The organism is Fervidicola ferrireducens (assembly GCF_001562425.1).
Taxonomy (GTDB): Bacteria; Bacillota; Thermosediminibacteria; order Thermosediminibacterales; family Thermosediminibacteraceae; genus Fervidicola; species Fervidicola ferrireducens.
Map to the genome: position 1 here is coordinate 1 of NZ_LOED01000018.1, position 49,533 is coordinate 49,533.

At 46.5% G+C, this 49,533-nt stretch carries 54 protein-coding genes, 1 pseudogene and 1 riboswitch; of the genes and pseudogenes, 10 read left to right on the forward strand and 45 right to left on the reverse strand.

Features of this window, described 5'->3' with window-relative positions; genetic code table 11:
* Positions 1-162 precede the first annotated feature (162 nt).
* From AN618_RS07440 to AN618_RS14160, 6 genes are all read right to left on the reverse strand, one after another.
* On the reverse strand, positions 163-570 hold the full coding sequence (locus tag AN618_RS07440; protein WP_066353587.1) for a hypothetical protein: 408 nt from the start codon (positions 568-570) through the stop codon (positions 163-165).
* 100 nt (positions 571-670) lie between these two features.
* On the reverse strand, positions 671-1,108 hold the full coding sequence (locus AN618_RS07445) for a hypothetical protein (RefSeq protein WP_066353589.1): 438 nt from the start codon (positions 1,106-1,108) through the stop codon (positions 671-673).
* A gap of 435 nt (positions 1,109-1,543) precedes the next feature.
* Positions 1,544-1,900 (reverse strand): TubC N-terminal docking domain-related protein, encoded by a 357-nt coding sequence (locus tag AN618_RS07450; protein WP_157081667.1) that lies wholly within the window; start codon positions 1,898-1,900, stop codon positions 1,544-1,546.
* Positions 1,888-4,671: a bifunctional DNA primase/polymerase gene (locus AN618_RS12690; protein ID WP_083515117.1), complete on the reverse strand. Its 2,784-nt coding sequence runs from the start codon at positions 4,669-4,671 to the stop codon at positions 1,888-1,890. Before AN618_RS12690 ends, AN618_RS07450 begins: the two co-directional genes overlap by 13 nt.
* Positions 4,672-4,799: 128 nt before the next feature.
* Positions 4,800-5,126, reverse strand: a complete 327-nt coding sequence (locus AN618_RS07460; RefSeq protein WP_066353593.1) for a hypothetical protein — start codon at positions 5,124-5,126, stop codon at positions 4,800-4,802.
* 39 nt (positions 5,127-5,165) lie between these two features.
* Positions 5,166-5,420, reverse strand: a complete 255-nt coding sequence (locus AN618_RS14160; protein WP_066353594.1) for a helix-turn-helix domain-containing protein — start codon at positions 5,418-5,420, stop codon at positions 5,166-5,168.
* Between the two features lie 164 nt (positions 5,421-5,584).
* Between AN618_RS14160 and AN618_RS07470 the strand changes: the two genes are divergently transcribed.
* Complete coding sequence (locus AN618_RS07470) at positions 5,585-6,601, forward strand: hypothetical protein (protein ID WP_187694901.1); 1,017 nt, start codon at positions 5,585-5,587, stop codon at positions 6,599-6,601.
* A gap of 243 nt (positions 6,602-6,844) precedes the next feature.
* On the opposite strand, the gene AN618_RS07475 is transcribed toward AN618_RS07470, so the two are convergent.
* The 9 genes from AN618_RS07475 to AN618_RS07515 form a co-directional block, all read right to left on the reverse strand.
* Positions 6,845-8,161, reverse strand: a complete 1,317-nt coding sequence (locus tag AN618_RS07475; RefSeq protein ID WP_066353596.1) for a Na+/H+ antiporter NhaC family protein — start codon at positions 8,159-8,161, stop codon at positions 6,845-6,847.
* Between the two features lie 26 nt (positions 8,162-8,187).
* On the reverse strand, positions 8,188-9,126 hold the full coding sequence (locus AN618_RS07480; protein WP_066353597.1) for a PP-loop family protein: 939 nt from the start codon (positions 9,124-9,126) through the stop codon (positions 8,188-8,190).
* A 14-nt stretch (positions 9,127-9,140) separates the two neighbouring features.
* On the reverse strand, positions 9,141-9,338 hold the full coding sequence (locus AN618_RS07485; protein ID WP_066353598.1) for a MoaD/ThiS family protein: 198 nt from the start codon (positions 9,336-9,338) through the stop codon (positions 9,141-9,143).
* 234 nt (positions 9,339-9,572) lie between these two features.
* Complete coding sequence (locus AN618_RS07490) at positions 9,573-10,973, reverse strand: YfcC family protein (RefSeq protein ID WP_066353599.1); 1,401 nt, start codon at positions 10,971-10,973, stop codon at positions 9,573-9,575.
* A gap of 23 nt (positions 10,974-10,996) precedes the next feature.
* Positions 10,997-12,163, reverse strand: coding sequence for a M20 family metallopeptidase (locus tag AN618_RS07495; protein ID WP_066353600.1), 1,167 nt, complete (start codon positions 12,161-12,163; stop codon positions 10,997-10,999).
* A gap of 154 nt (positions 12,164-12,317) precedes the next feature.
* The gene (gene smpB / locus AN618_RS07500; RefSeq protein WP_066353601.1) at positions 12,318-12,785 is read right to left on the reverse strand and encodes an SsrA-binding protein SmpB; all 468 of its coding nucleotides are present in this window, start codon (positions 12,783-12,785) and stop codon (positions 12,318-12,320) included.
* 15 nt (positions 12,786-12,800) lie between these two features.
* Positions 12,801-14,930, reverse strand: coding sequence for a ribonuclease R (gene rnr / locus AN618_RS07505; protein WP_245628450.1), 2,130 nt, complete (start codon positions 14,928-14,930; stop codon positions 12,801-12,803).
* 108 nt (positions 14,931-15,038) lie between these two features.
* On the reverse strand, positions 15,039-16,169 hold the full coding sequence (locus tag AN618_RS07510; protein WP_066353602.1) for an MFS transporter: 1,131 nt from the start codon (positions 16,167-16,169) through the stop codon (positions 15,039-15,041).
* Positions 16,169-16,714, reverse strand: a complete 546-nt coding sequence (locus tag AN618_RS07515) for a Chromate resistance protein ChrB (RefSeq protein WP_066353603.1) — start codon at positions 16,712-16,714, stop codon at positions 16,169-16,171. Before AN618_RS07515 ends, AN618_RS07510 begins: the two co-directional genes overlap by 1 nt.
* A 200-nt stretch (positions 16,715-16,914) precedes the next feature.
* On the opposite strand from AN618_RS07515, the gene AN618_RS13570 reads away from it, so the two are divergent.
* The gene (locus AN618_RS13570) at positions 16,915-17,115 is read left to right on the forward strand and encodes a DUF6485 family protein (protein ID WP_066353607.1); all 201 of its coding nucleotides are present in this window, start codon (positions 16,915-16,917) and stop codon (positions 17,113-17,115) included.
* A gap of 51 nt (positions 17,116-17,166) precedes the next feature.
* Here the strand turns inward: AN618_RS13570 and rbr are convergent, their stop codons facing one another.
* From rbr to AN618_RS07560, 8 genes are all read right to left on the reverse strand, one after another.
* Entirely contained in the window at positions 17,167-17,700 is a 534-nt protein-coding gene (gene rbr, locus AN618_RS07525; RefSeq protein ID WP_066353608.1) for a rubrerythrin, read from the reverse strand.
* An 84-nt stretch (positions 17,701-17,784) separates the two neighbouring features.
* Positions 17,785-18,729, reverse strand: coding sequence for a slipin family protein (locus AN618_RS07530; RefSeq protein ID WP_066353609.1), 945 nt, complete (start codon positions 18,727-18,729; stop codon positions 17,785-17,787).
* 171 nt (positions 18,730-18,900) lie between these two features.
* Complete coding sequence (locus AN618_RS07535) at positions 18,901-19,653, reverse strand: 2Fe-2S iron-sulfur cluster-binding protein (RefSeq protein ID WP_066353610.1); 753 nt, start codon at positions 19,651-19,653, stop codon at positions 18,901-18,903.
* Positions 19,650-21,476, reverse strand: a complete 1,827-nt coding sequence (locus AN618_RS07540; RefSeq protein WP_066353611.1) for an NADH-quinone oxidoreductase subunit NuoF — start codon at positions 21,474-21,476, stop codon at positions 19,650-19,652. The genes AN618_RS07535 and AN618_RS07540 overlap by 4 nt, the downstream gene beginning before the upstream one ends.
* Positions 21,477-21,479: 3 nt before the next feature.
* Positions 21,480-21,953 carry an NADH-quinone oxidoreductase subunit NuoE gene (gene nuoE, locus AN618_RS07545; RefSeq protein ID WP_066353613.1) on the reverse strand — a complete coding sequence of 158 codons (474 nt, stop codon included), beginning with the start codon at positions 21,951-21,953 and terminating at the stop codon, positions 21,480-21,482.
* Between the two features lie 35 nt (positions 21,954-21,988).
* The gene (locus AN618_RS07550) at positions 21,989-22,261 is read right to left on the reverse strand and encodes a ubiquitin-like small modifier protein 1 (RefSeq protein WP_066353615.1); all 273 of its coding nucleotides are present in this window, start codon (positions 22,259-22,261) and stop codon (positions 21,989-21,991) included.
* Positions 22,262-22,331: 70 nt separating this feature from the next.
* Complete coding sequence (locus tag AN618_RS07555) at positions 22,332-24,137, reverse strand: aldehyde ferredoxin oxidoreductase family protein (RefSeq protein WP_187694905.1); 1,806 nt, start codon at positions 24,135-24,137, stop codon at positions 22,332-22,334.
* A complete protein-coding gene (locus tag AN618_RS07560; RefSeq protein ID WP_222926405.1) occupies positions 24,137-24,649 on the reverse strand; it encodes a 4Fe-4S dicluster domain-containing protein in 513 nt (170 codons plus the stop codon). Before AN618_RS07560 ends, AN618_RS07555 begins: the two co-directional genes overlap by 1 nt.
* Positions 24,650-24,940: 291 nt before the next feature.
* Between AN618_RS07560 and AN618_RS07565 the strand changes: the two genes are divergently transcribed.
* A complete protein-coding gene (locus AN618_RS07565; RefSeq protein ID WP_066353618.1) occupies positions 24,941-25,375 on the forward strand; it encodes a PaaI family thioesterase in 435 nt (144 codons plus the stop codon).
* Between the two features lie 97 nt (positions 25,376-25,472).
* On the opposite strand, the gene AN618_RS13325 is transcribed toward AN618_RS07565, so the two are convergent.
* The 20 genes from AN618_RS13325 to AN618_RS07660 form a co-directional block, all read right to left on the reverse strand.
* Positions 25,473-25,571 (reverse strand): MoaD/ThiS family protein, encoded by a 99-nt coding sequence (locus AN618_RS13325; RefSeq protein ID WP_187694902.1) that lies wholly within the window; start codon positions 25,569-25,571, stop codon positions 25,473-25,475.
* 129 nt (positions 25,572-25,700) lie between these two features.
* Positions 25,701-26,807 carry an alanine racemase gene (locus tag AN618_RS07570; RefSeq protein ID WP_066353619.1) on the reverse strand — a complete coding sequence of 369 codons (1,107 nt, stop codon included), beginning with the start codon at positions 26,805-26,807 and terminating at the stop codon, positions 25,701-25,703.
* Positions 26,808-26,841: 34 nt separating this feature from the next.
* Entirely contained in the window at positions 26,842-28,128 is a 1,287-nt protein-coding gene (locus AN618_RS07575; RefSeq protein ID WP_066353620.1) for a DUF4129 domain-containing protein, read from the reverse strand.
* On the reverse strand, positions 28,100-29,281 hold the full coding sequence (locus AN618_RS07580; RefSeq protein ID WP_083515119.1) for a DUF58 domain-containing protein: 1,182 nt from the start codon (positions 29,279-29,281) through the stop codon (positions 28,100-28,102). Before AN618_RS07580 ends, AN618_RS07575 begins: the two co-directional genes overlap by 29 nt.
* Positions 29,282-29,290: 9 nt before the next feature.
* Positions 29,291-30,226, reverse strand: coding sequence for an AAA family ATPase (locus AN618_RS07585; RefSeq protein WP_066353664.1), 936 nt, complete (start codon positions 30,224-30,226; stop codon positions 29,291-29,293).
* Positions 30,227-30,236: 10 nt separating this feature from the next.
* A complete protein-coding gene (locus AN618_RS07590) occupies positions 30,237-30,734 on the reverse strand; it encodes a hypothetical protein (protein ID WP_066353624.1) in 498 nt (165 codons plus the stop codon).
* Between the two features lie 128 nt (positions 30,735-30,862).
* Positions 30,863-31,939 (reverse strand): dynamin family protein, encoded by a 1,077-nt coding sequence (locus AN618_RS07595; RefSeq protein ID WP_066353625.1) that lies wholly within the window; start codon positions 31,937-31,939, stop codon positions 30,863-30,865.
* Between the two features lie 47 nt (positions 31,940-31,986).
* Positions 31,987-32,047: riboswitch (Fluoride riboswitch) on the reverse strand.
* Between the two features lie 99 nt (positions 32,048-32,146).
* Complete coding sequence (locus tag AN618_RS07600) at positions 32,147-32,467, reverse strand: DUF190 domain-containing protein (RefSeq protein ID WP_222926407.1); 321 nt, start codon at positions 32,465-32,467, stop codon at positions 32,147-32,149.
* A gap of 22 nt (positions 32,468-32,489) precedes the next feature.
* Positions 32,490-32,894, reverse strand: a complete 405-nt coding sequence (crcB, locus tag AN618_RS07605; RefSeq protein ID WP_066353628.1) for a fluoride efflux transporter CrcB — start codon at positions 32,892-32,894, stop codon at positions 32,490-32,492.
* 93 nt (positions 32,895-32,987) lie between these two features.
* Positions 32,988-34,994 (reverse strand): sodium-translocating pyrophosphatase, encoded by a 2,007-nt coding sequence (locus AN618_RS07610; RefSeq protein ID WP_066353632.1) that lies wholly within the window; start codon positions 34,992-34,994, stop codon positions 32,988-32,990.
* Positions 34,995-35,016: 22 nt separating this feature from the next.
* Positions 35,017-35,253, reverse strand: coding sequence for a preprotein translocase subunit SecG (secG, locus tag AN618_RS07615; protein WP_066353633.1), 237 nt, complete (start codon positions 35,251-35,253; stop codon positions 35,017-35,019).
* A 136-nt stretch (positions 35,254-35,389) separates the two neighbouring features.
* A complete protein-coding gene (locus AN618_RS07620; protein ID WP_066353635.1) occupies positions 35,390-35,815 on the reverse strand; it encodes a DUF4342 domain-containing protein in 426 nt (141 codons plus the stop codon).
* A 99-nt stretch (positions 35,816-35,914) separates the two neighbouring features.
* A complete protein-coding gene (gene eno / locus AN618_RS07625; protein WP_066353636.1) occupies positions 35,915-37,204 on the reverse strand; it encodes a phosphopyruvate hydratase in 1,290 nt (429 codons plus the stop codon).
* Between the two features lie 18 nt (positions 37,205-37,222).
* Complete coding sequence (gpmI, locus tag AN618_RS07630; protein WP_066353665.1) at positions 37,223-38,764, reverse strand: 2,3-bisphosphoglycerate-independent phosphoglycerate mutase; 1,542 nt, start codon at positions 38,762-38,764, stop codon at positions 37,223-37,225.
* 12 nt (positions 38,765-38,776) lie between these two features.
* Positions 38,777-39,532, reverse strand: coding sequence for a triose-phosphate isomerase (tpiA, locus tag AN618_RS07635; RefSeq protein ID WP_066353638.1), 756 nt, complete (start codon positions 39,530-39,532; stop codon positions 38,777-38,779).
* Positions 39,533-39,543: 11 nt separating this feature from the next.
* Positions 39,544-40,731 carry a phosphoglycerate kinase gene (locus AN618_RS07640; RefSeq protein WP_066353640.1) on the reverse strand — a complete coding sequence of 396 codons (1,188 nt, stop codon included), beginning with the start codon at positions 40,729-40,731 and terminating at the stop codon, positions 39,544-39,546.
* Positions 40,724-41,764: a sugar-binding transcriptional regulator gene (locus AN618_RS07645; RefSeq protein ID WP_066353643.1), complete on the reverse strand. Its 1,041-nt coding sequence runs from the start codon at positions 41,762-41,764 to the stop codon at positions 40,724-40,726. Before AN618_RS07645 ends, AN618_RS07640 begins: the two co-directional genes overlap by 8 nt.
* Before the next feature lie 52 nt (positions 41,765-41,816).
* Positions 41,817-42,830: a type I glyceraldehyde-3-phosphate dehydrogenase gene (gene gap, locus AN618_RS07650; RefSeq protein WP_066353647.1), complete on the reverse strand. Its 1,014-nt coding sequence runs from the start codon at positions 42,828-42,830 to the stop codon at positions 41,817-41,819.
* Positions 42,831-43,019: 189 nt separating this feature from the next.
* A complete protein-coding gene (gene rpoN / locus AN618_RS07655; RefSeq protein ID WP_066353648.1) occupies positions 43,020-44,420 on the reverse strand; it encodes an RNA polymerase factor sigma-54 in 1,401 nt (466 codons plus the stop codon).
* Between the two features lie 213 nt (positions 44,421-44,633).
* Positions 44,634-45,110, reverse strand: a complete 477-nt coding sequence (locus tag AN618_RS07660; protein ID WP_066353649.1) for a general stress protein — start codon at positions 45,108-45,110, stop codon at positions 44,634-44,636.
* Positions 45,111-45,234: 124 nt separating this feature from the next.
* On the opposite strand from AN618_RS07660, the gene AN618_RS07665 reads away from it, so the two are divergent.
* Positions 45,235-45,699, forward strand: coding sequence for an exonuclease SbcC (locus AN618_RS07665; protein ID WP_066353650.1), 465 nt, complete (start codon positions 45,235-45,237; stop codon positions 45,697-45,699).
* Here the strand turns inward: AN618_RS07665 and deoC are convergent, their stop codons facing one another.
* Positions 45,700-46,371, reverse strand: a complete 672-nt coding sequence (gene deoC, locus AN618_RS07670) for a deoxyribose-phosphate aldolase (protein WP_066353651.1) — start codon at positions 46,369-46,371, stop codon at positions 45,700-45,702. It abuts the gene before it with no gap.
* 196 nt (positions 46,372-46,567) lie between these two features.
* On the opposite strand from deoC, the gene AN618_RS07675 reads away from it, so the two are divergent.
* The 4 genes from AN618_RS07675 to AN618_RS07690 all read left to right on the forward strand — a co-directional run bounded on the left by AN618_RS07675 (position 46,568) and on the right by AN618_RS07690 (position 48,690).
* On the forward strand, positions 46,568-47,140 hold the full coding sequence (locus tag AN618_RS07675) for a DUF5698 domain-containing protein (RefSeq protein WP_066353652.1): 573 nt from the start codon (positions 46,568-46,570) through the stop codon (positions 47,138-47,140).
* A gap of 160 nt (positions 47,141-47,300) precedes the next feature.
* Positions 47,301-47,699, forward strand: a complete 399-nt coding sequence (locus tag AN618_RS07680) for a class II SORL domain-containing protein (protein ID WP_066353656.1) — start codon at positions 47,301-47,303, stop codon at positions 47,697-47,699.
* A 230-nt stretch (positions 47,700-47,929) separates the two neighbouring features.
* Positions 47,930-48,163 (forward strand): hypothetical protein, encoded by a 234-nt coding sequence (locus tag AN618_RS07685; protein WP_066353657.1) that lies wholly within the window; start codon positions 47,930-47,932, stop codon positions 48,161-48,163.
* Positions 48,164-48,243: 80 nt separating this feature from the next.
* A complete protein-coding gene (locus AN618_RS07690; protein ID WP_157081669.1) occupies positions 48,244-48,690 on the forward strand; it encodes a hypothetical protein in 447 nt (148 codons plus the stop codon).
* 25 nt (positions 48,691-48,715) lie between these two features.
* Here the strand turns inward: AN618_RS07690 and AN618_RS13105 are convergent, their stop codons facing one another.
* Positions 48,716-48,865 carry a hypothetical protein gene (locus AN618_RS13105; RefSeq protein ID WP_157081670.1) on the reverse strand — a complete coding sequence of 50 codons (150 nt, stop codon included), beginning with the start codon at positions 48,863-48,865 and terminating at the stop codon, positions 48,716-48,718.
* Between the two features lie 92 nt (positions 48,866-48,957).
* Between AN618_RS13105 and AN618_RS13110 the strand changes: the two genes are divergently transcribed.
* Both AN618_RS13110 and AN618_RS12695 read left to right on the forward strand, forming a co-directional pair.
* The gene (locus AN618_RS13110; RefSeq protein ID WP_157081671.1) at positions 48,958-49,107 is read left to right on the forward strand and encodes a hypothetical protein; all 150 of its coding nucleotides are present in this window, start codon (positions 48,958-48,960) and stop codon (positions 49,105-49,107) included.
* Positions 49,108-49,352: 245 nt separating this feature from the next.
* A pseudogene (locus AN618_RS12695) lies at positions 49,353-49,533 on the forward strand (group II intron reverse transcriptase/maturase); the annotation flags it as partial.

Consider the following 49,533-nt stretch of genomic DNA (forward strand, 5'->3'; position numbering starts at 1 on the left):
CAGCTCCATAGTAGCAGAGAATACTACCACTATGGCGTTAAGTTTCCGTATTCATAGAGGCAATCCTAACAAGTTCGCAGTGTAAGGGAATAAGCAAACCTTGACAATACAAATTCTGGTAAGTGCAGTATTTTGCAGTCGGTTCATGGGGTGGAAAATGAGTCACAATCCCAGCCTATGGGCCAGTAACACGAGAATTTCAGCCTGCAAGCGATAGAATTTCCTATCGCAAATGTGGAGTTCCTCAGCCACTTTCCACGGTGGCAGTTCATTGAAGAAGTGCATTTCTACAAGCTTTCGCTTTTCTTCGTCGAGGTATGCTAATAAATCTTCTACCGCTTCAACGTAAAATTTAACCTGTCTCCAGCGTTCTTCAAGCCTGAGTAACCGGAAAGCCTGATTGGCCGTCCTGTCGCCTATTGCCTTTACTCTCACTTCCGCAGGCCATGAAGAAGGTATAGCACCTGCAACCGCCTTGCGTTCTTCTTCAAGGGTGGCAAGTTCCTTCTTCATAAGGGGATATTGCCTTAATACGTCCTTGCAGAAACGCTTAATGTGGGTAGGTATCAATATTCATCACCTCGAAAGGCCCTTTGCAACATCCTAACACCGAATTTGAGAAGTGCTATTGAATACCTTGCGGTCGAGAAAGCGAATTGAAGTAGGTTTCTCATGTTTCCTGCCTCCTTTCAATGCTTATAAGTCTTTCCTCTACCGCAAGCAGGGCCACAAGGGTAAGAAATTCATCTCTCCAACGCCAGCAGGTCGTAAGGTCAATGTGCAGTTCCCCGGCTATTTCCTCAATCTTCTTGCCCTCTATATATCGCAGTTCTGCCAGTCTTTTCTTTGAAGGGTCTTCTTCCTCTACTATACGCAAGGCCCTGTCTATGCACTCCAGCCACTTTTCGGCTTCGCTATACTTCGATTCGTATAAAGTTACTGCCCTTTCGGTAGGGTTGGAAAGATTCTTCCCCGGTGGTCTGTCGGGCCAGTAGCCCTTGAGAGAAAATATGTCTTCCTTCGCTTTTGCGATTTCCTCCTTCAAGGTGGGGTAATTGAAAAGGTAATACTCAATCCGTTTAACAATGGGCCTTAATGTGCGTAGCATTTTCAACCCCCTTCGTGTAGAAGTTCATTTCGGGGTTTTTGGAGGTGGCCCACCCGGTCTCCAGCGTGTCCGTCTTTATAGCACCGGGGGGAGGGGTGAAAAAACAGCGAAAGCAAGCAAATTCAAGGCAGAAGTGGCAAATTCCAAAAAATCAGTGAAACTTGCGGTCGTGGTTTCGTTACCCCGCTCGCCGGTCTCCACTTTGGCGTCGTAGAGATTTGCTATCCCCTCCGGTAGCAAGGGTAGGTTCTTATACGATGGGCAAAGACACGGGTCTTGCGACGCCTGAAATTTTCCTAGCGATAGAGCGAAAAATTTGACTTCCGTTTCCGTTTTTAAGCCTCGTCGGTAATGCCGACAACCCTAACTTTCATAAGGGATTTTTTCACGCAAGCGAGGGCCCGGCGGGTCAGCAGGGTAAAGGGTGAAAATTTCTTACCCTCCCCGTGCTTTTCTCTGGGGCCTTGCCATACTTACCCTTTCCCTGCACCATCCCCACCGCCAAGTAAGAGGAAATAGGCCACAATCATTCGTAAACCGCAAGCAGTATCCGGCTTTCATGCACTCCGGTCTTGCACGGTACAGCCTTACCACCTTGCCACCGCAATCGGTAGTAGGATTCATTAGCCATTCGATGATTTGGGCCTTATTGCGTGCTATGAGTTCCTTCAGCGATGGAGTGAGGACGCCAGCCGGGGCCTCAAGCCGTAGCTTGTCCCCGGCGACGGTGATTTTTACACCCTTTCTCTCCAGTTCCTCGACGATGGCCTCAGGAGTTATCATAATTCCCATACCTCCGGAGTGGAGTTAACATTATTTATTTCTTCTTCCAGCTTATCGAATAAGTCTTTAATTGCCTGTTTATGCGGTGTGACATACTGCCTAATCCAGTCGTCAAAGTCTTGCTTTGTGTTAAATAGGTCGCCTATTTTAGCTTTGAATCCCCAACCTTTTCCCGATTTCCTCAACGTCACTCCAGCTATGCGGAGGGTCTTTAGCGGTTCGTACGCTCCGGGGTGGTTCTCTTTTGCAAGTTTAAGGAGAATATCCCAAAGGTGGTTTTGCATGTCATTAGATTGAATGGGGATTTTATCGTCCGCATTGTCCGCTTTGTTGTATGCATCCATCAATCCCTTGTCTTTCAAGGTTTCCGTTGCGGACAACGAATTTTCGTTTTTTGTCCGCACTTCGTCCGCATTGTCCGCACGTTGTCCGCATATCGTCCGCACCTCAAGCCCAGTATTTTCAAAGCTTTGAAGGTCATTGCGGACGTTGCGGACATTGCGGACAACGTTTTCCCTCTTTAATCTAATTAATCTCCGTCGGTCGTGTCCCTCTCGTAAAAACTCCACTTCAATGCCAGCCTGCCTCAAAAATGTCGCAACCCTACGCAACCTATTCCCTAAATTCCTAGGGTTCTTCGGCCAAGCGACGCTTCTTTTCGTTGTATCGTCAATAAACACTTCTAACGCTTCTAAAAGTTCACTTGCCGTGCCTTCCCATATTTCTCTTTCCTCGAGTAAGTTCTTTACCGCCACCGCCACAATGTCACCCTCAAGGGCCACCTCTATTGCTTCTTCTCGGTTGCCCATATACGCTTCCATAAATCCACCCGAGGGCCAAGGTAATGCTTCCTCACAGGCGGTTATCCATTTCGCAAAGTCAGCCATTCTCGGTAATTTGTCGAGGTGAACACTATCAATATTCCGTAGTCCTGCACTAACAGCGTCGAGAAGTGCCCCAAAAATTTTGGGCCTTGCTTTCTCGAATTCGGCCCAAAATTGGGCCTCGTCCTTTCGATTTTCCTCCGGTATGGGTGGTAAGTGAATGATTATGGCCCTGTCTAAAAGGTCATGCCTTGAGGCTATCTCATCAATGCCGTTGGCGATGATGGGACGGCAGGCCGAGAATATAGTTTCTTCGTCGTTTTCGTAAAGCGTCCTTGTCGAGAATCCTCCACCGGTTGCAAGGCGACAAAGTGCGTCAGACAGCCATACAGGAATACCGCTTAAATTATCAAAGCTAACGGCCCATGAATTCGTTGCCGTTATCATTAAATCCCGTTCGTCCTTTGGGCATGTCCTCAAGGGGGCAGTATTCGGGTCTATTAATGCCCGTAGTGCCTTCGACGTGGTTGACTTTGCACTCCCTTGCTCGCCCTGCAATAACAACACAGGGTAAGGCCCTTTTGGACGCAAGGACGCCAAAAGCCACGCCACCATCAACCGCCAAGAATCCTCATCGGGGATGTTCAGAAACCGTTTTAGTTCTTCTAAACTCCCTCCGCTTTCGGGGTGGGGAAGTGGCAACATGCCTTTAGAACGCCGGAATTTTACCGGGCAGTCGCTTATTACCCTCCAGCCCACCGGTGATATTTCTACCGCTTCCCAAGTGTCATTGGCAAGGTCAATGTATATTTTGCCGTCATGTTCCGCAATCCTCGTGAAAACCGGATATTCGGGGCCATCGAATTGAGCTTTTGCCTCTAACACTCCTATTGCGTCTTGCAGGGCTTGACTTCCGGGGGGCTTGCCGTGTTTCTCGAAGAATATCCTCCTTAGCCAGTTCCGGAAAGGCCCGCTCCCCCTTGAGGATACGGGCCAAGTTTCCTTATGGCCATTAACCGGCACGGTAGCATAAGCGTTGCCGTCGGGGGTATGGAAGAGTTCCACGCCGGAGGATAAGGCAAGGTTAACAAGGCTTTGGGCCTGAGATTCCCTTTCTTTCTCCTTCTTTGGAGGGTCTTCAAAAACTTCCTCCTGCTTCTTCCATCCGAGCCATGCCAGGACTTTGGAGACTACTTCCTCGCCAACGAGTTCACTCAATCGCTTCCAACCGGTTGTTGGTGAGCTCCCTGCTTTTCTCGCAGTGTAAAGCACCGTCCTAACCCTCGACTTGCTTTCCTCGTCTCCAGCTCCTACGGTTACAGCCTCAATGAATCTTTCCGCTTCTTCTTCGTTAAATCCGAGGCGAATCAGGCCACCTGCAAGGGCCAAAGCCGTATCCTGTCTTGTGCCTTGAGAGGGCCAATATTTGGCAAGCAAAACAGCACTTGCAAGCCTTGAACAAGCCTTTTCAAGTTCATCCCTGCTTATTTGGATGGGTCGCCCTTCCTTATACCACGTGATAGTTTCGCCAGAGGGGTGGATTGAAGGCGGAAATACTGTTTGGCAACCGGTAGAACGTAACTCCACAATCATTTCTCCATCAATGCCTTGCCATTTTGTCGTCTTTGCACCAAAGCAGATATACAACCAATGAGAACAAGGCTTTGAATCCCGGCCGAAGACTGCTTCGGTGAATGGCAGGAAGTAAGGGGCCAGTTTTACGGCCAATGGGTCGTCGAGGTCAATGTCCACTAGCCAACCGGAAGGTTCGCCAAGCAATATGCCGATGTTCGAGGGCTTTGAGAATAGTTGCCTGATTTCTTCCTCCGTGAGACGTAGCTTTTGCCATTCTTTCATGAGAGGGGCTTTCTGTTTCAAAGGTATGGGAATTACCTTCATCCCCATATTTGCGTATTCCAAAGCGAAATTAACCAGAGAAGATTCAGTAATAGGCATTTGCTCTCCTCCTACGAGAAATTTCCGTCTAAATAGAACGCCCAAAGAGTTGTTCTCTTGATTGCTTTGTTTTTTTTGTGTTAAAATCGAAATTGATATTTTAGTATTCCGAGTTACTTACACAATCCTTAAAATAAACTCAATTGCCGGTTATTGATGGTTTTCCAGTATTCTTCTCGCAAGAATATTTGCTTTCCATGGCCGAAGTCAAAGGCGAATCCATGGGCCTTTAAAACCTCGAGAGGCACGATTAAAATTTCTCCGGTATCCTGCACCTCAAGGCAAATATGCTTCACTCTCAGCCGTTCAAGGCGAGGGATGGCCTCGGCTTGAATCCCCCATGCTTTGAAACGGCGGTGGAAATGTTTTGAACGTTGGACGTGTTTAATGAGGGTGTTCCCTTTAACTTCGCCAATGCGTTTAATTCCTTGTGGCGTAGCTACCTTGAAGACCATCATATCGCCTCCGTTTACAGCCCTTCTCAGGGCTTTTTTTTATTTGGAGATGTTTTTCCTTACGAGCTTCGGCATTTCCATGTCTACCAAGACAGGCCAGCCGGTAGTAATATCGCAGATTTCGGAGATTGGGACGCCGAAGAAGTCAGCAATTTTTGGTCTCCATTTTGGGGGAATATAGGCTTGCCCCTTTTCAATTCGACATAGCTCGGTTTCCGGTATCCCAAGCATTTTGGAGACTTCCCGAATAGTCAGGCCTTTTCGGGTTCGAAGTAGTCGCAAATTGCTTACCATTGCCGATTTCCACCTCCCCTTCTTGACTTTATCAAAGGTTTGATATAAAATGCAAATGATAGCACTTTCTGGACAATAAAGAAAAGCTAAAAGAATCAATGTCAGAAAGGATTGAAAATTTTATGTCTACTACTTACGTTTCTGGAAAAAAATTTAGTATTTATTTGCCGTTGGAGAAGAAAAGCAGGAAGGCTTTTTTCGTTGTTGAAGATTTGGAAGGGATGGACAGCATAGAAGGCACGGAAATTATTACTACAGGGAGTTCAATTTTGAAATTGCACCTATTAGACCTCACAGCAATGCTCCTGCAAAGTGCAACGCCCCAAGAGTTTGTCAGTGGATTGATTGGTGAGGAAATAGGCCTTGAGGTTTTAGGCCCACCGGTTGAGATTGAAGGAAAAACGGCGGAAGAAAGTTATAAGGCGGAAATCCAAGCTATCCGGAAGGCAATTAAATTGTGGTTACAAGCACCGGTCAATAAGAAAGTCCCTTTTCTCCCTGAAAATGCACCTAAAGAATTACACGAGAAATATTCTAAACTTTCACCGAAAAAGCGTTTCTTGCTATTCGCAAGCAATACCGCCCATGATAGAGGGGACTATATTTTACCCGCTTCGGATATAGACTTTTCGCCTTACCGGATGTTTGTGTCTGATTCAATGGAGTTTTTGAGGTATTGTCTTATGATTCGGCAAAAAGAATTTTCAACCGAGATAGTTCCGTATTCAAAGCCTCCCAAAAAGCCAATAACTAGGCCAATCGAAATAGAAGGCACGCCATACGTTATTAAAGATTTGTTCTTTATCAAAAATTACAGCCGTTCTATCGGATACCGTTATTCAAGCCGCTGGATTCTCCCTCTCGTATGGGCCGATATACTGTATTGCGTGCAAAATGATATTCCGGCCCAGTTCTGTAAAACTTGCGGAAGTCTCTTTGTGGCAGAGTCCCCCACGCAAGACTATAGGCAAGTGTATTGTTCGCCTGAGTGCAGGAAAAAGGCTAAAAAATATGACCCCTCCCAAGAGAAAGAGGCCCAAAGATTGTATAAGGCTTTCCTTCGGGGGAAGATAAGTGCAGAGGAATACGTGAAGTTGGCACGGAAGAAGGGATTACGGGTTATAGGGGAAAAACATGAGGATTCAAAAATAAAGCCGTTTTTAAAAAACTCATCCACTTGAGCAGGAATTTGATAAGAAGTGTCGAATAGAATAAACAAAGGGGTTAATCCGGAAACCCTGAATTTCAGACAAAAAACAACCCTTGAAACCGAGACAGTTCAAGGGTTGAAAGAATGGGATTAGCAAATTTTTCCGTCTGCCCTCTCACGGCGGAAACCGGGGTTCGAGTCCCCGTAGGGCTACCAAAATTTAAAATCACGAACAGTAAAACCCCCTTTAGGTTGGCAAAGGGGGTTTTTATTTTTAGATTACGCTTTTATCGCCCCGCCGGGAATCCACATAAGACATCACAAGATTCCACAACGGCAGCGCATATAAATATACGGCGTAAACAATGCTGCTTTTAGGTGCGCCTATGGTTGTGAGAGGAAAAGCCGCAGCGATGCTCCACGGTATAAGGGCGCTGACCACGATAACCGAATTTTCCAGGAAAACGGCCAGTTTTTCACGGTCTTTGAACATCTTTTCTGTTATCTCGTAGGTAAGCATCGTGGCAAGGGTTTGATTGCAGCTTAAAGCCGCTGTTATAACAGAAACCACTAAAACTGCGGCAAAATTGGTGCTGCGCCGGGCCACCATGAAGCTCCATTGTTTTATTTTGTCCAGTAAATTGGTTTTGCGGAAGATGCCGAAATAAGAAGAAGAAATTGCAATTATAAGCATCGTTTGGAACATTGAAGCAATGCCGCCTCCGTCCATCAATTCGGCAAGTTTTGCATTTCCGGAGCGATACCCTATCAGCATGCATCTTATCAGTTCGTAAACGCTCATCCCCTGGCAAAATATGCTCACCAGGATGCCTGCTATAATGCTACAAAGAATCGTCACTTTTATGTTAAGCCGCAGCAGGGTGAGAAATATTATGACCGCTGCAGGCAGGAGCACCCATGGGGTTAAATTAAAACTTTGCGCGAAAAACGAGAGTTTCTCCCCGGTAACCTGCGGGCTGCTCTCCAAGCGTCCCGTAACGGCATAAAAGGTTACAGCCAGTATAAAAGGTATTATCGATGTCCTCATCATGTTAGTTATGTTCCTGTGAATATTGGTCCTGGTAAGTTCGCTTACCAATAGGGCACTCGATGACATCGGAGAACATCTGTCGCCGAAAAAGATGCCAGATAAGATGGCTCCGCCCAAATAAAAATCCGGAATGCCCAAGGCTTTTCCCGTCATCATGCAGATAATTCCCATGGTGCTGACCGTCCCAAAGGCCGTTCCGGTCAGAAGAGACACCAGCGAACACAAAAGGAAGGAAAATAAAACAAAAAATTTGGGGTCTATCACCGACACGGTATGATAGATGATAAAAGGAATGGTGCCGCCGGCTCGCCAAAGGGCAGTGAGCATTCCGATTAGAGAAAATACGATGAGGATGGTTCGGGCTTCTTTTACGCCGGCAAGCATCATCCGCAAAATTTCTCCAAAGGTAAATTTCCGGTATAGAGCATAAATCGTAAAAAGGACCAATCCTGCAAAAAGTGCAATCAAAACCGATACGTTTTTTACTATACAAAATAAAAGTAAAAGCGAAAAAACGAGAAGTGTAAGCACCTCAGCCATCATATCGCCACTTTCAAATTCTTTTTTTAAAAGTCTTCGCCTTCCTGCGGCATTGAATCAACTTTCTTCTTTTCCGCCATTTGCCTTAGTCGGCAGAAGGAGCAAATTTCCGCTGTGGTCACCTGGCCGCATATCTTGCATTCATTTAATTTAACGGGTTCCGAATATTTCTCAAAGAATTTTTTTCCTTTCTTGTAAAAATTGGTAAGAAAGCGCTGTTTCGTGCCGGGGCTTTCATCTTCCAATTTATTAAGGATTTCTTTATACAATATCGAACTCGCACCTAAAGCATGAGGGCACTCCTCGTGGATGAATTCAATACCGTTGAACAATACGTAGGCGAGATTTTCCCGTTCGGTCAATGTATATAAAGGCTTTACTTTTTTTACCAGCTTGGGATGGGTGCTCGGTAGCACCGGCGACTGCCTGGCCAGGTACCCTTCCTGCCAGCTCAGTACATTTCCGAGAAGAGTTGCCGCCTCATCGTCCAGATTGTGACCGGTTGCCACCGCGTCAAATCCGCCGTCTAACGCCACCTTGTTAAAAAGGTACCTTTTTATCGTCCCGCATAAAGAACAGGTGCTGCGGCGGATTTCCCGGGCTAAGGCCGGGATGCTAAAGCCGTATTCTTTTTCGATGTTTTTTATTATAACCGGCGCGTTGTTTGCTTGAGAATATCGTTCTACAACTTCCTGTGACCTGTCGGAATACCCGCATATACCCAGGTTGATGTACATGCCGGTTACGTTGTATCCCAATTTTAATAATATATGCCATAAAGCCATGCTGTCCTTCCCGCCGGACACCACCACCAGGATTCGGTCATTGGGCTTAAACATTTTTTCCCTCTTAATGTTCCGCTTTACCTGTTCAGAATAGTAGACCTGAAAGCAACTGCTGCAAAAAGCCGTGTTGTGCCTTTTCAAGTATATCTCGGCCTTTTCTCCGCACCGACGACAGCGCACTCAAATCCCTCCTTTTATCCTCCGGATATTGCCGAAAGCACTTCAACCACATCTTCCTCGTTTAGCTTTTCGTCAGGTGTCAGCATTTTGCCATCCCTCAATACCAGATTGGATTCGAGGCTGAAGTTTAATTCTTCGGCCAGCTGCTTCACCGTCTTTATGCCCTTGACTTCTACTTCCCTTCTAAACGGCATCTTAAAAATAACCCGCATGCTCCTGCCTCCTTTCATTGAAGCGACTTATTTTATTATTTCCTTCCTCCGCAATTTTCTAGTTATGCTTAAATATAATTTTTTCGTCGATGTCTATTATACCTTCTTTCCTAAATCTGTTCAAACCTAAATCACCGTACCTATGTCGACCCATTGAATGGACTTTAAAAAGGCAGGCACCATCCATACGGCACCTGCCTTTTGCTTTTCGTTCATACCGCATTTATAAGTTTTTTAAAACGGCCCGTAATTTATAGCCACGGCTATTGCTATGAAGATCATCTGTACAACCAGCATTAAAACGAACAGCGGGGCGTAGTACTTCCACCAGCGGTCCATCGGAACCTTTGCAATGCCGCATATTACGGGCAAAAGAGTGGTAGGCCACAATATGTTGGAAAAACCATCGCCGTACTGGTATGCTAAAACGGCAGTCTGCCGCGTAATATTCAGGACGTCAGCCAACGGCGCCATTATAGGCATGGTAACCGCAGCCATGCCGCTTCCGGAAGGAATCAGGAAACTAATTAAAGTTTGAACAAAGAGCATCCCCTCGGCCGCTATCCACTTGGGCCACGAAAGCAAGGGCTGGGAAAGGGCATGAACGATGGTGTCCGTTATTTTTGCCTGATTCATGACTATTAAAATTCCCCTGCCCAAACCTACCGCAAAAGCCCCGGAAATAACCTCTTTACATCCTTCCACAAAGTACTCGGCTATCTTGCTGGAACTAAAACCTCCTACGAATCCGCAAGCTATACCCATTATCAGAAAAAGTCCCGCAAGTTCGTCAATGTACCAACCTAATTTCAACACCCCGTAGACCAAAACAGCTATCGTAATTCCAACTAACGATAAAATTACCTTCTGGCGGCCGGTAAACTCTTTTTCCGCTTCACCCACGTTGATTTTAAAGCTGGAATAATCCATATCCTTCACAAGACTTGCCGAAGGATTTTTCTTGACCTTGGCGGCGTAACGCAAAGTCCACCAAACGGCGATCGATTCAAAAACGACGAAGTTCAAAACCCTGAATCCCAATCCGGAATAAAGAGGAAGGTCTGCTATACCCTGGGCAACCCCTATGGTAAAGGGGTTTAAGAAAGCCGCAGAAAACCCCGTATTGGTCCCAAGAGAAACCATGCTCATTCCAACAACGGCATCATAACCCAAGGCTATGGCAAAGGACACCATTAAAGGGATGAATCCCAGCGTCTCTTCGGACATTCCGAAGATAGCCCCGCCCAAACCGAAGATAAACATCGTTATGGGGATCACGATCTGTTCCTTTCCCTTGAATCGCTTTATAAGGTAATATATAGCGCTGTCTAGCGCGCCCGTTTTTAGAACTATGTAAATAGACCCATAAACTATGAAGATAAAAAATATTATAGATGCCGCATCTACCATACCCTTTTGAACAGCCACAAATGTATCAAAAAATCCAACAGGCGAGGGTTCAACGTATTTGAAGGAATCGGGAATGACCGTCATTTTTTTAGTGTCAGGGTCTTCCACCCTGTCGTACTGCCCCGCAGGAATAATCCATGTAGCAATTGCGGCAATAACGATCAGGGCAAACAATATGGTAAAAGTATGAGGGATGCTGAATCTTTTTCTTTTACCGCCTTCCATAAAAATACCTCCCCTTGCAAGTTTTATTTTACAGTTTTTTCAAACTCTTCCTTTACTTTTCTCATCAATTCTTCGTCGGTCATCAAATCCAACCCCGTAAGGGCCAGAGCCTTTGCTGAAACCAGTGCGGCCTGCTTGCCTCTTTCGGAGCCAGCGGCTTTCAAAAATTCAACCGAATGGGCCGAAACGTTGCCTTCGGTTATAGCAATATGGGGATGAATCGCCGGAACTACCTGGCTAACATTTCCCATGTCCGTAGAACCTATACCCTCTTCTTCTTCGCTAATATCTTCGCATCCCAGTTTTTGAAGATTTACCTTAAACGCATCGGCCATGGTCCGGTTTGTCACCAGATTGTCGAATCCCAACTCGAAATTTCTATAGGAAAGCTTCGCACCCGTTGCCAACTCTGCTCCCCTTGCGCAGGCTATGACCTTTTCTTTTACTTCCAGCATGTACTTTTTGTCCTTCGCCCTCACGTAAAAGCGGGCAACGGCCCTGTCCGGGATTATGTTGGGGGCCTTCCCCCCTTCCGTAATTATTCCGTGAATTCTAGCGTCCGGTCTCAGCTGCTGCCTTAAAGCATTTATCCCGTTAAAAAGGAGAATAACCGCATCTAAGGCATTTATTCCCAGATGAGGCGCTGCTGCCGCATGGGCCGCCTTTCCTTCATATTCAAACTCCAGCGCCTCCATAGCCAGGGACGTGGAATACACCGTCGTTTTGTTGCCAGGGTGAACCATCATAGCTGCATCGACCTCGTCAAAAACGCCTTTTTCGACCAGTATCACTTTTGCCCCGTTAGTTTCCTCTGCAGGACAACCTATCAATAGCACTTCGCCGGAAAGTTCTTCGCTCATCGCGCCCAATGCTGCAGCAGCCCCAAAGCTTGCAGCGGCTATTAAATTGTGACCGCAGGCATGGCCTATTTCAGGGAGCGCATCGTATTCGGCAAGAAAAGCCACTCTGCAACCGGGTTTACGGCCCTTTTTTCGTGCCACAAAAGCCGTGGGCAATCCTTCTATTTCCTCCACAGAGAAGCCGTACTTACTTATTTTCTCTTTCAAAAGTCTGGATGCTTTAAACTCCTGATTTCCCAGCTCTGGATTATTGTATATTTCGTCGGACACTTCAAAAATTTCGCTTTTTATATCGTCCAGAAATTTAACTATTCTATCTTTTAAATCCATAACTAATACACCTCCTTTACTTTTGATGCATAACTTTTACTTATTTATTTTAATTATACATAAAGGTTGATATTTTTTATTTTACCGCATTGAAGATAATAAATTCAATATATAAAATAAAAAAAGCACCCTGTACGGTGCCTACCTAATAACCTTATCTGTAATACTCCTTTAAGGCTTTCTCCATCTCCCTCTGGGCGTCCCTGCGCTTTATATCTTCCCTCTTGTCGTACAACGTTTTTCCCTTAGCGACCGCCAATTCGACCTTTACAAGACCCCTTTCGTTCAAGTAAACCCTAAGGGGTATCAGCGTCACTCCTTTTTCTTTTACAAGGCCGTAGAGCCTGTCTATCTCTTTGCGGTGCATCAGGAGCTTTCTTGGCCTTAATGGGTCTTTGTTGTGTATGTTTCCCTTCTCGTACGGGCTTATGTGCATGTTGTAGAGGTAAAGCTCCCCCTTTTCCACCCGCGCAAAGCTGTCCTTCAAATTGGCCTTGCCTTCCCTCAAAGATTTTACTTCGGTCCCGGAAAGTGCAATGCCGGCTTCATAAGTTTCTAGAATATGGTAATCGTGTCTTGCCTTCCGGTTGGTCACCAAATCCCGACTTACCCTCTCTCTCAAATCTCTCGCCCCCTTCTAGTCCAGTTTCTCTTCGAAAATAAAGTCTATCTGCCGCTCATTTTTGTTCACCCTGGCGACCCGTACTTTCACACGATCACCTATCTTGAAAACTTTTTTCGTCCTTTCGCCTCTTAAGGTTATTGATTTTTCGTCGAACCGGTAAAAATCGTCTTCCAAAGTGCTTACGTGGACCAGGCCTTCTACGGTGTTTTCCAGCTCCACAAAAAAGCCGAAAGGGGTGACGCTGGATATTATGCCAGGGAAGACTTCGCCTATTTTCCCTGCCATGTACTCCGCCATTTTGAGTTGCACCGTTTCCCTTTCCGCTTCTTCGGCTATCCGTTCCCTTTCGGAAGAATGCTTTGCTATCCGGCCCAACACTTCGTTGAGGTCTTCCTGGCGCTCCTCATTCAGTTTGCCTTCCAGTTGTTCCCTGAGGATGCGGTGAATGACCAAATCGGGATAGCGTCGAATCGGTGATGTAAAGTGAGTGTAATAATGGGACGCCAGCCCGAAATGCCCTAGGTTTTCTTCGCTGTAACGAGCTCTCTTCAATGACCTCAAGAGCACGGTGCTCACAACCCGCTCCTCGGGCTTACCTTTTACCGCCTCCAAAATCTGCTGCAGGGCTTTCGGTTTTATGTTCTTTATGCCTTTTATGGAATATCCGAGATTGTGTAAAAACTCCTGCAGGGCGTACATCTTCTCCATGTTTGGTATCTCGTGCACTCTGTACACAAAGGGGACTTTCAACCAGTACATGTGCTCGGCTATGACCTCATTGGCTGCCAGCATAAACTCTTCAATTATTCTTTCTCCCGTGCGCCTCTCCTCTTTTCTTATCTCCACAGGACGCCCGTTTTCGTCCAGGATTACTTTCGCTTCCTCGAAATTGAAGTCCAGGCTTCCCCTTTCAAACCGCTTCCGGTTCAATTTTGCCGCGAGTTCTTCCATCAACTTGAAGTCTTCTATCAGATACTCGTAACGCTTTATCGTTTCTTCGTCATTTTCCTCCAAAATTTTATTGACCGCAGTATAGGTCATGCGCTCGCAGGTTCTGATGACGCTCGGAGTTATCTGGTAACTTTTTACCCTGGCGCTCTCGTCAAAATCGATGATTACGCTCATCGTAAGGCGTGGGACCTTCGGATTTAGACTGCAGATGCCGTTAGAGAGCTTTGGAGGCAGCATCGGTATCACTCGGTCCACGAGGTACACGCTGCAGCCCCTTTTTCTCGCTTCTTTATCCAAAGGGGTGTCTTCCTTTACGTAATAACTTACATCGGCTATGTGGACTCCCAACCTATAGCCGCCGGGTATTTTTTTTACCGACACCGCGTCATCCAGGTCTTTCGCATCCTCGCCGTCTATGGTCACTATTTTTTCGTTTCTTAAGTCCAGTCTTCCTTTTAGTTCCTCATCGGTTATTTCTTCCGGTATCTGTTCAGCCTGCCTAAGGACTTTCTCCGGGAATTCCAAAGGCAGGTTGTATTTTTTTATAACTGCCAGCACATCAATGCCCGGCTCGTCCTCGTAACCCAATATCTCAGTCACGCGACCTTCGGGGTTTCGCCGTCCTTCGGGCCATCTGGTGATGCTCACAACTACTTTTTGGCCCGATTTTGCCCCCGCCGTGTCGCTTTTGGGCACGAAAACGTCAAAGTAAAATCTCTTGTCGTCCGGAGTTACAAAGGCAAACTGCTTTCTGCACTCGATAGTGCCTACAATCCTCGTGGACGCTCTCTTCAGTATCCGGACGACTTCTCCTTCGAGCCTTCCGCCAGATGGTTTGAAAAGCGGCCTGACTATTACTCTGTCGCCGTGTACAGCGCCGTTCAGGTTTTCCAGCCCGATGTATATATCTTCCATTTCGGGATTGTCCGGAATCAAAAAGGCATATCCTTTGGGGTTGCCTTCCAAGTGCCCTACTACCAGGTTCATTCGCTCGGGAAGACCGTACCTGCCCTTTCTGTTCTTAACCACAAGGCCTTCCTTTTCCATTGACTGGAGGGTCTTAAGTAATAGGTCCGCCTCCTTTATGTCAAGATCCAACGCTACCAGTATTTCCCCTTCGGTCATGGGTCTGTATCCTTCGCTTTTCATTAATTCAAGGATTTTTTCTTTCAGTCTCAGTTTTATATCCACCTCCGATGAATTTTCTGCAAAACTCCCTAAGTAGTTTTCCCAATCTTTTCATTCATTTTACACCTTTGCTCCATTTTTGGCAAGTTTTCGAGGTCTTTTTGCTGAAACCTATATCAAAAGCGCGATTCCGACTGCGGCCAAAATCCCCATAAATCCACCAAAATAAAAGGGCGCCGGTGCTCCAAAGGCATTCCACAGAGCCCCCGCTACGAGAGAAGCGGGCAAAAGGCCTATGCCCACCAGAGTGGCGTGGAGCCCAATCATAGTCCCTCTTACGTTTTCCGGAGCTATATCGGAGATAAAGGCCTTTTCCACCCCTTCGGTAAACGCCATGTAAAGCCCGTAAGCTGCAAAAAGCGCCCATATGGAGGCAGGCGTGCTTGCCAGGGCGAATCCGAAGTATACTAGGCCGTAAACCAGATATCCGGCCACTATCAATGCCTTCCTGCCTATTCGGTCGGAAATGGCTCCCGCAGGATATGAGGCGGCGTTGTACACCAGGTTGTATGTAAGGTAAAGAAGGAGTATGGTTTTTGCATCAAATCCCACATCTTTTGCCCTTAAAAGCAGGAACTGGTTCGAGGAGTTGCCCAAGGTGAATATGAACATCAGGATCAGAAAGGATTTCAACCGGCGGTCCAGGGCGTTCCAGTTCAGGGATGGCCTTTCTTTACTTATTTTGGCAACTCCCTTTTCCCGGACGAAAAATAAAGCCATTACGCCCATAACTGCCGGAATCAGGGAGTAGAGGAATATCTGGCGGAAATCGACATGCTCCCTGGATATGAAGTAATAGGCCAGCAGCACTCCTATCGTCGCCCCAAGGGTATCCATGGTCCTGTGGAGCCCGAAAGCCCTGCCGCGGGCATCTTCGGAAGACGATTCGGCTATGAGGGCGTCCCGGGGAGCGGTTCTTATGCCCTTGCCGAACCTGTCGACGACTCTCCCTGCGAGTACTACCGGCCAGGAAAAAGCTGTGTAAAGGAGAATCTTTCCCAAAGTGGAAGCGCCGTACCCGGCTATGGCAAAGGGCTTGCGGCGTTTTATCCTGTCCGAGAAGTACCCCGAAAAAACTTTCAGCAAACTCGCTAGGCTCTCGGCAATTCCCTCGATGGTCCCGACGATAAGTGGGGTAGCTCCTAGCTTGGTAGTAAGAAAAATGGGCAGCAATGGGTAGACCATTTCCGTGCTTATGTCCGTTAAAAGGCTTGTAATACCGAGTAGGATTATGTTGAACATTACATAGATCCCTCCATCCCGTAAACTTTCTGGGCAAAGTCGGCAAATTCTCTTCTGCACTCTTCCAGAATCTCTTGTGCTCTTGCACTTAAAGGTGCTCCGAAAAAATCCCTCGCTTTTATTTTGTCAAACCATCGAAGGAGCTTCCCCAGCTCCTCCTCGTTTTCCTCAAGTTCTGCAAAGGTGAAATTTCCCCTCTCTGTCTCTTTCTTGAGTTCCGCAAAAAAGTCGCCGCATTTTTCAATGAGCTCTTCATACTCTTTATTCCGCTGGGCGTTGAAGGATTCTATAAGATTTTCGACGTCACCTTTCGATACCGTCTCCACCTCGAATAGATGGGCTTCGCCTCCCGCAGACCTGATCTCCCTGGCAAAATCCAAAAGCTCCTTTTTCAAACTATCCAGCAAGGGGCAGATGGCTGCCGATTGCTGAAGATAAAGGGCCCCTATTTCCTTCATCTTGCGCCAGGCTTTTACTCTGAAGGTCGACGGCTCTACGGGCACCCTGTAGATCAATAGCAGCCACTTCCGGTCACTATCGGTCATTTTCATACCCCTTTCTTGTAACATTTGTTTCTATTATAAATATAACAAATGTTTCATTAAAAAACAACCATTATTTTATTTTTTAGGAAAAAATATTTCAAGCTGAAGGACTGACTTATTACCAGAATTTTAACAATATGTTGTAATAGCCTTGATTTATTCAATAAATCGGTTAAAATTTCTTATGGAGGTGAACGGTTTTGGAATGCATCATAACGAAAAATAAAGCCATCTGCACGTGCACTTACGAGCCATGCCCCCGTAAGGGACGCTGCTGCGAGTGCCTGCATTACCACAGAAGAAATGGAGAGCTGCCCGCATGTTACTTTTCGAAGGAAGCCGAAAAGACTTACAATAGGTCTATAGAATTTTTTATTGAGGATTATAATTCAAGGCGCTAGATCTAAAAAATAAATCCGCTTTTAGGCTTGAACCTAAAAGCGGATTTGTCATTATTCTTCGACAACCTTCTCGTAAAATCCTTTCGGATGATCGCAGGCCGGGCATTTCTCCGGCGGTTCCGTTCCCTCATGTATGTACCCGCAGTTTCGGCAGCGCCATTTGACCGGCTTTTCGCTCTTGAAAAGGGTGCCCTCTTTCAGCTCAGAAAGCAGCTTGCGGTATCTTTCCTCGTGGACCTTCTCAACTTCTGCCACCTTCTCAAAGCGTTCGGCTATTTCATGAAACCCCTCTTCTCTAGCAACTTTTGCAAATTCCTTGTACATGCTGGTCCATTCGTAGTTCTCGCCTGCCGCAGCTTCTTCTAAATTTTTGGCAGTATCGCCGATGAGTCCTAGATATTTTGCCCACACTTTTGCGTGTTCTTTCTCATTTTCCGCCGTTTCCATAAAAATAGCGGCAATTTTCTCGTAACCTTCTTTTTTTGCTATAGAGGCGAAATAAGTATATTTGTTCCTTGCCTGAGATTCGCCGGCAAAAGCTTCCCAAAGATTTTTTTCAGTTCTTGTACCTTTTAATTCCATCAAACATCCCCCCTTAATAGTAATTATTACTATTTGCTCCTATTATACATTAAAATTTTTCAAATTTCAAGAGCCAAAAATTTTTTCTTACCCTTCACTGCCATCCTGCTTCTGCGCAAAAAATTTAAATATTTCCATTGGCAGGGGGAATATTACCGTGGAATTCTTTTCCACCGCAATTTCGCTCAAAGTTTGAAGCTGTCTTAGCTGCAAGGCTCCGGGGTTTTTTGAAATTATGCTCGCCGCCTCCGAAAGCTTTTCTGCCGCCTGAAGTTCGCCTTCTGCTCTTATTATCTTGGCTCTTCTTTCCCTTTCAGCTTCAGCCTGCTTTGCCATGGCCCTTTTCATCTCTTCCGGAAGTTCTATGGATTTAATTTCGGTTGCTGTTACCTTAACGCCCCACGGGTCGGTGGCCCTGTCCAGTTCCTCCCTCAACATTTCATTTAATTCCTGGCGCTTGGCCAATATGTCGTCTAAATCGTACTTTCCCAGTATAGCCCTCAATATGGTCTGCGCAAGAAGGCTTGTGGCGTTGAAGTAATTTTGAACCTTCAAAACGGCAAGTTCCGGTTGGAACACGTTAAAATAAACAACAGCGTCAATCATTACGGGAATATTGTCTTTTGTTATAATTTCCTGGCGCGGCACGTCTATGGTCGCAGTCCTCAGGTCGACGACTAACAAACGGTCTATTCCAAAGGGCATTATGACGTTTATACCTGGACCCACCACGTAAGCGAATTTGCCAAACCTCAAAAGAACCCCCCGCTGGTACTCGTTTACAATTTTAATTGTATTCGCCATCAACGAGATTAGCACCGCAAGGAAAACAAAAGATACAACGGGGTTTCCCATCATAAGCGAAGCAAGGAAGATTACAGCAGATATAGCCGAAGTAAAAGCGATAACGGACGTTCTCTTTGAGTTAACTGCAAAACCTATCCATAGCACTATGAGTAGAATCTCGACAAGCAACACCACGAAGTTCACGGTTCTAAAAAAACTCTCAAATGGATAAAAAATGAAATCCATAAAAAACCTCCTTTTAATCTCTGCCCCTATTTATAATTCTTTCTTTATTTTAACATTTTCTTTCAACATTGTAAGTATAAAATACAGCCTGACAATAAATTTTTTCTTCCTGCCAAGACTATTTTTGGCCCCCTAATCTTTTTGGAGCCTATAACACTGAGACAATGTTTTTTAAACCAAAAGCTTTTTATAAAGACTTACAAGTTTTTCTGCTGTCGATTTTTGCCTGCACCTATCGCAGAGCAGTTCTTTCATATCAATGCCAAGCCTGTTTTTCATGTATTCGTACTGCTCCCGCGTGATAAAGTACCTGCCGCAACTTGTGCATTTTAAAAGTTCGAAGGTCCTGTTCCATATGACCCGCTTGCCTTTACACTCCCGCACCTCGATAGCTCCGGTGGGACAAACATGAGCACATGAAGCGCATCCAATGCAGTCCACCGGAGGCTCTTCGAAAGGAGGCGCTACCTTTTTAGTAGCCCCCCTGTTTACGGTTGAAATCGCCATCGACCCGAGCTTCTCACAGGCCTTTACGCATAAACCGCAAAGAACACATTTTTCTTTCTCATCTACTATGAATCTGGTTTCTTCCGGTATTCCATATTCCTCTTTTAACTTTTTTATATATTCACTTCCAGGAGCCCGGGCAGCAAGAAGCCTTATTATGTTCCGGCGCATTCTATGAATCTTTTCGGAATTGGTATAAACTTTGATTTCTCCTGTGATGGGGTAAAGGCAGGACACCACTACCTTATTCTTTCCTCTCTCGTAAACTTCTACTATGCACAAGCGGCAGCTTCCCTGTCCCGGCACTGTATCCGAATGACATAACGTGGGAATATGAATGCCGTTCCTTCGTGCCACGTCAAGGATGTACTCTCCGTATTCGGCTTCGAATTCTTTGTCATCTATTATAACCTTCATTCCGTCGCCCTCCCCGCCACTTCCACCGCACCGAACCTGCAGACTTCCCTGCAAGTTCCACACACGGTGCAAATGCCCTGGTCTATCTCATATATTTTACCTTGTTTGCCCGAAATTGCTCCTGCAGGGCACCTTTTAGCGCAAAGGCTGCAGCCTCTGCATAAATCTGGATTGATGCGATAAGAAGTGAGCTTTTTGCATACGCCGGCCGGACACCTTTTTTCCTTTATATGGGCGAGATATTCGTCTTTAAAGTATTTTATGGTCGTCAGCACAGGGTTGGGAGCGGTCTTGCCCAAGCCGCAAAGAGAAGCTTCCTTTACGGTTTCTGAAAGCTCAAGGAGCAGCTCTATGTCTTCTTCCCTACCTTCACCTGCACATATATCTTCCAGTACTTCCAGCATCCGCCTTATTCCTTCCCGGCAGGGGGTGCATTTGCCGCAGGATTCCTCGGATAGAAATTTCAAATAATACCTTGCCACTTCCACCATGCACGTTCTGTCGTCCATAACTATCATGCCGCCGGAACCCATCATTGAACCCGCATCCGACAGCGAATCAAAATCAACGGGAAGGTCCAGCAAAGCCTCGGGAATGCAACCGCCCGAAGGTCCGCCGGTCTGAACGGCTTTGAACTTGCCGCTGCCTGCTATACCTCCTCCTATACCGAAAATTATCTCCCTCAAAGTCATCCCCATAGGCACTTCTATGAGGCCAGTGTTTTTCACCTTTCCCACGAGGGAGAAAACTTTCGTGCCCTTGCTTTTTTCCGTTCCAATGGAAGAAAACCATTCGGCTCCCCGGGTTATAATGACAGGCACGTTGGCCCACGTCTCCACGTTGTTGAGAACCGTAGGTTTTCCCCACAAACCCTTTTCGGTTGACCTGATGTACTTCACCCTCGGCTCGCCCACCCTTCCTTCAATGGAAGCCATAAGAGCCGTGGATTCCCCGCAAACGAAAGCTCCGCCGCCCCTTACCACCTCTATATCTAAGCTAAAGCCGCTCCCCATAATGTCCCGGCCGAGATACCCACGAATGTAGGCGTCTTCTATCGCTTTAGACACGTTCCGGACGGCCAGTGAGTATTCGTCCCTTATGTATATAAACCCTTTTTCAGCTCCGACAGCATACGCACCTATGATCATTCCTTCAATTACGCTATGGGGGTCTCCCTCCATTATGCTCCTGTCCATAAAGGCCCCAGGGTCGCCCTCGTCGCCGTTGCAAACCACATACTTTGGAAAGTCGTTTGTCTTACTGCACTGCCTCCACTTGTAACCGGTGGGGAATCCGGCTCCTCCCCGGCCTCTTAAACCCGAACGCTCAATCTCGGATATAACCTGCTCGGGCGACATCTCAAAAAGGGCCTTTTTTAAGGCCTCGTATCCACCCCTTTCGATGTAATCGTCTATACACGCGGGATCAATCTGACCTATGTTCCTGAGAGCTATCTTAAACTGCTTTTTGTAAAACTCGCTCTCTTTAAAGGACCTCACCCGTTTCCCGGAAGAAGCATCCAGGTAAAGGAGCCTTTCTATGACATCGCCTTTTAAAATGGTCCTTTCGAAAATTTCATCGACATCGGATACGCTAACTTTACAGTAAAAGATATCATCCGGCAGCACCTGGATTATAGGCCCTCTCTCGCAAAGGCCGTTGCAGCCCGTGGCCTTCAACACCGGTATGACCGGAAAACCGCTCTCTAACTCCGCAGCCTTGTCTTTTAATTTTTTATAGATTTCCATGCTGTTGTTGGCAAGGCAGCCGGTGCCGCAGCATACCAGCACCGTCCTGCGCGGAACTTGCACCATACCATTCATCGCTCAATCCCCCGTACTTTCCAGGATATCTTTTACCATGGCCGGCTTTAAATTGCCGTAGTATTTGTCGTTTATAACCATCACGGGAGCCAAGGCACAGGAGCCGAGGCAATTTACCGTTTCCAAAGAAAACTTCCCGTCTTTTGTCACCTCACCGGGTGATATGGAAAGTTGTTTTTTTATCTCCTCAACAATGTCCAAAGAACCCCTTATATGGCAGGCTGTGCCGTCACATACTTTAATCACATACCTTCCCTTTGGCTTTAAGCTCAGGGCCTTGTAGAAGGTAGCCATGCTGTAAAGACTGCTCAAAGGTATTCCTAAATAATCGCGGACCTCGTTCAGCGCTTCCCTCGGCAGGTAGTTGTAAGTCTTTTGGATGTCCTGGAGTATGGCAAGCAGGAACCTGCGTTCCTTCGGGTATTTTTCGAGAATGGATTTTACTTTTAGAATACCCTCCTCTGGTTTTTCACGCATATAAACCCACCTTCCACCTTCAAATAAAAACCGTTTTACCGGCCTCCGGCGACGACCGGAAAAAGGCTTACTTCATCATCCTCCTTTAATTCGGTATCAAGCCCCTTAAGGTCCAATATGTTTCTGCCATTTACGAGAACGATTACCCTGCCGCTTAAATTTTCTTTGTCGAAAAGCTCTTTTTCGAATCTTTCTCCGAAGCGCCCGCAAAGCTCTCCGAGAAGCTGCCTTACAGTTTCACACCGGCTGACTTCAACTTCTCTTCCTCCCGCATAATCTCTAAGATAGGCAAACAATTTAACTTTCATGGCATTACCTCGCAAAAAATAATTTCAGACTGCAGGCCCGAAAAAGGAACCTGCAGTCTTTTTTATCTTACTATCTTATTCCAAGCTCCTCGAGCTTGGCGTCGGTGGGTATGCCGTCTTCATTCCAGCCCCTTACCTCATAATATTCTTTGAGCATAACATCCAATTCCACAACTTTGCCTTTACCCGCACCGGTCTTGAGAGGTTCGTTTAACAGCCTTGGCGGCAGAGTGTCATCGGCCTTTGTAAATCCGGCACCTAAATTAAACATCCTCTCTAAGTTCCATATCCTCTCGCCTATTTTCATCACTTCTTCATCAGAATAATCCAAACCGATAGCCGCTTTCAGCATGGCCGAGATTTCCGGAAGGCCTATAGCAAAAGTGGTAAAGAGGCAAATACCTGCGGAATCTACCACCGCCGTTAAATCCTGAAATGTCTTCAGCCACTTTGCTTTATCTTTTGTTACCAGCGGGTCTAATTTTACGGGTATTCCGAGAATCTCTGGAGAGGTCATATAACCTCTTACATGGCAGCCGCCCCGGTTTGAAGTGGCATACTCCAGTCCCATGCCCTGAATTCCCCTGGCATCGTATGCCGGCATTTCCTGCTTTTTAACCGACATGGAAAGCTCGGGATGTCCGTAGGATGATGCTAGCCTGTAGGAACCTTCCGCCAGTTTATCGCCGAATCCTTCCCTCAAACCCGTCATTCTGGTCAGCTCCACGATGGCGTCGGCATTTCCGAAGGGGGCCTCCATGCCGATTTCTTCTTTTGAAATTATACCTTTTTCATACATCTCCATGGTGCAGGCAATCGTTGCCCCCATAGTTATGGGGTCCAGCCCAAGTTCATTACATATGAAGTTGGCCTTGCATATGGCCGCCAGGTCCCTCACGCCGCAGCTTGCTCCCAAAGCCCATCCCGCTTCATACTCCGGGCCTTCGCCAAAACTCTTGTACTTCCCTTCAGGAACCCTGGTAACCCTGCCGCAGCCTATCGAGCAGCCGAAACACCCTTTATTCCGGACCAAATATTTTTCCCGCAATGCTTCTCCGCTGATTTCTTCGGCGTATTCGAAGTATCCGCCGTCTCTCCAGTTTCGAGTCGGAAGAGCTCCCACCTGATTCAGGATGTTAATGAGTATTTCAGTACCATACATCGGAAGGCCCGTACCGGTTACCGGGTGCTCCTTCAGTTTTCTTCGGGCATCGACACAAGCCTTATAGAAGGCTTCGGGATCGGCCACATCGACGGACTTCGTCCCCCGTACGACAACGGCTTTGAGGTTTTTCGAACCCATCACCGCGCCCATTCCTGAACGGCCGGCGGCTCTATGCTTGTCGTTCATCACCGTTGCAAAGAGCACCAATTTTTCGCCAGCAGGCCCGATACACGCAACCCTTGCGTCTTCCGCAGTCTCCTTTAACAATTGGTCGGTAGTCTCGAAAGTATTCTTGCCCCACAGGTGCTCTGCCGACCTCAGCTCTACATGATCGTCGTTTATCCAAAGGTAAACCGGTTTTTCTGCCCTGCCTTCAAAGATAATCCCATCGTAACCTGCGAACTTGAGCTCCGGGCCGAAATGCCCTCCTGAGTTCGCTCCACCGATCGTTCCGGTAAGGGGGGCCTTTGCCACAACCTCGTACCTGCCGGGGCTTGCAGCCATGGTGCCGGTGAGGGGCCCGGTCATGAAAATCAATTTATTCTCAGGGCTTAACGGCTCAATTCCCGGGTCTACTTCATCCGTCAAAATTTTGACTCCAAGGCCTCGTCCCCCTATGTACATATGGGCATCTTTTAAATCCAAACTTTCCTTTTTAATGCTTCCTTCGGTAAGATTTACTCTAAGTATCGTCCCCTTCCACCCGAACATCATTCATTCCCCTCCCCGAAAAGTTCCTTAAATTTTTCGGCAATGGCCTTTTTCCTTTCTATGGCGCTAGGAACAGGTTCTTTAAACTCAATAGCGCCCGAGGGGCAGAATTCCGCACACTTTGGCTCGCCGCCGCAAAGGTCGCACTTTGCTATTTTGCCCTCTACATGGCTGAAAGAAATATTGCCAAGAGGGCATGCGCTTATACACAGCTTGCACCCGATGCATTTTTTCTCATCGAACGCCACCACGCCTTCTTCCGTCCTTGTAATAGCAGAAGTAGGACATACTTTCATGCAGTACGGCTCCTCGCACTGCATGCACATCATGGGCACCGAGATTGCCATCTCTTCGAAAGAAAACACCGATACTCTCGAAATTCTGGGGTTGAAGGCGCGGATTTTAGAAAAAGAGCACACAATCTCACATGTCCTGCAGCCTATGCATTTTTCCGGAGACAGTAAGAGAACCTTGTTCATGACTGTCTGGCCGTCAGGTTTTCCTGAGGCCATCACGCACCTCCTTTTCATGAAATTAATTATATTTTTACTAAACTGTACTTTCTTACTATATATATTCTATTTATTTTCTCAATATCCTGCTAATTTGCATTACTAAAATAAGCGGGCTTGTCTCCCGCTTACCTTAATTTTCTATATTTTTTCGGTTCGATGTCGCATAAATTGTTTCCTTATCCCCTTTTTTCGATAAATATTCTTATGTAAGTTAAAAGTAAGTTAAAAATTCAATTGGTAAAATTATTATTGAAAGGTACATGTCAATTATAATTCGGGAGGTAAACAATGACGGTACTAAATAAAGGAATAAAGCAGGAGCTTTACAAAGAAATCATAAACGACTTTCAAAATTCACCGCTCGTAAAATTGCTGGGCTTCAATATGCTAGAAATAGGAAACGGAATCGTCGTCATTGAATTTCAACCACGTAAGGAGGTATTAAATACTCTTGGAATACTTCACGGCGGCGTATCCGCCACTCTTTGCGACACCGCAATGGGATTTTCCGTAAAATCCCTCGGGAAAATCTCCACCACCGTAGAAATGAAAGTGAACTATTTATACCCGATAAATTTAGGCGAAAGAGTCAGGGCTTGCGGGAAAGTCATTAAAGTTGGCGAGAATATCTGCGTGGCAGAAGGTGAAATTATAAATGAAATTAATAAAGTTGCGGTAAAATCACTCGGAACTTACTTTATCTTGAAAAAGTATGGGAATTAACAGTTTTATGTCTTTATTAAAAGAATTTGCCCTCTGAAGTAATACTCACAATTTACTTCAGAGGGCGATCATTTTCATCGCGCTTTTATTTTTCGCATCATCTCCCGCCTATGGGAACCAAAAATACTTCATCGCCATCCTTCAGCTTTGTATCCTTCCCTTTTTTCGGACCCTTTACCATTTTTTCCGATGCCACTTTCGTGCCATCGGCTAATATCGCGCCGAAACCCTCTCTGCTGTGCTAATGCGGGATACAGCCCGGTGCTTCTTTGAATGCTTCTAACATCTTCGCGTGAACTTCTTTGAAAGCCTCTAATGCATTTGATTAAGGCCTGAACGTACCGTTCCTCATATCCACTTCGATTATCCTCTCCACTTCTTCACCTCGGAAGCCCACCAGATAGCTCGTCATGTTGCAGGCGGCGCACGCATGGTTGGGGATTATCCGTATCTTTTCTCCTACTTCAAGTGAGGTTTTTCCATCCACTTCCAATTTACCCACTTCTTCCGAAAGGCTCACCAAAGTAAGCTCGGGATGGCCGACAACGGTGCCGTACCCCTTTAAAAGAGATATCCCGTGGGCTCCCCGGTCTAGGCCAAGGCATTTGCTTCCCACATCTACTATCAGGTTGCCGGGCCTCGGATTTGAAATTACGGTGCCCATTACAGAAAAGGCGCATCTTTCAAATGGCACGACTCCAAGCGCCACCTGAATCGAATCGTAAAACACGTAATTTCCGGGTCTCAAGACGTTTATTCTTTCGTCCTCTAGAACATGTCGAAAGGTAGGCGTGCTGCCGGTGGCAATAATCTCTAAGTTAAATCCTTCTTTTTCGAGAATTTCGGCGGCTGTTTTTAAGGCATTTATTTCTTCAAACGCTATCTTCTTTACTTCTTCTGGCCTACCAAGCCCGTACACGTGCCCCGGATGGGTGGCTATACCTATAAGCTTCAAACTTTTATAAGCCGCAAGCTCTTTGGCAAGCCTTGCCGCATCCTCCGGCAACACGCCAAACCTCTTAAGTCCGCTGTCCACTATTATCAAATATTCAAGGATAATTCCGTTTTCCTCAAGAGCCACGTTGATTTGCTCTGCCGCTTTTACGCAGTCTATGCTCAGTATTACGCGTGCTTTTTTCGCCAGGTTCACAATTCTCCCTATATTTTCTTTTCCCGCCACCGGATATGCCACCATAACGTTGGTAAAGCCCTTTTCAACTAGCCTTTCCGCCTCAAAAAGGGTCCCGACCAGGAAACCTTCGGCACCGGCCGCCTTCTGCATCGCAGCGATTTCAGTGCTCTTGTGGGTCTTTACCATGGGCCAGAGGCGTTTTCCACTACCGCGTGCAAGCTCTGCCGCTTCTTTTATGTTTTTCTCCAGGATATCCAGGTCCACCAGAAATGCAGGCGTGACAAGGTCGTAAATTTTCATTTTGAAAACCTCCTGAATATACTTTTTGATGAATTTATTTAGAAAGCAATAACTTTACTGACTTCTTCATCTCTTCCACATCATGAATAGAAACCGAACCGGGAAAATACCTTGCCTTCTGGTAAATATAGGTAATTTTCTCCACCAGTTCTCCAGCATCTTCAAAAGCCTTTTTAAGCTGTGGCATGAATTCCATGGGCGTCTCTGAGGAATTTCTGTAATAACCCCTTTTTGCTGCTTCTTTTAAAATTTTAGCATAAATTCTTCTTATTTTCCCGGAAGGTGAATCTCCGTAAGTAATTTTTGCAAAAGAATTTAATACCGTACCTGCTTTCGACATCAGATGAAAAAGACTTTTTTTAATGGCTCCGGGTTTTAATACCGGTTCTTTCTCATCCCCTTCAAAGTCTTTTTTATCCCAAGAAGTGTACTTTTTAAGCACTATCAGTATAAGTACTGCAAATGCCAGTATAATGAGTATAAGACCCGTTATTTTTAAAAAAATTTCCATGCCTTCCGGCGTGATGTATTCTTGATATTCATAATTTGAAATACTTCCTCCCGGTTCTCCCGTTCCCGCAGGGAAATACTGTGTTTTTGTGCGTTTTGAGAGGGCCGAAATAATAAAATCCAGGGCGTAAACCACCGGCAACAGAACGGGAGTTAGTATCTTCATCACAATTTCTATCAGAGCGAAATACGTTTCTGTTAAAAAACCTAATAAAGCTGAAACATATTCAGGGCTGACGAATTCCGCAAAGAGGAGGGTAAAAAAGAATGTAGTAATTGAAACAATAAGAGCCGTCAGCAACCATCTTTCCCTGGAAATACCAGGAGAAACGGTCTCCATGTAATAGACAGATAGCACAACAAGCGAAATTGAAATATAACCCGTAAGCAGTAAAAGCAGTTCACCGGCTTTCCCCTTATAAAAAAGAAGGCTAAACAAGATTAAAAGTGAATACTGCTTTAGCCTTGACATCAGCTCGTAATGACGCATCACCCATAAGCCCTGCCCCGCTCCCAGAATAAAGCAAAAAAAAGCAGCAACAAGCCCATAATAGCCGGAGCCGATTTTCAAGACCGTTATTAAGACCAAAACTGCAATAAAAAGCGGTTTTCTAAATCTTTCAAACCTGTTGTAAGCCGCATTAAAAATAATCCCGGCAAAAAGCCACGATAAGACTTCAAAGACCGGAAAAATCATGCCGGGCGCGTACCGTTCGAATACCGAAAGTATAATGAGAGCGAATATACTGTTTATGATGTAAAAAAGTATTATTTTCAACAATCTATACCAATCGAATGAGGGAAATCTCACGCCATGCTTCCTCCCCGAGAGCGTGATACGTGAGGACACCTTCGGGCCCTTTTAGTTTAGCATTCTTTTTTCCCGCAAGAATTAAAACCACATCCATCCCCATTTTCTGCAGCAATTTAACGACCTTTTCGGTGTTTTTACCCCAGATGCCGGTTATGTATATAACTTTGCTGTCTCTTTTTAACATCCCCAGAGTTCTTGGCAATATTTCTTCAATTTTAAATATGCTGTAATTCGAAAGGCGGGCAAGGCATTCCAGGATATTCCTCAGGTGCATCGAACCCGAACCGTAAGGTATCAATGTTATTAAATCGGTATCCTTATCGGGGGAAACCATCCTTCCGTTGCTGGCAAGCATCACTTCAAAGCCCTGTTCCAAGGCTTTCTTTGCAATTGACGCCGCCAGTATTACAAGGAATTCCGACAGCTCAGGATCGATTCCTTCCCAGGCAATTTCGAATGTGTTTACATCAAGCAGGATGGAAATCCGTTTTGTAAAGCTGGAGTCGTAAACCTTTACCCTGAGCCTGTCAAGTTTGGCTGTGGATTTCCAGTCCACATCTTTCAGCAAATCTCCCGGAACATAGTCTCTTGTGTCGGTAAAGCAAAAAGGATCCGTTAAAAGCGTTTTGCGGCCGATGACACCCGAAAGGGTTATGTCCGGTTTGCCTTCCGTCACAATAACATCGACCAGCCGAGGATACACTATAAGAGCGGCGGTGGAATCGATGGGCTTTTCTTTTTCAAAGAAGCCGAATACGTCTCCTGTACTCAAAATCCCGGGCCCAAAGGTGAAAATCCCGCGGCTTTTACAATAAACTGGGTATTTTCTTCTTATTTTCTGGTACCATAATAGTGAATATAAACCGCTTAAGATTTTCTTATCAGCCCTGTGGTGAGGGACGAGATTCCCCTTTAAAAATTCAACCACCGCCGGCACCTCGGTATCTACTCTTATCCAGGGAAGCGGAAGGATTTTGGCATTTGTTATCTCCTGTATATAATTTACAGTATCGCCGAAAAACACCCGATCTTTTTCAAAGCGGTGACTGAATTCTAGCCCTTTAACACTCAATATACTCCACAAATACGATATCCCGAGAACCGCGGCCACGGCTGCAACAAACACCAATACGTGCATAGTTTTTTTCATCTCCGGTATTTATTCAACAGGAACCGCCGTTTTCTCGAGAATGTCGGTTATTACATCCTCGGGCTTGTAATCTCTAAGCAGGCTCTCATAGCTGAGGAGCAACCTGTGGCTCAGCACCGGCACGGCCAGATGTTTAATATCATCGGGTATCACGTAATCTCTACCTTTTATGGCCGCAAAGGCCTTAGCACATTTATAAAGCAGCAGTGAAGCCCTGGGGCTGGCTCCCAGTTTTACCGCAGGATGGTTTCTCGTCTCCCTAATAACGGTTAGCATATAGTACTCTACGCTTTCATCTACGTTGACGCCTTTTGCCTGCTCCCGCATCGCGAGTATATCTTCGGCATTTAAAACGGGTTTTATTTCTTCTAAAGGATTTCCCGCTCCAAAACGATGAAGTATGGACCTTTCTTCCTCCAACTCTGGATAACCCAGTCTTAACCTCATCAAAAACCTGTCCAGCTGGGCTTCGGGCAGGGGAAAGGTGCCTTCCATTTCCACGGGATTTTGAGTCGCAAGCACCAGAAAAGGCTCTTTCAGCCGCCTGGTGACCCCGTCTACGGTAAACTGCCTTTCCTCCATAGCTTCGAGAAGGCTGGACTGGGTCCTGGGGGTGGCCCTGTTTATTTCGTCGGCGAGGAGAATATTGGTCATTATTGGCCCGGGGTTGAACACAAACTCTCCGGTCTTCTGACTGTAGATATTTACACCCAGCACATCCGCCGGCAAAAGGTCGGGCGTAAACTGAATCCTTCTGAATTCCAGGTTCAATGACCTGGCCAGAGCTTTGGCCATCAGAGTTTTGCCCACTCCCGGCACATCCTCCAGCAGCACATGACCGCCGGCCAGGAGCGCCGTTAGCAACAATTCGATAACCTGAGTTTTGCCTACAACTACTTTTCCAATGTTATCCACGACAGTAAATATCCTGCGGGAAAACTCAATCGCGTCCACTTTACGCAACCCTTTCCAGATGGTTTTTCAATTCCCTTATATTACCTTCAATTTCATTCAGTCTTTGTAAAAGGGCTCCCAGTTTTTCTAACCTGCCCTTTATGCGGTCTTCTCCGGACTTTTTAAGCTCCACAGCCTCTCTTACCGATTCCATTATAACGCCGGCGGTTTCTGCAATTTTACCTTCAAGATAATTATAATACTCCTTGAAGGTTTTTTCCATTCTTTGGGCGATGTCGTACCTCACCCGGCCGCACTGCCTATCAAATTGCTGTTCCAGCCAGTTTTTCAAATTGTTAAGGGCCATTTTTCGGGCAATAAAACCGGGGAGAAACGGAGCGATCGATAACGGCGTAGGCAAAAGATAATTCTTTTCCGGTTCCATATTATAGTAAAAATATCCAGCTTCTTTAAAATTCTCTATTCTCGTAAAGCTCTCAAACTTTATATGAAACATGTTGGCCGTCAATTGCTGAAGTTCCAAAATAATCTTTTCCACCTTTTCCCCAAGCCTTCCCGTTATTCTTGCCGACGCCTCGGCCAGGCGCTTAAGTTCCCCTTCCTTCCATGAATCAAAGCGGCGTTGCTTTTGAAATACTCCTCCAGGGCAGCTTCCAGCTTCCTGTATTAGGAATTCTTGAATTTTTCATACTCAGCGTTGAATTGGGCAAGCAGCTCCCTGCTTTCCCCGTCAAAAACAAGCAGCACATCCTTTTTCTCTTCTTCGATCTCTTTCATTTTCTTTTTTAGGACATCTATATTTTTTTCCAGCTCTTCTACTGGCGTCCTGATGGCACCGGCCTCCAGTTCAATATCAAACCTCAACCTTGATATGAACCTCAGAGCACCGTTACAGCGGGAAAGCAAGAGGGCCCTGCCTTTGTCGCTGGTTATGAATTCATCCAGTTTTGATAAAAACTCAGGCAATCCGGTGAGCCTTAATTTTTCCTCATCGTACGTCTCCCGGGCTTCCAGGGCCATCTTGGCAGAAACGGGGAAAATTTTGATTTCTTCGTATCCCAGCTTCTCCTTCAAAACCCCGGCGGCAAAATCAAGGGCCTCCTTCACATCTTCCTCTTCGGCGTAATCTATCTTGTTCAGCACAAAAAATATCTTGACCGCATGATCCCGAACGTCTTTGAGAAATTCGTATTCATTTTGGGCGACAGGAGAATCGATAGTAAAAAGGAATATGGCCGCATCGAGTTTCGGAAGAAACTCGTAAGTTACGTCAGTGTTATGCCGGTAGACAGACCCGACGCCCGGTGTATCTATCAGCGTTACGCCTTTTTTAAGAAACTCGGATGGATACTCTATGACTATCTCCTTTACATTTTTTTCATTACCCGGATTGCCCCTTTCGGTGGCGTACTTGTCCAGTTCTTTAACAGTTATTTCTTCCTTGGAACCGTCCAAAAAGTACACCGTCACTTTCAACCTCGGACCGTATTTGATAACAGTGACTATGGAAGTAAGTGGCACTACTGCGGTCGGAACTATTTTTTCTCCCAGCACGGCATTAATAAATGTCGATTTCCCGCGTTTGAACTGGCCCACAACCGCCAGGTTGAACCGGTTTTTTAGAAGTTTATCTAGTTCATAGTCTATAGCCTCAATCATTGATTTTTCTTTATCATTTGCTATCTTTTTTACCTCTTCTAAGCATTGAATCAACTGTTCTTTTGTTCTTTCGAAATTAAGCACTCGTCTCTCACCTCTCTGAAAATATAAAAGCTCCTACAATATCCGGTGATATTGTAGGAGCTATTAGCCTGAAAGGCAGTTTCGGTGAGCTCCATCACCTTTTCACTTATGCGATATATATTATATATTTTTTTCACATTTATTGCAACATCGTAGTACAGCAAAACGATCTTTATAGTTCGCATCATAAAGATAGAACTTAGGTCACTATATTTCCTTGTTATTCACGTATTTGAGCACTTCCACATTCTCAATGGTTACTAGTCCTTCTTTTACGGTTTCATTTAGAAATGGAATGAGTTTTTCTATCCTGTCTGCCCTGTCGACTATATCGATTACAATCGGAAGATCGCTGGAAAGCACAAGAATACGGGCTGTATGAATACGACTATTGGCACCGAATCCCTCTATGCCTCTTACTACAGTAACCCCGGCCATTCCCAATTCCCTAGCTTTAAGCACTATAGCATGATAGAGAGGCATGCCATTATATTTATCATTTTCACCTATATAGATCCTAACGCGCATGGCGGGCCCCGTTAAATCCATCTCACACCAACCCTCTCAGCACATTAATCAAATTTGTCACACTGATTCCCAGAAAGACCGCAATCAGACCTCCCAGTATATTCGCCAGCATATTTAAAAAAGCCATAGCGAAACTGCCTTCGTGTATCAACAGAAGTGTTTCCAGCGAAAATGTTGAAAAAGTAGTAAAAGCACCTAAAAAACCTACCATTATCAAAGATCGAAATATCGCTACTGGTACAATAAAATTCATTGAAATTGAATATATTAATCCCACCAAAAATGAACCCAGTAAATTTACAACGAGGGTCCCAATCGGAAACACGGTAGTAATTTTATCATTCAGCCATACTGACATAAAATACCTGAATAGCGCTCCTGCGGCTCCCCCTAGTGCTATAAAAAGGTAGACCAGTTTCTTCTCCATTGACACGACTCCTTTCTAATGTCTGCTTCTTCAATTGAGCGCATACCATAAAGACTCCTGCGAGGAAAATCCCCACAGGAGTCTTTTTCAGTATTATCTCATGAAAAGCGGTGCGAACACTAGAGCTACGATGGTCATAAGTTTTATCAATATGTTCAGAGAAGGTCCAGCGGTATCTTTGAACGGATCTCCCACCGTGTCTCCCACTACGGCTGCTGCGTGGGTGGGTGTGCCCTTTCCGCCGTAATTGCCTTCTTCGATATACTTTTTGGCGTTGTCCCAGGCACCGCCGGAGTTGGCCATCTGAATCGCAATCATAACGCCGGTAACCAGCGCACCCGCGAGGAGCCCTCCAAGGGCCTCCTTGCCGAAGAGGAATCCTACCGCCAAAGGTGCGGCAACAGCCATGAGACCCGGAATTATCATTTCCCTGAGGGCCGCCTGCGTGCTTATGTCCACACACCTTGCGTAGTCGGGTTTGGCCTTTTCTTCCATTATACCCGGGATTTCCCTGAACTGCCGGCGTACCTCTTCTATCATCTGATAGGCCGCTTTACCTACCGCTTCCATGGCCATAGCCGAAAACAGATAGGGCAGCATGCCGCCGATGAAAAGGCCAACTATTACATCGGCCCGAAGGAGGTTTATTCCCTCTTCCAACCCTGCAGCTGTGGTGTACGCTGAAAATAGAGCCAGCGCCGTCAGTGCCGCCGAACCGATAGCAAACCCCTTTCCCATAGCCGCCGTCGTGTTACCGACTGCATCCAATTTGTCGGTTATCTTCCTGACCGACGGGTCGAGCTCGGCCATTTCGGCAATACCGCCGGCGTTATCGGCTATGGGCCCGTAAGCGTCCACCGCCACGGTCATTCCCGTGGTTGACAGCATACCTATGGCCGCCAGGGCTATGCCGTAAAGCCCGGCAAATTTATAGGATATTATAACCGCCAGAGCTATAAATAACACGGGCAGGCCGGTACTTTTCATCCCCACAGCCAGTCCCGTTATTATGTTCGTGGCCGGGCCAGTCTGCGATGCCTTCGCTATTTCCTTCACCGGGTTATAGCTCGAGGAAGTATAGTACTCGGTGAGCATACCTATGATGATGCCCACTAGTATACCCGAAGCAACTGCATAAAAAGCGTTTAACTCGTTCAAGAAGTAAATGCTGAGCAATAAAGTTGCCACAATCACAAGAACGCCGCTGGCGAAGGTGCCGTTTCTCAATGCTTTCTGCGGATCGGCTCCCTCCCCGGTCCTTACGAACAATGTGCCGATTATGGAGCTTATTATACCCGCCGCCGCCACCAGCATCGGGAAAATTATGCCCTTTATGCCGTAAGGTTGTCCCGTAACGGTGCTAACGGCCACGGCACCGATTGCCATACCGGATACTATTGAACCTACGTATGACTCGAAAAGGTCGGCTCCCATACCTGCCACATCGCCCACGTTGTCACCGACGTTGTCCGCTATTACTGCGGGATTTCTCGGGTCATCTTCCGGAATGCCGGCCTCAACCTTTCCTACCAGGTCTGCCCCGACGTCTGCGGCTTTGGTGTAAATTCCTCCTCCGACCCTGGCAAATAGGGCAATAGAACTCGCCCCTAAGGCAAAGCCGTTTATTACGTCGAAGCTCTTCACATTCGACGGGTCTCCGAAAACAAAGTAAAGTATCCCGAGTCCCAATAATCCGAGCCCAACGACCGACATTCCCATAACCGCGCCGCCTGAGAACGCTATGGAAAGGGCCTTATTCATTCCCTCTCGCGCGGCATTTGCGGTTCTCACGTTGGCCCTGGTAGCTACGTTCATGCCTATAAATCCCGCGAGAACCGATGCCACCGAACCTGTTATGTAGCTTACGGCCGTCTGCCAGTTTATAAAAAAGCCTATGATAAGGAACATGACAACTACAAAAAACACCAAAGTCCTGTATTCTCTAAATAAAAAGGCCATGGCGCCTTCATGGATTGCATCGGATATTTCGCGCATTCTTTCGTTTCCGGCAGGACTCTTGATGATCCTCATGGCAAGCAAGTATGCGAATAAAAGCGCGAGCAATCCCGAGAGAGGCGCAAGTACTATTAAATTTTCCATCAGTCTCCCTCCAGAAAGTTTGTTATTTTAAAACTACCATCATTAAGATGGATAATCCCAAGAAGGCCACCGCTAAAATTTCTGTAAACTTTGCCAATTTATCGTCAATACCCTTTTTCTTTCCGAAAAAGACCTCCGCTCCTCCTGAAATGGTACCGGAAAGACCGGCGCTCTTTCCTGATTGCAAAAGGACCGTAGCTATGAGTCCTATGCAAATAAGAACGTAGACCACTGAAAAAACTATGCGAAAAGCCTGCACCCATTGCACCCCCTTTAATCAATTAACGAATGTAATTTTATCACAACATATCCAAAAACTCAATATTATCGGCCGTTTTACAAAAAGCAAATAAAAGAAGACCCTTCTTTTGAAGAAAGGGCTCGGAGAACCTCAATCACGATTCTTTGTCGGTAGATTTGTTGTCGAAGACGATTTCCTCTTTTTCACCGTTTTCTTTCTCTATCTGAATGGTACAGCGGGTCACCAATGCCGCTATCACCCCTATGGCAGCAAGATAAGGAGCCAAAATGGCACCTATGGCACCGACGGTGACGGGAATCTCAAGGAGCACCATGTCACCATGCTTTATTCTCAGCCGGGTTACATTCCCTTTTCGTATCAGCTCCTTTATTTTTTCGAGAAGCTTGTTTCCCTTCGTACCCAGATTGCCAAGCTTTAAAAAGTCTTTTTCCTCTTCCTCCAGAATTATCAATGCCTTTATCACGTCGCCATCCGCCGCTTCCAAAGCTTCTTTCGCTTTGCGGTAACTGCACCCCGTCCTTTCCCTGAGTAAGTCAATTTTTTCGAGGTTTATTTCCATTTTTTTCGACCTCCTTCACATTTATTCTACCTCACAAAACACCGTTTATGCAACGAGGGAGTTGATAAAAAGCTCCCCGTTTTTCAGGGGAGCCTAAAATTATTTTCTTTCTATGTTGTAAAAGGCTGCTATGCCCGGATATTGCGCGGCAGTATCCAGCTCTTCTTCGATGCGCAAGAGCTGGTTGTATTTCACGACTCTGTCGGTGCGCGACGGAGCGCCAGTCTTTATCATGCCGGCGTTCACTCCAACCACCAGATCGGCGATGGTGGTATCCTCAGTTTCACCGGAGCGATGGGAAACTATGGCCGTATACCCGGCTCTTTCTGCCATTTTTATGGCATCCAGAGTTTCGGTGAGGGTCCCTATCTGGTTGAGTTTAATCAAAATGGAGTTGGCAACTCCAAGTTTTATTCCCTTTGACAGGCGCTCTGTATTGGTGACGAAAAGGTCGTCTCCCACCAGCTGTACCTTTTTACCCAAGGCATCGGTCAGGAGCTTCCAACCGTTCCAGTCTTCCTCGGCCATACCATCCTCAATCGATATAATCGGGTATTTTTCGACAAGTTTTACGTAGTACTCAACCATCCCCGCCGAATCAAGTTCTAAACCTTCTCCCTTCAAGCGGTACCTGCCATCCTCGTAAAATTCCGTGGCTGCGGCATCAAGGGCAATAAATATGTCTTTTCCAGGTACATAACCCGCTTTCTCAACAGCTTCCAGAATGTACTTTATTGCATCCTCGTTGGAGTCCAAATTCGGAGCAAAGCCCCCCTCATCTCCAACCGCCGTATTAAGCCCTTTCTCGCTCAATACCTTTTTCAGGCTGTGAAATGTTTCTGCTCCCATCCTCAGCGCATGGGAAAAGTTTTCAGCTCCCACCGGCATTATCATGAATTCTTGGAGGTCCACATTGTTGTCCGCATGTTTCCCGCCGTTTAGTATGTTCATCATAGGTATGGGAAGAACCTTGGCATTAGACCCTCCTATATATCTATAAAGGGGGATGCCCAGGTAATTGGCAGCGGCCTTTGCCGCGGCCAAGGAAACTCCCAGTATGGCGTTGGCGCCAAGCCGGCCTTTGTTTTTGGTACCGTCAAGTTCGATTAACAATTTGTCTATCGCCACCTGGTCGAGGGCATCCATTCCCTCAAGTTCCGGCCCTATTATTTCGTTTACGTTCTCAACGGCTTTCAAAACGCCTTTGCCCTTGAACCTTTTTGGATCGTTGTCTCTGAGCTCCACAGCCTCAAACTGCCCCGTGGAAGCTCCCGAAGGTACAGCAGCCCTTCCGAACGTGCCGTCTTCAAGGATAACTTCGACTTCAACGGTTGGATTTCCCCGGGAGTCCAAAATTTCCCTGGCAAAAACATTGGCAATTATAGACATTAAAATCACCTCTTCGTTTTATAATTTTTCTATTAGAGAGCGTCCAGTCATTTCTACGGGTTTTGCTATTCCTAAAAGTTCCAGCATGGTCGGCGCCACATCAGCCAGTATCCCCGGACGGAGCCTGTAGTTCCTGTCGCTCACCAGGATGAAAGGCACCGGGTCGCTGGTATGAGCCGTATGCGCTTCGCCCGTCTCGTAGTCCACCATTTTTTCCGCGTTGCCGTGGTCCGCGGTAATTATGACCGTGCCGTTCTTTCTGATAACGGCGTCCACCACCCGTCCCATACACTGGTCCACCGCCTCTATAGCTTTAACCGCGGCTTCGTAAACGCCCGTGTGACCTACCATGTCGGGATTCGCGTAGTTCATTATGATTACGTCGTATATGTCCTCGTTTATCTTATTTATGACCGCATCCGTCACTTCATATGCGCTCATTTCCGGCTTTAAGTCGTAGGTGGGAACTTTAGGAGAAGGTATCAGTATCCGTTCCTCGCCGGGAAATGGCCTTTCTATTCCGCCGTTGAAAAAGAACGTTACATGGGCGTACTTTTCGGTCTCCGCTATGCGAAGCTGCCTTAAACCTTCTCTGGATATGACTTCGGCAAAAATGTTTTTCATCGATAAGGGTTCATAAGCAACATGGGCATTTTTAACCTTTGCATCGTACTGGGTCATGCATACGAAATGGACAAAGAAAAATCCCCTTTTTCTTGCGAAACCCTGAAAGTCTTCCTCGCAAAAAGCGTACGTCAGCTGTCGCGCCCTATCTGGCCTGAAGTTGAAAAATATTACGGAATCCCCTTCTTCTACCGTCGCGACGGGTTTACCGCTTTCGTCGACGATAACCGTGGGTATTACAAATTCGTCGGTCTCGCCCCTTTTATACGCTTCCTCCAGGGCTTCCCTCGCGCTTTCAGCTTTAAGGCCTTCTCCCAAAACCATGGCATTGTATGCTTTCTCAGTCCTTTCCCAGCGGCGGTCTCTGTCCATGGCGTAAAACCTTCCGGCGATGGTGGCTATTTTGCCAATACCAATTCTCGACATTTCACCTTCGAGTCTTTCGATGTAAATGGCCGCATTAGCAGGCGGAACGTCCCTCCCGTCGAGGAATGCGTGGATGTAGACCCTCTTCATGTCCTCCTTGCGGCAAAGCTCCAAAAGGGCGATCAAATGGTCTATGTGGCTGTGGACCCCACCGTCGGACAAAAGCCCCATCAGGTGTAAGGCCTTGCCGGCTTCGCGGGCCCGCCTTACGGCATTTACGAGTTTTTCGTTTTCGAAGAATCTGCCGCTTTTTATGTCCTCGCTTATTCGAGTAAACTCCTGATACACTATGCGCCCCGCTCCGAGGTTTAAATGCCCCACTTCCGAGTTGCCCATCTGCCCTTCCGGCAGTCCCACTGCCAGCCCGCTAGACTCCAATATAGTGTTGGGAAAATGCCTCAAAAGGCGGTCGAAATTCGGGGTGCGGGCGTTTAAAATAGCATTTCCCTGTACTTTTTCGTTAATACCCCAACCGTCCAAAATCATGAGCACTAGAGGTTTTTTCGCCACTTCGTTCAACTCCTAACCTCGATTGTATGTAGCTATTTGGTAAAAAGCCTTCGCATCCAGGCTCGCACCGCCCACTAGAGCTCCATCTATATCGGGCTGAGCCATTAGGTCCTTAATATTGTCCGGTTTTACACTTCCGCCGTAAAGTATGCGGATATCCTGTGCAACGTTGCCGTAAAGTTTGCAGAGCTTTTCCCTTATAGCCCCTATGACCTCCTGAGCATCGGAAGGCAGGGCTACCTTCCCCGTGCCTATGGCCCAGATGGGCTCGTAGGCAAAAATCAGGTCGTTTCCACAGCCGATTTGCACTCCGGAAAGGGCCTTTTCTACTTGGGCCAACACGACGGAAAGCGTCATTCCCTTTTCCCTTTGCTCGAGGCTCTCTCCCACGCAGATGACGGGAGTGATTCCGTGCTTTATAGCCGATTTTACCTTCTTGTTTACGGTATCGTCGGTCTCGGCAAAATACTGGCGGCGCTCAGAATGGCCTATTATTACGTAATCGCAGGGTATTTCCTTCAGCATGGGAGGAGAAATTTCACCGGTGAAAGCGCCCCTGTCCTCCCAGTGCATGTTTTGCGCTCCCAATTTTATACCACTTCCTTTTATTTTCTCTGCTGCTGCGTAAAGGCTGGTAAAAGGAGGGAAGATAGCTATTTCTGAGGAGATATCCTTTGCAAGGGGTAGAAAATCGTCCAGAAACTCCAACGTTTCCTTCACATTTTTATGCATTTTCCAGTTGCCTGCAAAAAGCGGCGTCCTCGACATGCCCTTCACCCCTATCGTTTATCGTTTAATACCGCAACGCCAGGCAATTCTTTTCCTTCCAGAAACTCCAGCGAAGCTCCGCCGCCTGTCGATATGTGAGTCATAGCATCGGCAAAGCCCAGCTGCTCTACCGCAGCCGCCGAATCTCCGCCGCCGACGATAGTTACAGCTCCGGATTCCGCCATAGCTTTTGCCACGGCAAGGGTGCCTTTCGCGAAATCCTTTATTTCGAAAACACCCATCGGACCGTTCCACACCACGGTCTTGGCTTCTTTTATGACTTTTGTAAATTTATCGCAGGTTACCTCTCCGATATCGACGCCTATCATATCATCGGGTATTTGGCTTACAGGGACCGTCCTGTATTCAACTCCTTCTTTCACTTCGGGGGCTACCACCACGTCATCCGGCAGCAGAACTTTTACTCCTTTTTCTTCAGCTTCTTTCAGAAGGTCTTTCGCAAGTTCCACCTTGTCCTCCTCAAGGAGGGACCTGCCGATATTATATCCCAACCCTTTCAGGAAAGTAAAGGCCATCCCCCCGCCTATCAATAGGTAATCCACTTTGTTTAAAAGATTTTTTATCACGCCTATCTTGTCGCTAACCTTTGCTCCGCCCAAAATTGCTACAAATGGTCTTTCGGGGGCTTCAAGCGCTTTTCCCATAATTTCTATTTCCTTTTTCATTAAAAATCCTGCGCCTGCGGGCAAAAATTCAGCCACCCCCGCAGTGGAGGCGTGAGCCCTGTGGGCTGTGCCGAAAGCGTCGTTTATGTAAATATCGGCAAGCCTTGCAAGTTTTTCAGCAAATCCCCTGTCGTTGGCCTCTTCTTCCGCATAAAAACGGACGTTCTCAAGAAGCATAACGTCGCCGGGTTTCATAGAAGCTGCGGCTTTTTCCACCTCTTCCCCTATGCAATCCCCGGCCATAACGACATCCTTTCCCAAAAGCTCCGAAAGTCTCCTCGCCACGGGTGCAAGGCTGTACTTGGGGTTTTTCTTGCCCTTGGGCCTCCCCAGATGGGATGCCAGTATAACTTTCGCACCATTTTTAATAAGGTACTGGATGGTGGGCAGCGTTGCTCTTATTCGGGTATCGTCGGTGATGTTGCCCTCTTCGTCCATCGGAACGTTGAAGTCCACCCTCACCAGAACCCTTTTGCCGTTGACGTCAAAATCTTCAACGGTCTTTTTATTCATCTGTACTTCCCCCTTCCAACTCTATAAGTTTTCTCGCAGCTCCCTCGTCGGTAATGAGAGCTGTCGGACAGTGATATTTTAAAAAGGCCCTTATGGCAGGTGCCTTTTTGGCCCCGCCGGCCACGGATATCACCTTTCGGACGTTTTTTAAGTCGTTAACGCTGAGCCCCGCGCTGGTGGTGGTGAATACCACCCTTCCTTCACTATCGAAGTAATAGCCGAAAGCCTCGGCCACGGCACCGTTTTTTAAAATTTTCTTTATGACACTTTCATCAAGACCCCGCCGGCGGGCCATTTCTTCGGCCCTTCCTATGCCGTGAATTACAACGTCAGCTCTTTTAATGAGAGATAAAACTTCTTTTATCCGCGGTTCGCTGGTTATGGACTCCATCGCCTCAGGCCCCAGGTTGTCAGGAACATAAAGCAGCCTGTATCTTGCCCCCAGTCGCTCGGCCAGCTCCGCCGCGATGGTGTTGGCCTGAATTTCCACCTTTTCGCCCAGGCCTCCCCTTGCAGCGACCACTACCACATCCTCGTACCCTTCAAGGCGGGGCATACCTTTGGGCACTTGAGCCATCGTGGTGCCTCCCGTTACAGCAACGATATCGCCGTTTTTCAAAAAAGATCTTAAGTAAGAGGCAGCCTCTTTCCCCATAAGGCTCTTGACGGTCTCATCCACATCCGAATCGCCGGGAGTAATGAGCACGTCTTCGCAGCCAAATTTTTCCTTAATTCTATCGGCGATGAAGTTCAATCCTTTCAGAAAGTACACGAAATTCTCCAGACGATTTATTAGTGCTTCTCCTTCTCTGGAAACCCTCATCCCTTTGGGTTCGATTTCAAGCAGCCCCAGCTCCTCTAGGCGCTTTACCTCCGTCCTGAGGGGTCTTTCGGAAAGGGACATTACCGCGGACAGCGCTCTTCGACCTATCGGCTGATTGTAATAGATATTTTTTAGAATGTCGAATCTTTGCTCGATTATCTGCGCCATCTCCGGAGCAATCTTTTTGAGAAGGCTTGCTATTTCTTCCATTCAAAGTGCGTCTCCTCTTTTAAGCAAAATAGCCCGAAAGGGCTATTTTGCTTTATAGTCCTTTCTCCGCTATATATTTCACTAAATCCATTACACGGCAGGAATATCCCCATTCGTTGTCGTACCAGGCTACCACCTTCACCAAATCGCCTTCCATCACCATGGTGGAAAGTCCGTCCACTATTGAGGAAAGTTCTGACCCTTTGAAGTCCATAGAGACCAAAGGTTCCTCCGTGTAACCAAGGATGCCCTTCATTGGACCTTCAGCCGCTGCTTTTAAGGCCTGGTTCACTTCTTCAACCGTCACGCTCTTTTCCAGCACGGCAGTGAAATCTACTATGGAAACCGTGGGGGTCGGCACCCTCAACGCAAAACCGTTGAGCTTACCTGCAAGTTCGGGTATGACCAGAGCTACCGCCTTTGCAGCACCGGTTGTCGTGGGGATGATGTTCAAAGCCGCAGCACGCGCCCTTCTCAAATCCTTGTGGGGCAGGTCCAGAATTCTCTGGTCGTTGGTGTAGGAGTGGACGGTATTCATGAGTCCTTTTTTGATGCCGAAATTATCCATCAATACCTTCGCTACGGGCGCAAGGCAGTTGGTGGTGCAGGAAGCGTTGGAAATCACATGATGTTCTTTTGGATTATACTTTTCGTGGTTTACTCCCATGACGATGGTGATATCCTCGCCCTTGGCCGGTGCGGATATTATGACCTTTTTGGCCCCTCCGCCTTCGATGTGTTTTATCGCCTTATCCTTCGACGTAAACACACCTGTGGACTCCACAACTATGTCGACGCCCAGGTCCTTCCACGGAATATTGGCGGGGTCTTTTTCGGCAAACACCTTTATTTCCTTGCCGTTTACCACTATCGCATCTTCCTTGGCAGTAACTTCGCCTTCAAACCTGCCGAAAACCGAGTCGTATTTCAAAAGGTGAGCTAAAGTGGCCGCGTCGGTAAGGTCGTTGATGGCCACGATTTCTATGTCCGGATGGTTTTTTAGTGCAGCTTTGAAAGAATTCCTGCCTATCCTTCCAAACCCGTTGATTCCGACTTTAACGCCCATAAAAAATCCTCCTTTGATTACGTTTTTTAATATTTTGCCTCACTTTAATTTAATTTATTTCCAGCTGTCACCTCCCGGGATATTTTTGGTCCCTGTGTTACATTTTTTGTCCCATAGGTTTTAAAAAAAATATTACATTAATCATTATATATAATTCTACAAAAACCATTCAATCCCTTCTTTCAAAAACTAATATCTCTTTCTTTTTGCCGAAGAAGGTATTCCAAGCTGTTCCCTGTATTTTGCCACGGTGCGCCTTGAAATCCTTATACCTTTCTTTTTTAGGTCATCGGCTATCATCTGATCGCTCAAGGGGTTATAAGGGTCTTCATTGGAAATCATCTCTTTTAGCATTTTCTTTATGGTCTCAGCGCACGTCGAAGACCCGTTTTCATTTTCCAAGCCGTTTTGGAAGAAAAATTTTAGTTCAAAAACCCCTCTAGGTGTTTGGACATATTTGCCGCTTATCGCTCTGCTGACGGTAGATTCATGCACCCCCACAACATCTGCTATCTGTTTTAAAGTGAGGGGTTTTAAACCCGATATGCCTTTGTCTAAAAATTCGCGCTGCACTTCCACGATGGCCTTTATAACTTTATAAAGCGTCATCCGCCGTTGTTCCAGGCTTTTTATGAGCCAGAGGGCTGCTTCCAGTTTTCTCGTGAGAAATTTGGAAGTTACGGATTCCTTATCTTCCGACAGAAGTAAAGACCTGTAGTAGGGGTTAATTGAAAGCCTAGGAGTCACCGAATCGTTCATTATCACTACATACTCATCGCCGACTTTTTCTATAACCGCATCGGGAACTACATAGTGGGTTTCGTTCACCGAAGAAAAATTCCTCCCTGGTTTCGGATCCAAACTGAGCACGATATCCTTCAACTCTTGAACCTTCGACAACGGTACGTTTAACTTTTCCGCTATCCTCGTATATCTCGCTTCCGCCAGGTCCTTCAAGTGATGTTCGATTAATTCCTTCAGTTTAGGGTCTTTAATTCCTTTTTGTTCCACTTGAATTAAGAGGCACTCTTGTAAGTTCCTCGCCCCTACACCGGGGGGATCAAGGGTTTGAACAACCTTTAGGGCTTTTTCCACTTCCTCGGCCGGAACTTTTAAAATCCTGGCGGCCTCCTGCACACTCACGGTAAGATACCCATTTTTATCCAGATTTCCTATGAGGAATTCCCCTATTTTGAAGATTTTTTTATCGGCAGCTACTAAGCGAAGCTGCATTAAAAGATGCTCCTGTAAAGTCTGGGTAGCAGAGACGAAATTTTCAAAGCTCGTCTCCTCTTCTTTTCTCTCTCTAGGAAATCTTAGAAAATCCCAATCGAAATAGTCCTGCAGGTATTCTTCCCACTCGATGGTGTCCTCGTTCGTCTTACCTTCATCAACCCTCATTCCGTCTTCTGAAAAGGCCGGATAATCATCCTCCTCTTTGTCCAAAAGCGGATTATTCAAAAGCTCCTGCTCTATATAGTCGCAAAGTTCCAGACTGGATAGCTGCAGTATCGTTATCGCTTGTCTCAACTCCGGAGTCATCAAAAGCTTTTGGGTCTGCGAAAGGGTAAGACTATAATTCATCTGCATAATTTGAGCCCCCTAAGCCCATAAAATCCTAAAAACCAGATTATTATTTATTATATTCGACAAAAACATCAATCTTACCTTTTTTGCAAATTTACATTTATTGAATACTTTTTTGAAATCGCAGCTCAATATTATATAACATCTAGTTTTAATTATACCACAAAATAAAAAATGCGGGGGAAGATTTCACGTTAATCCTTCCCCCGCCGGCCTCTAGTGGGTTTCCACGTCCCTTGCTCCGTTTTGCCTCATTATGTCGGCCGCTTTTTGGACCTTCTGCTCATGGGTGCGAACAGCCGCTAAAATCTTGCCCCTTTTAACTTCCTCTTCGTAATAACGGCCTCTTTCCTCGGGAATGCCCCAGTCTAAAAGGCCGCCGGCAATACCGCCCGTAGCAGCACCTGAGAGCATCCCTGCAATCGGCCCGGCCGCCACTATCGGCCCAAGTCCCGGTATTGCCAAAGCTCCGGCTCCCACCGCAAGTCCTGCCAAACCGCCGAGAATTCCTCCCGTAGTGGTCCCATCCGCCACCGTGTCCATGTTCATCGTTTCGCCATTGTCGTTTCCCTGCTGGCGGCCTTTTGCCACCACAGAGATTTCGTTCGTATCAAATCCAGAATTTCTCATTTCACTTACGGCTTTTTCCGCTTGCTGCCGGCTTTCAAAAACTCCTATGACGGTCTTCGACATTTTAATACCTCCTCCTAGTTTTTCACATTTTTATTGTCTCCTCATTTCCTGTCGCTAATACGCGCATTATTTTAGGTGAAAAGGAAAAAATAAAATAAAAAGATAAGTTCTAGGAGGAGGAAAAATGTTGGAAGACAAAAGCACACCCGACATCGCTCAGAACCAGTTTTTCCAGGACCTCCAGAGCATAGCGGACACGGTTAGAGAGCAGCAAATGTCCACAGAACAGCAGATAAAAAGTTCTCTTTCTCAAGTATCCACCAATATGATGGACTCCCGGCGCCTAGAAAATATACTAAATAGTGCACAGCAGCTGGAGCAACTGGTTAAAATGGGTTTTTCCAACATACAGGCTAACGCCCCACAATTCAGGCAGACATTGGATAACATGGAAAAGCAGTGTCACGAACAGCAGGTGGCCATGGACATGCAGGTAATTCAGGCGATGCAGCAGGCCATATCGGCTCTGGCAAGGGCGCAAAATGCTCTTCTACAAAGTCAAGCCATAAACAAAGTATTCGATACCATAACAAGGTGCGACGATGTCCTTTCCCAGATTGAAAAAACTTCCACCGTGCTTCCCCAATAACTATTTGAATTCTTCCATAATGGCTACGCCCGAACTCGTCCCTATTCTCGTTGCGCCGGCTTCGAGCATCTGCAATGCGGTTTTTAAGTCCCTTATTCCTCCGGAAGCCTTTACTCCCATTTTGCCCTCAACCAACTTCGCTATTAACCGCACGTCTTCTACCGTGGCTCCTGCAGGACCTAAACCGGTGGAAGTCTTGACAAAATCCGCTTTTGCATCCATGCAAAGCTTTACCGCGGTAACTTTTTCATTTTCCGTAAGATAACACGTTTCAATGATAACTTTAACTATAGTTTCAGGATTTGCCTCCTTTGCCGCCTGCACAACTCCTTCAATGTCCTCTTTTACCGCATAATAATCGCCGCTTTTTAAATATCCCAGATTTATAACCATGTCCACCTCAGAAGCTCCGGCTTCAACGGCTTTTTTGGCCTCGAACGCCTTAACTTCGGGAGAACTTGCCCCGAGCGGAAATCCTACGGTTGTTCCCACTTTCACATCGCTTCCTGAAAGTTTTTGGGTGGCGTAGCTCACATAACAGGGGCTCACGCACACTAAGTAAAACCCGTATTTTTTTGCTTCTTCGCAGAGCCTGTCGATATCATCAAACGTGGCCGTGGGCTTTAAAAGAGTATGGTCTATAACTTTTGCCATCTGTTCTTTTGCGATCATCAAAAAAGTCCCCCTTCATATTATTGATTTTCAAAGGAATCAAATGGAATTTGCAAAAATTCGGCAATAACCTTCAAAAAATCTCCATACTTTAATCCGTTAAATATTGAACAAACGCTGGGTTTTGAATAAAATAATGTGCTGTCAACCCATCATCAGATCCTCCTAAAAACCACCGATCGAGGAGGGGATGAAGATGATTCGGGACTGCTTTTTTGCTTTTTTACTCAACGTGTTGTACACGTCGCTTCACACTTTAAAAACCATCATGATAAGCCGCAAGATACTCAAACCGGCTTATTTTATCGTATTCCTTGAAGCCATAATAACAGCCTTAGGTTTTCAGCTGATAGCCCAGAACAAACAAATTTTTCTGCTGCTGGCTTTCTCCCTGGGCAGAGTGACCGGCGTCTGGCTGGGCCATTTGATAGAAAACACCATGGGTATAGGCGTTGTGGAAGTCACCGTATTTGCAAAGAAAGAAAAGGCCAAAAAAATCGCCGACAACTTAAGGGACATGGGTTATTCGGTAACCACCCATAAAGGTTACGGTTACGCCGGAGCCGAGCGGTTTTCCATAAACATAACGATTATAAGAAGGGAACTCCCGTTATTAAAGGAACTGCTAAAAAGATACGGCTACGAGGAAGCCACGATGGTCGTAAGGGAAGTCGAAGCCGTAAGCGGTAAAATCAGCGTAACCAATAAAACAAGGGAAAAGAAGGCTTTAAAGCCCTCTTTCAAAATCTTCCACCAGAGCTCCGCTTAATCTAAAACCCCGCCTTTCTACCTCCATTATATAAATTCTACGACTTTAAAATTACACCTGCTTGTGAATAAAAAAATTTATTTAACAAGAAGGAATTGCTGTCTTTTTGTAGTAATTTTATTAGTAATAAATATTATTTTCATCAAAAGGGGAGGATATAATGGAGTCCTTGAGCCTTAATATTCAAAAGGATGACTGGAAAAAAGAAAAGCATGTCCCTGTTATAGAGTTAAAAGAACCTGCTAAAAAGGGAGAGCCAATCAACATCCACCTTTGCGTGGGAAAAGAAATCCCGCACCCTAACACCCCCGAACACCACATCAGGTGGATAAAACTATTCTTCCAGCCCGATGGCGAGAAATTCACGATTCACCTCGGAACTTACATGTTCGAAGCCCACGCCGAATCGATAGAAGGGCCCAACAAAGGTTCTGCAAAGTGCGAACCTTGTGTGCATACCAGCGTAATTTTGGAAAAGCCAGGCACATTAATCGCCTTGAGCTACTGCAACATCCACGGCCTCTGGGAAAACTCGCTTAGAGTCGATTTTGAAAATTAATACAAGGCCCCGGGTTAAACTTTTTACCCCGGGGCCTTAATTTTCATAACGCTACGCAGCTTATGAAATTTCAGGCACGGCCCTCAAATGCTCCTAACAGCACTCTCGCCTTCATCAAAATAGAGTTAACGAATTTTCCGCAAGTCACAAAATACATACAGGAAGCAGAAAGGATTTATAATTAGGAATGAGGACATCTTATTTATAAAGTATGAGTAGGGAGGATTAAAATGGCGGAAATTTACATCAACCTGGGGCAGGAAATCAACGATTACGACATCAATTCCCTGAGAAGAAGGCTCAGGTCCGTAAAACCCGGAGAAGAAGTTGTCATCCGTATGGAAGCAGCCGATGCCCACCAAGCCGACCTGATAGTGGACGAGTTGAGGAATCAGGGCTTCGATTACCAGCCTCACGGCGGTCATTCGGGAGAATACTTCCTGATAGCCAGGAAAAAAGGTTGAAGTCAGAAATTCAAGGTCTATATGAGGGCGCTCCCCGACAATCGGGGAGTTTTTTCTTCTTTGCAGCGGAACTTAATAAAATGATAGTTAATATAATTATAGTAGACTCGAAGGAAGGAGGTTCAATTTTGATGGGCGAGTATCCGAACTACCCCGACTACAACGGTTGCCCCGATTATCACGACCATCACGAGTATCACGACCACAAACATGATGACCATCAATACGATCACTGCAACTACGACATGATCGAAGCCGAGATGATGTCCATGTACGATCCGCTGTGCCATGAGATAATGCATCACGTGCGGATGGTATGCGACAGGTACGATGACCCATGGAGATGCCCGTGTCCCACCCGGGAAATGGTGGAGCGCTGGTGCGATGAAGTTTTATATTCGTGGTCCCCGTCGTGGTATTCAGCTGAAGCAGAGACCCAGCAGTTTGGCCGAAGACCGCTAAGGTCCTTGGTGCTTGCCCTTTTAATATTTGAATTATTGCGCAGAAGGCGCAGGATATATAGATAAAGAAAAGGAGCTGCTGTTTAGATAATCAGCAGCTCTTTTTTTGAAACCACAACGATATTGTGCTTTTATCTTCAAACCCGAATTTTTCATCGTCAAGGAATGCAGCGTTCGGAGAATATCGAAAGGCCTCATCGTGGATTTCCCTGAAGCTTTCTTTGTTTTGATTCGACAGCATTTCATAAGGATATTTCCGGGGAAATATCGCTTTGTGTCGAGAACTTAAAGGGGAGCGTCTTTTTGCGCTCCCCTTATTTTAGTGCGCCCGGCATGGGCGTTAACTCGGTGGTGAAAGTCCACTGCAGGCGAGGCAGCCCTAGTCTGCTAGCCAAAGGCAAGGGTGTCCACCGTGAGGTGGAATCCGAAGGAAGCCGGAGGCAAAGCCACGGCCCGATGGACAAGAACCCCATACGAGGCTAGACCGCTCGGATGAGCTGGCTAGACACAGCGAAATCCAAGGCTGCCAAGGGGCGGTAGAGTATATGGGGCGGGCGCGGGGTGAAAGTTAACGCTCTTACCCGGGGAGGCCTGTCGGAAACGCCAGGTAAACTGGTAACCCATGCTGAAAGGCATGGCTGAACCGGCAGGAGTCAGCAGAGGGCATAGTACCTTGGAGGTCATGAACTTCGAGGGAAGGCCCGAACATCAAGTAAGAGGTGAGACCGATGAGTTCGAGAGAAGAGCGAAGACAGCAGAAAACCCCGGAAGGGGCCTACCCGCGGGAAGGAGTGGTGAAGCCACAGGGGCCCGCGGGAGGGCCGAGTTCTTCTCCGGCACGAAGCGGAGAGTCACCTCGCGGGGACAACGATAGCGGCCTGATGGAGCGGGTGGTAGAAAGAAACAACA

What these genes read in the sequence shown, in the direction of transcription:
- AN618_RS07445 (WP_066353589.1), bottom strand. Translation starts at nt 1,108, where the DNA reads ATGCTACGCACATTAAGGCCCATTGTTAAACGGATTGAGTATTACCTT.
- AN618_RS07450 (WP_157081667.1), bottom strand. Translation starts at nt 1,900, where the DNA reads ATGGGAATTATGATAACTCCTGAGGCCATCGTCGAGGAACTGGAGAGA.
- AN618_RS12690 (WP_083515117.1), bottom strand. Translation starts at nt 4,671, where the DNA reads ATGCCTATTACTGAATCTTCTCTGGTTAATTTCGCTTTGGAATACGCA.
- AN618_RS07460 (WP_066353593.1), bottom strand. Translation starts at nt 5,126, where the DNA reads ATGGTCTTCAAGGTAGCTACGCCACAAGGAATTAAACGCATTGGCGAA.
- AN618_RS14160 (WP_066353594.1), bottom strand. Translation starts at nt 5,420, where the DNA reads ATGGTAAGCAATTTGCGACTACTTCGAACCCGAAAAGGCCTGACTATT.
- AN618_RS07475 (WP_066353596.1), bottom strand. Translation starts at nt 8,161, where the DNA reads ATGGCTGAGGTGCTTACACTTCTCGTTTTTTCGCTTTTACTTTTATTT.
- AN618_RS07485 (WP_066353598.1), bottom strand. Translation starts at nt 9,338, where the DNA reads ATGCGGGTTATTTTTAAGATGCCGTTTAGAAGGGAAGTAGAAGTCAAG.
- AN618_RS07490 (WP_066353599.1), bottom strand. Translation starts at nt 10,973, where the DNA reads ATGGAAGGCGGTAAAAGAAAAAGATTCAGCATCCCTCATACTTTTACC.
- AN618_RS07495 (WP_066353600.1), bottom strand. Translation starts at nt 12,163, where the DNA reads ATGGATTTAAAAGATAGAATAGTTAAATTTCTGGACGATATAAAAAGC.
- AN618_RS07510 (WP_066353602.1), bottom strand. Translation starts at nt 16,169, where the DNA reads ATGTTCAACATAATCCTACTCGGTATTACAAGCCTTTTAACGGACATA.
- AN618_RS07515 (WP_066353603.1), bottom strand. Translation starts at nt 16,714, where the DNA reads ATGACCGATAGTGACCGGAAGTGGCTGCTATTGATCTACAGGGTGCCC.
- AN618_RS07530 (WP_066353609.1), bottom strand. Translation starts at nt 18,729, where the DNA reads ATGGATTTCATTTTTTATCCATTTGAGAGTTTTTTTAGAACCGTGAAC.
- AN618_RS07535 (WP_066353610.1), bottom strand. Translation starts at nt 19,653, where the DNA reads ATGAAGGTTATAATAGATGACAAAGAATTCGAAGCCGAATACGGAGAG.
- AN618_RS07540 (WP_066353611.1), bottom strand. Translation starts at nt 21,476, where the DNA reads ATGAATGGTATGGTGCAAGTTCCGCGCAGGACGGTGCTGGTATGCTGC.
- nuoE (WP_066353613.1), bottom strand. Translation starts at nt 21,953, where the DNA reads ATGCGTGAAAAACCAGAGGAGGGTATTCTAAAAGTAAAATCCATTCTC.
- AN618_RS07550 (WP_066353615.1), bottom strand. Translation starts at nt 22,261, where the DNA reads ATGAAAGTTAAATTGTTTGCCTATCTTAGAGATTATGCGGGAGGAAGA.
- AN618_RS07555 (WP_187694905.1), bottom strand. Translation starts at nt 24,137, where the DNA reads ATGTTCGGGTGGAAGGGGACGATACTTAGAGTAAATCTTACCGAAGGA.
- AN618_RS07560 (WP_222926405.1), bottom strand. Translation starts at nt 24,649, where the DNA reads ATGGCCTCAGGAAAACCTGACGGCCAGACAGTCATGAACAAGGTTCTC.
- AN618_RS07565 (WP_066353618.1), top strand. Translation starts at nt 24,941, where the DNA reads ATGACGGTACTAAATAAAGGAATAAAGCAGGAGCTTTACAAAGAAATC.
- AN618_RS07570 (WP_066353619.1), bottom strand. Translation starts at nt 26,807, where the DNA reads ATGAAAATTTACGACCTTGTCACGCCTGCATTTCTGGTGGACCTGGAT.
- AN618_RS07580 (WP_083515119.1), bottom strand. Translation starts at nt 29,281, where the DNA reads ATGAAAAAAACTATGCACGTATTGGTGTTTGTTGCAGCCGTGGCCGCG.
- AN618_RS07600 (WP_222926407.1), bottom strand. Translation starts at nt 32,467, where the DNA reads ATGCGCGTTAGGATCTATATAGGTGAAAATGATAAATATAATGGCATG.
- crcB (WP_066353628.1), bottom strand. Translation starts at nt 32,894, where the DNA reads ATGGAGAAGAAACTGGTCTACCTTTTTATAGCACTAGGGGGAGCCGCA.
- AN618_RS07610 (WP_066353632.1), bottom strand. Translation starts at nt 34,994, where the DNA reads ATGGAAAATTTAATAGTACTTGCGCCTCTCTCGGGATTGCTCGCGCTT.
- AN618_RS07620 (WP_066353635.1), bottom strand. Translation starts at nt 35,815, where the DNA reads ATGGAAATAAACCTCGAAAAAATTGACTTACTCAGGGAAAGGACGGGG.
- eno (WP_066353636.1), bottom strand. Translation starts at nt 37,204, where the DNA reads ATGTCTATAATTGCCAATGTTTTTGCCAGGGAAATTTTGGACTCCCGG.
- tpiA (WP_066353638.1), bottom strand. Translation starts at nt 39,532, where the DNA reads ATGTCGAGGACGCCGCTTTTTGCAGGCAACTGGAAAATGCATAAAAAT.
- AN618_RS07640 (WP_066353640.1), bottom strand. Translation starts at nt 40,731, where the DNA reads ATGAATAAAAAGACCGTTGAAGATTTTGACGTCAACGGCAAAAGGGTT.
- AN618_RS07645 (WP_066353643.1), bottom strand. Translation starts at nt 41,764, where the DNA reads ATGGAAGAAATAGCAAGCCTTCTCAAAAAGATTGCTCCGGAGATGGCG.
- gap (WP_066353647.1), bottom strand. Translation starts at nt 42,830, where the DNA reads ATGGGCGTTAAAGTCGGAATCAACGGGTTTGGAAGGATAGGCAGGAAT.
- rpoN (WP_066353648.1), bottom strand. Translation starts at nt 44,420, where the DNA reads ATGCAGATGAATTATAGTCTTACCCTTTCGCAGACCCAAAAGCTTTTG.
- AN618_RS07660 (WP_066353649.1), bottom strand. Translation starts at nt 45,110, where the DNA reads ATGTCGAAGACCGTCATAGGAGTTTTTGAAAGCCGGCAGCAAGCGGAA.
- AN618_RS07665 (WP_066353650.1), top strand. Translation starts at nt 45,235, where the DNA reads ATGTTGGAAGACAAAAGCACACCCGACATCGCTCAGAACCAGTTTTTC.
- deoC (WP_066353651.1), bottom strand. Translation starts at nt 46,371, where the DNA reads ATGATCGCAAAAGAACAGATGGCAAAAGTTATAGACCATACTCTTTTA.
- AN618_RS07675 (WP_066353652.1), top strand. Translation starts at nt 46,568, where the DNA reads ATGATTCGGGACTGCTTTTTTGCTTTTTTACTCAACGTGTTGTACACG.
- AN618_RS07680 (WP_066353656.1), top strand. Translation starts at nt 47,301, where the DNA reads ATGGAGTCCTTGAGCCTTAATATTCAAAAGGATGACTGGAAAAAAGAA.
- AN618_RS07685 (WP_066353657.1), top strand. Translation starts at nt 47,930, where the DNA reads ATGGCGGAAATTTACATCAACCTGGGGCAGGAAATCAACGATTACGAC.
- AN618_RS07690 (WP_157081669.1), top strand. Translation starts at nt 48,244, where the DNA reads ATGATAGTTAATATAATTATAGTAGACTCGAAGGAAGGAGGTTCAATT.
- AN618_RS13105 (WP_157081670.1), bottom strand. Translation starts at nt 48,865, where the DNA reads ATGCTGTCGAATCAAAACAAAGAAAGCTTCAGGGAAATCCACGATGAG.
- AN618_RS13110 (WP_157081671.1), top strand. Translation starts at nt 48,958, where the DNA reads ATGGGCGTTAACTCGGTGGTGAAAGTCCACTGCAGGCGAGGCAGCCCT.